General features: G+C 65.9%; 57 protein-coding genes, 5 tRNA genes and 1 pseudogene (1 of these 63 only partly in view). 45 read left to right on the top strand and 18 right to left on the bottom strand.

Annotated elements, in window-relative coordinates; translation table 11 throughout:
• Positions 1-714: 714 nt before the first annotated feature.
• From ACE3P2_RS05270 to ACE3P2_RS05260, 3 genes are all read right to left on the bottom strand, one after another.
• Positions 715-790: transfer RNA gene (locus ACE3P2_RS05270), tRNA-Asn, on the bottom strand.
• A gap of 49 nt (positions 791-839) precedes the next feature.
• A tRNA-Asn gene (locus tag ACE3P2_RS05265) sits at positions 840-915 on the bottom strand.
• A gap of 99 nt (positions 916-1,014) precedes the next feature.
• On the bottom strand, positions 1,015-2,223 hold the full coding sequence (locus ACE3P2_RS05260; RefSeq protein WP_374261799.1) for an amino acid aminotransferase: 1,209 nt from the start codon (positions 2,221-2,223) through the stop codon (positions 1,015-1,017).
• Between the two features lie 118 nt (positions 2,224-2,341).
• Between ACE3P2_RS05260 and uvrB the strand changes: the two genes are divergently transcribed.
• A complete protein-coding gene (gene uvrB / locus ACE3P2_RS05255) occupies positions 2,342-4,417 on the top strand; it encodes an excinuclease ABC subunit UvrB (RefSeq protein WP_374261797.1) in 2,076 nt (691 codons plus the stop codon).
• 76 nt (positions 4,418-4,493) lie between these two features.
• Positions 4,494-4,988, top strand: coding sequence for a low molecular weight protein-tyrosine-phosphatase (locus tag ACE3P2_RS05250; RefSeq protein ID WP_374261803.1), 495 nt, complete (start codon positions 4,494-4,496; stop codon positions 4,986-4,988).
• A gap of 106 nt (positions 4,989-5,094) precedes the next feature.
• Here the strand turns inward: ACE3P2_RS05250 and ACE3P2_RS05245 are convergent, their stop codons facing one another.
• Positions 5,095-8,043, bottom strand: coding sequence for an Rne/Rng family ribonuclease (locus tag ACE3P2_RS05245; RefSeq protein ID WP_374261795.1), 2,949 nt, complete (start codon positions 8,041-8,043; stop codon positions 5,095-5,097).
• Between the two features lie 688 nt (positions 8,044-8,731).
• Here ACE3P2_RS05245 and ACE3P2_RS05240 point away from each other — a divergent pair.
• From ACE3P2_RS05240 to ACE3P2_RS05230, 3 genes are read left to right on the top strand one after another with little or no spacing between them, the layout of a single operon-like run.
• The gene (locus ACE3P2_RS05240; RefSeq protein WP_374261793.1) at positions 8,732-9,691 is read left to right on the top strand and encodes an RluA family pseudouridine synthase; all 960 of its coding nucleotides are present in this window, start codon (positions 8,732-8,734) and stop codon (positions 9,689-9,691) included.
• A complete protein-coding gene (locus ACE3P2_RS05235) occupies positions 9,684-10,370 on the top strand; it encodes an HAD-IA family hydrolase (RefSeq protein WP_374261791.1) in 687 nt (228 codons plus the stop codon). Before ACE3P2_RS05240 ends, ACE3P2_RS05235 begins: the two co-directional genes overlap by 8 nt.
• Complete coding sequence (locus ACE3P2_RS05230; RefSeq protein WP_374261789.1) at positions 10,367-10,705, top strand: Rieske (2Fe-2S) protein; 339 nt, start codon at positions 10,367-10,369, stop codon at positions 10,703-10,705. Before ACE3P2_RS05235 ends, ACE3P2_RS05230 begins: the two co-directional genes overlap by 4 nt.
• Before the next feature lie 18 nt (positions 10,706-10,723).
• On the opposite strand, the gene ACE3P2_RS05225 is transcribed toward ACE3P2_RS05230, so the two are convergent.
• Together ACE3P2_RS05225 and ACE3P2_RS05220 are read right to left on the bottom strand one after the other, a co-directional pair.
• Positions 10,724-11,440, bottom strand: coding sequence for an SAM-dependent methyltransferase (locus ACE3P2_RS05225; RefSeq protein ID WP_374261787.1), 717 nt, complete (start codon positions 11,438-11,440; stop codon positions 10,724-10,726).
• Positions 11,440-12,015, bottom strand: a complete 576-nt coding sequence (locus tag ACE3P2_RS05220; RefSeq protein ID WP_374261785.1) for a nucleoside triphosphate pyrophosphatase — start codon at positions 12,013-12,015, stop codon at positions 11,440-11,442. Before ACE3P2_RS05220 ends, ACE3P2_RS05225 begins: the two co-directional genes overlap by 1 nt.
• A gap of 111 nt (positions 12,016-12,126) precedes the next feature.
• Here ACE3P2_RS05220 and ACE3P2_RS05215 point away from each other — a divergent pair, with 111 nt between their 5' ends.
• From ACE3P2_RS05215 to ACE3P2_RS05175, 9 genes are all read left to right on the top strand, one after another.
• Positions 12,127-12,603, top strand: a complete 477-nt coding sequence (locus tag ACE3P2_RS05215) for a DUF177 domain-containing protein (protein ID WP_374261783.1) — start codon at positions 12,127-12,129, stop codon at positions 12,601-12,603.
• A 23-nt stretch (positions 12,604-12,626) separates the two neighbouring features.
• The gene (gene rpmF, locus ACE3P2_RS05210; protein WP_079435603.1) at positions 12,627-12,806 is read left to right on the top strand and encodes a 50S ribosomal protein L32; all 180 of its coding nucleotides are present in this window, start codon (positions 12,627-12,629) and stop codon (positions 12,804-12,806) included.
• 87 nt (positions 12,807-12,893) lie between these two features.
• Complete coding sequence (gene plsX, locus ACE3P2_RS05205) at positions 12,894-13,907, top strand: phosphate acyltransferase PlsX (protein ID WP_374261781.1); 1,014 nt, start codon at positions 12,894-12,896, stop codon at positions 13,905-13,907.
• Positions 13,904-14,869, top strand: a complete 966-nt coding sequence (locus ACE3P2_RS05200) for a beta-ketoacyl-ACP synthase III (protein WP_374261779.1) — start codon at positions 13,904-13,906, stop codon at positions 14,867-14,869. Before plsX ends, ACE3P2_RS05200 begins: the two co-directional genes overlap by 4 nt.
• A gap of 32 nt (positions 14,870-14,901) precedes the next feature.
• Positions 14,902-15,837 (top strand): ACP S-malonyltransferase, encoded by a 936-nt coding sequence (gene fabD, locus ACE3P2_RS05195; protein WP_374261777.1) that lies wholly within the window; start codon positions 14,902-14,904, stop codon positions 15,835-15,837.
• Positions 15,834-16,583, top strand: a complete 750-nt coding sequence (gene fabG, locus ACE3P2_RS05190; RefSeq protein ID WP_374261776.1) for a 3-oxoacyl-ACP reductase FabG — start codon at positions 15,834-15,836, stop codon at positions 16,581-16,583. Before fabD ends, fabG begins: the two co-directional genes overlap by 4 nt.
• A gap of 87 nt (positions 16,584-16,670) precedes the next feature.
• A complete protein-coding gene (acpP, locus tag ACE3P2_RS05185; RefSeq protein ID WP_324513761.1) occupies positions 16,671-16,910 on the top strand; it encodes an acyl carrier protein in 240 nt (79 codons plus the stop codon).
• A gap of 18 nt (positions 16,911-16,928) precedes the next feature.
• Positions 16,929-18,164 carry a beta-ketoacyl-ACP synthase II gene (gene fabF / locus ACE3P2_RS05180; protein ID WP_374261773.1) on the top strand — a complete coding sequence of 412 codons (1,236 nt, stop codon included), beginning with the start codon at positions 16,929-16,931 and terminating at the stop codon, positions 18,162-18,164.
• 27 nt (positions 18,165-18,191) lie between these two features.
• Positions 18,192-18,629 (top strand): protein YgfX, encoded by a 438-nt coding sequence (locus ACE3P2_RS05175; protein WP_374261771.1) that lies wholly within the window; start codon positions 18,192-18,194, stop codon positions 18,627-18,629.
• Here the strand turns inward: ACE3P2_RS05175 and nadB are convergent.
• Positions 18,626-20,215 (bottom strand): L-aspartate oxidase, encoded by a 1,590-nt coding sequence (gene nadB / locus ACE3P2_RS05170; protein WP_374261769.1) that lies wholly within the window; start codon positions 20,213-20,215, stop codon positions 18,626-18,628. The two genes, ACE3P2_RS05175 and nadB, sit on opposite strands and share 4 nt — an antisense overlap.
• Positions 20,216-20,438: 223 nt before the next feature.
• On the opposite strand from nadB, the gene rpoE reads away from it, so the two are divergent.
• From rpoE to ACE3P2_RS05060, 22 genes are all read left to right on the top strand, one after another.
• Positions 20,439-21,038, top strand: a complete 600-nt coding sequence (gene rpoE, locus ACE3P2_RS05165; protein ID WP_374261767.1) for an RNA polymerase sigma factor RpoE — start codon at positions 20,439-20,441, stop codon at positions 21,036-21,038.
• A 4-nt stretch (positions 21,039-21,042) separates the two neighbouring features.
• Positions 21,043-21,591, top strand: coding sequence for a sigma-E factor negative regulatory protein (locus ACE3P2_RS05160; RefSeq protein ID WP_374261765.1), 549 nt, complete (start codon positions 21,043-21,045; stop codon positions 21,589-21,591).
• The gene (locus ACE3P2_RS05155) at positions 21,588-22,553 is read left to right on the top strand and encodes a MucB/RseB C-terminal domain-containing protein (RefSeq protein WP_374261763.1); all 966 of its coding nucleotides are present in this window, start codon (positions 21,588-21,590) and stop codon (positions 22,551-22,553) included. The genes ACE3P2_RS05160 and ACE3P2_RS05155 overlap by 4 nt, the downstream gene beginning before the upstream one ends.
• Positions 22,553-23,008, top strand: coding sequence for a SoxR reducing system RseC family protein (locus tag ACE3P2_RS05150; RefSeq protein WP_374261761.1), 456 nt, complete (start codon positions 22,553-22,555; stop codon positions 23,006-23,008). The genes ACE3P2_RS05155 and ACE3P2_RS05150 overlap by 1 nt, the downstream gene beginning before the upstream one ends.
• Positions 23,005-24,441, top strand: a complete 1,437-nt coding sequence (locus ACE3P2_RS05145) for a DegQ family serine endoprotease (RefSeq protein WP_374261759.1) — start codon at positions 23,005-23,007, stop codon at positions 24,439-24,441. Before ACE3P2_RS05150 ends, ACE3P2_RS05145 begins: the two co-directional genes overlap by 4 nt.
• Entirely contained in the window at positions 24,431-24,691 is a 261-nt protein-coding gene (locus ACE3P2_RS05140) for a glutaredoxin family protein (RefSeq protein ID WP_374261757.1), read from the top strand. The genes ACE3P2_RS05145 and ACE3P2_RS05140 overlap by 11 nt, the downstream gene beginning before the upstream one ends.
• Positions 24,692-24,757: 66 nt before the next feature.
• Complete coding sequence (lepA, locus tag ACE3P2_RS05135) at positions 24,758-26,554, top strand: translation elongation factor 4 (RefSeq protein WP_374261755.1); 1,797 nt, start codon at positions 24,758-24,760, stop codon at positions 26,552-26,554.
• Positions 26,555-26,578: 24 nt separating this feature from the next.
• Positions 26,579-27,367: a signal peptidase I gene (gene lepB, locus ACE3P2_RS05130; protein WP_374261753.1), complete on the top strand. Its 789-nt coding sequence runs from the start codon at positions 26,579-26,581 to the stop codon at positions 27,365-27,367.
• Between the two features lie 2 nt (positions 27,368-27,369).
• Positions 27,370-27,738, top strand: coding sequence for a DUF4845 domain-containing protein (locus ACE3P2_RS05125; RefSeq protein ID WP_374261751.1), 369 nt, complete (start codon positions 27,370-27,372; stop codon positions 27,736-27,738).
• Positions 27,739-27,749: 11 nt separating this feature from the next.
• Complete coding sequence (gene rnc, locus ACE3P2_RS05120) at positions 27,750-28,421, top strand: ribonuclease III (protein WP_374261749.1); 672 nt, start codon at positions 27,750-27,752, stop codon at positions 28,419-28,421.
• A complete protein-coding gene (gene era, locus ACE3P2_RS05115; protein WP_374261747.1) occupies positions 28,418-29,332 on the top strand; it encodes a GTPase Era in 915 nt (304 codons plus the stop codon). Before rnc ends, era begins: the two co-directional genes overlap by 4 nt.
• Before the next feature lie 21 nt (positions 29,333-29,353).
• Positions 29,354-30,094: a DNA repair protein RecO gene (recO, locus tag ACE3P2_RS05110; protein ID WP_374261745.1), complete on the top strand. Its 741-nt coding sequence runs from the start codon at positions 29,354-29,356 to the stop codon at positions 30,092-30,094.
• A complete protein-coding gene (locus ACE3P2_RS05105; RefSeq protein ID WP_374261743.1) occupies positions 30,091-30,852 on the top strand; it encodes a pyridoxine 5'-phosphate synthase in 762 nt (253 codons plus the stop codon). Before recO ends, ACE3P2_RS05105 begins: the two co-directional genes overlap by 4 nt.
• The gene (gene acpS, locus ACE3P2_RS05100) at positions 30,849-31,226 is read left to right on the top strand and encodes a holo-ACP synthase (RefSeq protein ID WP_374261741.1); all 378 of its coding nucleotides are present in this window, start codon (positions 30,849-30,851) and stop codon (positions 31,224-31,226) included. The genes ACE3P2_RS05105 and acpS overlap by 4 nt, the downstream gene beginning before the upstream one ends.
• Positions 31,223-32,260, top strand: a complete 1,038-nt coding sequence (gene nagZ / locus ACE3P2_RS05095; RefSeq protein ID WP_374261739.1) for a beta-N-acetylhexosaminidase — start codon at positions 31,223-31,225, stop codon at positions 32,258-32,260. The genes acpS and nagZ overlap by 4 nt, the downstream gene beginning before the upstream one ends.
• A 14-nt stretch (positions 32,261-32,274) precedes the next feature.
• Positions 32,275-34,071, top strand: coding sequence for an excinuclease ABC subunit UvrC (gene uvrC / locus ACE3P2_RS05090; RefSeq protein WP_374261737.1), 1,797 nt, complete (start codon positions 32,275-32,277; stop codon positions 34,069-34,071).
• Positions 34,072-34,086: 15 nt separating this feature from the next.
• Entirely contained in the window at positions 34,087-34,659 is a 573-nt protein-coding gene (pgsA, locus tag ACE3P2_RS05085; protein WP_374261735.1) for a CDP-diacylglycerol--glycerol-3-phosphate 3-phosphatidyltransferase, read from the top strand.
• Between the two features lie 69 nt (positions 34,660-34,728).
• A tRNA-Gly gene (locus ACE3P2_RS05080) sits at positions 34,729-34,804 on the top strand.
• Between the two features lie 51 nt (positions 34,805-34,855).
• Positions 34,856-34,929, top strand: a tRNA-Cys gene (locus ACE3P2_RS05075).
• A gap of 12 nt (positions 34,930-34,941) precedes the next feature.
• Positions 34,942-35,017, top strand: a tRNA-Gly gene (locus ACE3P2_RS05070).
• Between the two features lie 232 nt (positions 35,018-35,249).
• The gene (locus ACE3P2_RS05065) at positions 35,250-35,441 is read left to right on the top strand and encodes a hypothetical protein (protein WP_374261733.1); all 192 of its coding nucleotides are present in this window, start codon (positions 35,250-35,252) and stop codon (positions 35,439-35,441) included.
• A 62-nt stretch (positions 35,442-35,503) separates the two neighbouring features.
• A complete protein-coding gene (locus tag ACE3P2_RS05060) occupies positions 35,504-35,923 on the top strand; it encodes an acyl-CoA thioesterase (RefSeq protein WP_374261731.1) in 420 nt (139 codons plus the stop codon).
• A gap of 109 nt (positions 35,924-36,032) precedes the next feature.
• On the opposite strand, the gene ACE3P2_RS05055 is transcribed toward ACE3P2_RS05060, so the two are convergent.
• From ACE3P2_RS05055 to ACE3P2_RS05030, 6 genes and pseudogenes are all read right to left on the bottom strand, one after another.
• Positions 36,033-36,761, bottom strand: coding sequence for an ABC transporter ATP-binding protein (locus ACE3P2_RS05055; protein WP_374261801.1), 729 nt, complete (start codon positions 36,759-36,761; stop codon positions 36,033-36,035).
• A gap of 180 nt (positions 36,762-36,941) precedes the next feature.
• Positions 36,942-37,340, bottom strand: a pseudogene (locus tag ACE3P2_RS05050) (hemerythrin domain-containing protein); the annotation flags it as partial.
• Between the two features lie 16 nt (positions 37,341-37,356).
• On the bottom strand, positions 37,357-38,118 hold the full coding sequence (locus ACE3P2_RS05045; RefSeq protein ID WP_374261729.1) for an ABC transporter ATP-binding protein: 762 nt from the start codon (positions 38,116-38,118) through the stop codon (positions 37,357-37,359).
• A gap of 81 nt (positions 38,119-38,199) precedes the next feature.
• The gene (locus tag ACE3P2_RS05040; protein ID WP_374261727.1) at positions 38,200-39,132 is read right to left on the bottom strand and encodes a branched-chain amino acid ABC transporter permease; all 933 of its coding nucleotides are present in this window, start codon (positions 39,130-39,132) and stop codon (positions 38,200-38,202) included.
• A 2-nt stretch (positions 39,133-39,134) separates the two neighbouring features.
• The gene (locus tag ACE3P2_RS05035; RefSeq protein WP_374261726.1) at positions 39,135-40,010 is read right to left on the bottom strand and encodes a branched-chain amino acid ABC transporter permease; all 876 of its coding nucleotides are present in this window, start codon (positions 40,008-40,010) and stop codon (positions 39,135-39,137) included.
• 341 nt (positions 40,011-40,351) lie between these two features.
• Entirely contained in the window at positions 40,352-41,158 is an 807-nt protein-coding gene (locus tag ACE3P2_RS05030; protein ID WP_374261724.1) for an IclR family transcriptional regulator, read from the bottom strand.
• A 114-nt stretch (positions 41,159-41,272) separates the two neighbouring features.
• Between ACE3P2_RS05030 and paaY the strand changes: the two genes are divergently transcribed.
• Positions 41,273-41,890 (top strand): phenylacetic acid degradation protein PaaY, encoded by a 618-nt coding sequence (paaY, locus tag ACE3P2_RS05025; RefSeq protein WP_374261722.1) that lies wholly within the window; start codon positions 41,273-41,275, stop codon positions 41,888-41,890.
• Between the two features lie 3 nt (positions 41,891-41,893).
• Here paaY and ACE3P2_RS05020 read toward each other — a convergent pair whose 3' ends face one another.
• From ACE3P2_RS05020 to ACE3P2_RS05000, 5 genes are all read right to left on the bottom strand, one after another.
• Positions 41,894-42,358, bottom strand: coding sequence for an N-acetyltransferase family protein (locus tag ACE3P2_RS05020; RefSeq protein ID WP_374261720.1), 465 nt, complete (start codon positions 42,356-42,358; stop codon positions 41,894-41,896).
• On the bottom strand, positions 42,355-42,693 hold the full coding sequence (locus ACE3P2_RS05015) for an antibiotic biosynthesis monooxygenase (protein WP_374261718.1): 339 nt from the start codon (positions 42,691-42,693) through the stop codon (positions 42,355-42,357). Before ACE3P2_RS05015 ends, ACE3P2_RS05020 begins: the two co-directional genes overlap by 4 nt.
• A gap of 86 nt (positions 42,694-42,779) precedes the next feature.
• Positions 42,780-43,733 (bottom strand): phenylacetic acid degradation operon negative regulatory protein PaaX, encoded by a 954-nt coding sequence (paaX, locus tag ACE3P2_RS05010; protein WP_374261716.1) that lies wholly within the window; start codon positions 43,731-43,733, stop codon positions 42,780-42,782.
• Positions 43,734-43,810: 77 nt separating this feature from the next.
• Positions 43,811-44,860, bottom strand: a complete 1,050-nt coding sequence (locus ACE3P2_RS05005) for a 2Fe-2S iron-sulfur cluster-binding protein (protein WP_374261714.1) — start codon at positions 44,858-44,860, stop codon at positions 43,811-43,813.
• 105 nt (positions 44,861-44,965) lie between these two features.
• Complete coding sequence (locus ACE3P2_RS05000) at positions 44,966-45,994, bottom strand: hypothetical protein (protein ID WP_374261712.1); 1,029 nt, start codon at positions 45,992-45,994, stop codon at positions 44,966-44,968.
• A gap of 353 nt (positions 45,995-46,347) precedes the next feature.
• Between ACE3P2_RS05000 and paaN the strand changes: the two genes are divergently transcribed.
• From paaN to ACE3P2_RS04960, 8 genes are all read left to right on the top strand, one after another.
• Positions 46,348-48,015, top strand: a complete 1,668-nt coding sequence (gene paaN / locus ACE3P2_RS04995) for a phenylacetic acid degradation protein PaaN (RefSeq protein WP_374261710.1) — start codon at positions 46,348-46,350, stop codon at positions 48,013-48,015.
• A gap of 9 nt (positions 48,016-48,024) precedes the next feature.
• Complete coding sequence (gene paaG, locus ACE3P2_RS04990; protein ID WP_374261708.1) at positions 48,025-48,819, top strand: 2-(1,2-epoxy-1,2-dihydrophenyl)acetyl-CoA isomerase PaaG; 795 nt, start codon at positions 48,025-48,027, stop codon at positions 48,817-48,819.
• A complete protein-coding gene (gene paaH / locus ACE3P2_RS04985) occupies positions 48,816-50,363 on the top strand; it encodes a 3-hydroxyacyl-CoA dehydrogenase PaaH (protein WP_374261706.1) in 1,548 nt (515 codons plus the stop codon). The genes paaG and paaH overlap by 4 nt, the downstream gene beginning before the upstream one ends.
• A complete protein-coding gene (gene paaI / locus ACE3P2_RS04980; protein WP_374261704.1) occupies positions 50,353-50,826 on the top strand; it encodes a hydroxyphenylacetyl-CoA thioesterase PaaI in 474 nt (157 codons plus the stop codon). The genes paaH and paaI overlap by 11 nt, the downstream gene beginning before the upstream one ends.
• Before the next feature lie 30 nt (positions 50,827-50,856).
• Positions 50,857-52,182: a phenylacetate--CoA ligase PaaK gene (gene paaK, locus ACE3P2_RS04975; protein ID WP_374261702.1), complete on the top strand. Its 1,326-nt coding sequence runs from the start codon at positions 50,857-50,859 to the stop codon at positions 52,180-52,182.
• 13 nt (positions 52,183-52,195) lie between these two features.
• Positions 52,196-53,401, top strand: a complete 1,206-nt coding sequence (gene pcaF, locus ACE3P2_RS04970; RefSeq protein WP_374261700.1) for a 3-oxoadipyl-CoA thiolase — start codon at positions 52,196-52,198, stop codon at positions 53,399-53,401.
• A gap of 28 nt (positions 53,402-53,429) precedes the next feature.
• Positions 53,430-54,581, top strand: coding sequence for an ABC transporter substrate-binding protein (locus ACE3P2_RS04965; protein WP_374261698.1), 1,152 nt, complete (start codon positions 53,430-53,432; stop codon positions 54,579-54,581).
• 76 nt (positions 54,582-54,657) lie between these two features.
• Positions 54,658-55,107, top strand: partial view of an enoyl-CoA hydratase/isomerase family protein gene (locus tag ACE3P2_RS04960; protein WP_374261696.1) — the 5' portion only. Its footprint extends 339 nt past the window's final position; 450 of the gene's 789 nt are visible here — the first part of the coding sequence; it begins with the start codon at positions 54,658-54,660; the stop codon falls past the right edge of the window.

The following is a 55,107-nucleotide window of genomic DNA, read 5'->3' as shown; positions in this document are numbered from 1 at the left end:
TGAGCGATAGGTTACTGGCGCAATGCTGCCGCAGTCGCAGCTGCAAACCAATGGCCGCTCTGGCCGATGAGCAACAGCTCAGAAGGAGCACGGCTGGTGCCTGACACCGGTTAACCATTCCCCCAGCAACGATTCCACAAACCCTACCTGCAGCTGTAACCCCTTTAAGGTCACCTTGCGAGCCAAACTCACAGAGCACGAACAATCGGGACGCCCGGCGCAGGTCCCTTGATCCTGCGCCGGGCTCAAGTTGGCGCCGATGGAGTGGTCTTGTCAGGGGCGGGGGGGGGATGGCGGCAGAACGGAGAGCTGGCAAGGGTGGTGTCAATTGGCGTACTACATAGACCCCCTTGTCGAAATTGACACCAAGGGCGATCGGCTGCTCGGAATCCGCCGAAGGGCCGGTCCTTGCCGGTCTTGAGGTGGGGAGTGCGTTGAAGAGTCTGTGTTTCCCGGCTCCGCGCGACGGTGAGACTGTGGCAGATAGCGGGGGCATGCAGTCGGAAGGGGGCCGTCGCGCCGCAAGGGCTGCGGAACCGGGTTCGTGGCGTGACGAGCTGCTGGGGCGCCCCTCGCGGCGCATTGGGCGAGGGCGGCTGAGCGGCCGCGCCTGGATGCGCGATCCCATGCCCGGCATCGAAAACCCCGGACCAGAGATCGACCAGACAACAAAAAAGCCAACCCCGAAGGATTGGCTTTTCTGCTTGCTTGTCTTGGCTCCTCGACCTGGGCTCGAACCAGGGACCTACGGATTAACAGTCCGGCGCTCTACCGACTGAGCTATCGAGGATCTGACGGGTTGGTCATGCGTCCGAGGGACACATCACCGCAAATTTTTCTGGCTCCTCGACCTGGGCTCGAACCAGGGACCTACGGATTAACAGTCCGGCGCTCTACCGACTGAGCTATCGAGGAACAGAGGCGCGCATTTTAGTTGCCAGCCTTGATTGCGTCAAGACCTTTTGCGCGCTTTTTTTGCCCCCGGCGAACCGGGTGCGGGTGAAACGGTGCAGCTTAGGCCTTGATGACGGCGGCGATGGCGTCGGCGACGTAATCGAGGTTCTTGCTGTTGAGCGCGGCCAGGCAGATGCGGCCGGTGCCGACGGCGTAGATGCCGAACTCGTCTTTCATGCGTTCGACCTGGGCGGCGGAGAGGCCGGTGTAGGAGAACATGCCGCGCTGCTTGATGACGAAGGAGAAGTCCTGGTCGACCTTGCGGGCGGCCAGTTGCTCGACGAGGCCGGTGCGCATGGCGCGGATGCGGTCGCGCATGCCGGCAAGCTCGGCTTCCCATTGGGTGCGCAGTTCGGGGGTGGACAGCACGGCAGCCACGACCGCGCCGCCATGGATCGGCGGGTTGGAGTAGTTGGTGCGGATCACGCGCTTGAGCTGCGAGAGCACGCGGGCGGATTCGTCCTTGCTCTGGGTGACGATGGACAGGGCGCCGACGCGCTCGCCGTACAGCGAGAAGCTCTTGGAGAAGGAGCTGGAGACGAAGAAGGACAGGCCGGAGGCGGAGAACAGGTTCACCGCGACGGCGTCCGGCTCGATGCCGTCGGCGAAGCCCTGGTAGGCCATGTCGAGGAAGGGGATCAGGCCGCGGGCCGCGCAGGCCTTGACCACTTCGGCCCACTGGGCTTCGGTGAGGTCGGCGCCGGTGGGGTTGTGGCAACAGGCGTGCAGCACGATCACGGAACCGGCCGGCAGGCTGTTCAGCTTGGCGATCATCGCCTCGGCGTTGGCACCGCGGGTTTCCGGGTTGTAGTACGGGTAGGTCTCGACCGGGAAGCCGGCGGCTTCGAACAGGGCGCGGTGGTTTTCCCAGCTCGGGTCGGAGATGTAGACGGTAGCGCCCGGCACGACGCGCTTGATGAGGTCGGCGCCGATGCGCAGGGCGCCGGTGCCGCCGAGGGCCTGGGCGGTGACGACACGGCCGTCACGGATGAGGGTGCTGTCGGCACCGAACAGCAGGTTCTGCACGGCGTTGTTGTAGGCAGCCGGGCCTTCGATGGGCTGGTAGCCACGGGGCGGGGCGGCCTCGAGGCGGGCCTTCTCGGCCGTCTTGACGGCGCCGAGGAGGGGGATCTTGCCGTTGTCGTCGAAGTAGACGCCAACGCCGAGGTTGACCTTGGTGCTGCGGGTATCCGCGTTGAAGGCTTCGTTCAGGCCAAGAATCGGATCGCGGGGGGCCAGTTCCACCGCAGCAAAGATCGAAGAGCTCATGGGGTCTCCAGAAGGGGCGAAGGGAAGCGGGGCGCTTTAAACGCGCCGCTTGGGCGATAATTCGAATTTATCGAGTAAAGTTGAACTCGTAGATTCAACTTCAACGTGTAATTTTATCATGGCCGATCAATCCGATAGCGGGCGTGTGGTGGTTTTCGAGGGAAGCCCGTTCCGGCTTCATCAACCTTTTCCGCCTGGCGGCGACCAGCCAGAGGCGATCCGCCAGCTCGTCGAGGGTATCGGCGACGGCTTGATGTTCCAGACGCTGCTTGGCGTGACGGGCTCGGGCAAGACCTACACCATGGCCAATGTCATCGCCCGCTGTGGCCGCCCCGCGCTGGTGCTGGCCCACAACAAGACGCTGGCGGCGCAGCTGTATTCTGAGTTTCGCGAATTCTTCCCCGAGAACGCGGTGGAGTACTTCGTCAGCTACTACGACTACTACCAGCCCGAGGCCTACGTGCCGTCGCGGGATCTCTTCATCGAGAAGGATTCGTCGATCAACGAGCACATCGAGCAGATGCGCCTGTCGGCCACCAAGAGCCTGATGGAGCGCCGCGACGTGGTGATCGTGGCGTCGGTGTCGTGCATCTACGGTATCGGCGATCCGGGCGATTACCACGCGATGGTGCTGCACCTGCGCGAGGGCGAGCAGATGGCTCACCGGGATCTGGTGCAGCGCCTGGTGGCGATGCAGTACGACCGGGCCGACATCGACTTCAAGCGCGGCACCTTCCGGGTGCGCGGCGACGTGATCGACATCTTCCCGGCGGAAAACGCCGAGTACGCGCTGCGCGTCGAGATGTTCGACGACGAGATCGAGCACCTCACGCTGTTCGATCCGCTCACCGGCCACCTCAAACAGAAGATCGTGCGCTTCACGGTGTATCCGTCGAGCCACTACGTGACGCCGCGGGCCACCGTGTTGAAGGCCATCGAGGGCATCAAGGACGAGCTGCGCGAGCGCATCGAGGTCTTCCAGAAGCAGGGCAAGCTCGTCGAGGCTCAGCGCATCGAGCAACGCACCCGCTTCGATCTGGAAATGCTCAACGAGCTGGGTTTCTGCAAGGGCATCGAGAACTACTCGCGCCATCTGTCGGGCCGCGAGCCTGGCGCCGCGCCGCCGACGCTGATCGACTACCTGCCGGCCGACGGCCTGATGTTCATTGACGAATCCCACGTTTCGATCGGCCAGGTGGGCGCGATGTACAAGGGCGACCGATCGCGCAAGGAGAACCTCGTCGAATACGGCTTCCGGCTGCCGTCGGCACTGGATAACCGGCCGCTCAAGTTCGAGGAGTTCGAGCGCCTGCTGCCCCAGACCGTGTTCGTCTCGGCCACGCCGGCGGCCTACGAGAAGGAGCATCAGGGACAGGTGGTGGAGCAGGTGGTGCGCCCGACCGGGCTGGTGGATCCGATCATCATCGTGCGGCCGGCGTCCACTCAGGTGGACGACCTGCTCGGCGAGATCAAGAAGCGGCTGGCTGCGACCGAACGGGTGCTCGTCACCGTGCTTACCAAGCGGCTTGCCGAGGATCTGACCGAATACCTGGCCGAGAACGGCATTCGTGTGCGTTATCTGCACTCCGACATCGACACCGTCGAGCGCGTCGAGATCATCCGCGACCTGCGTCTTGGCGAGTTCGACGTGCTGGTGGGCATCAACCTCCTGCGGGAAGGTCTCGATATCCCCGAAGTGTCGCTGGTGGCGATCCTCGATGCGGACAAGGAGGGCTTCCTGCGCTCCGAGCGTTCGCTCATCCAGACCATCGGCCGCGCGGCCCGTCACCTGCACGGCACGGCAATCCTCTACGCCGATCGGATCACCGATTCGATGAAGGCCGCGATCGGCGAGACCGAACGTCGTCGCGCCAAGCAGATCGCCTTCAACGAGGCGCATGGGATTACGCCCAAGTCCGTGATAAAGCGCATAAAGGACATCATCGACGGTGTCTATGATGCATCGTCAGGCGATGCCGGCACGGTGCCTGCCGATGCTCGGGCCGACTACGCGGCCCTCGACGAAAAGGCGCTGGCCCGAACGATCCGCCAGCTTGAGAAGGAAATGCAGGAGCACGCCCGCAACCTGGAGTTCGAGAAGGCGGCCGCTGCCCGCGACAAGCTGTTCAAACTGCGCCAGCAGGCTTTCGGCGCAGATGCCCACGACGCTGCCCGACCGGGCGCCCCTGGCTGAGAGAGGCGAAAAATTGGTCCTTGCCCTTGTACGTTCCGCCCGTCGGCTGCTTAAATTGCCGTCAGGAGGGACACCGATAATGAAAATACTGTTTGTCTGCACCGGCAATATCTGCCGGTCGCCGACGGCGGAGGGCGTCGCGCGTCGCTGGCTGGCCATGGCCGGGCTCGATGATATCGTGGGCGTCGATTCCGCCGGCATCCAGGGTTACCACGTGGGCGAGGCACCGGATCCACGTACTCAAACCGCGGCCCTGCGCCGGGGTTACGACTTGTCGCGCCTGCGCGCGCGCAAGGTTCAGCCCAAGGATTACGCCGAATTCGACCTGCTGCTGGCGATGGACCGCGACCACTTCCACTACCTGCGCGACCGCGCGCCCGAAGGCTGCAAGCACAAGGTTCGGATGTTCATGAGTTTCGCCCAGCGTTCGCGCCGCGACGACGTGCCCGATCCGTACTACGGCGGGATCACCGGCTTCGATGCCGTGCTCGACCTGTGCGAGGATGCCGTTCAGGGGCTGATCGAGGAGATTCGCCCGGAAGTCGACCGGCGGCGCCAGTCGGCTGGCTGATCGAAATTCGCCTACCACGGGGCTGCGGCCAGACGTTTTTCCCGCCCGTGACCAACAAAAAAAAAGCCAGCCCCACGGGGCTGGCTTTTTGCTGGGGTGGGCCAGATTATTTCTGGCCGGTTTCCACCTGGACCAGCGGCTCGTCGACCACGACTGCCGGCGTGCGCGGACGGCGGCGGCGGACCGGTTCGGGCGTCGGCTCGGGCTGGAAGGCCTGAGTCGCGCCGGCGCGGGTCTCGATCATCACCAGGCCGCTCCCTTCCAGGGAGGTGTTGAGGTCGGCGACGGGAGCGGGTTCGACTACGACCTCGGCAACCGGCTCGGCGGCAGGCGCTTCGACTGCGGGCGCGGCTTCAACGACGGGCTCGGCAAGCACTTCCACGGGGGCAGGGGCGACCGGTGCGACCGCTTCCTCGGAGACCTGCGCTTCAACCGCCGCCGCAACGGCAGGAGCCGGCGCGACTTCGGCTTCACGGGCTGCGGCGACCGCCTGCTCGATCAGGTCGGGCTTCGCGCTGTCCTCCTCGACGGGGGCAGCAGTGAAGACCGGCTCCGGAGCGATGACGGGCGCTTCGCTGACGGCTGCGGTCTCGACGACCACTTCGGCCGCGGCCGCAGTCGGCTCGACGACGGGGGCCGGTACGGCTTCGACGCTGGCGTCCGCCATGGGGGCGGTCGGCGCGGCTTCGGCGACCGGTGCGGGTTCGATCACCGGGCTCGCTTCGGTGGCTGCGACGGGCGCGGTCGCGACGGTCTGGTCGCCGATTTCCAGTTCACCCTGGGCGGCGACGTCGGTGCCGGTGCCTTCCTCGTTGCGACGACCGCCGCGACGACCGCGGCGACCGCGGCGGCTGCGCTCGGCGCTGGCTTCACCTTCGGCTGCGGCGGCAGGGGCCGCACCTTCGGGGCTGGCGACGGCGGCGACCGCGGCAACCGTGGTCAGTTGCTCGGCGCTGGTGGCGACGCCTTCGGCCTCGGCCGGCTTCGATGCCTGGGCGTTGCGGTTGCGACCGCGTTCGCCACGCTCACCCCGGCCTTCGCGTTCCGGGCGCTCGGTGCGCTCGGTGCGTTCGGCACGCTCACCGCGCTCCTGGCGTTCGCCGCGTTGACGCTGGGGCTTCTCGCGCTGTTCGGCCTGGGCTTCGGCGGGCGCGTTGTTGCGGGCCTCGCGGTTCTCGCGGTTCTCGTTGCGTTCGCCTCGTTCGCCGCGCTCCTCGCGCTGGCCGTCACGGCGGCCACGACCGCCTTCGCGACCGTCACGGCGACCGCCGCGTTCGTTGCGCGGGCGGGCTTCACGGCGTTGCGGTTCGGGCTGGGCGACAACCGGCGCCGGCTCGGGCTGCTTCTCGCCGCGGAAGAAGGCGAAGATGCGGGCGAGCAGGCCGGGCTGGCTTTCCGGCACCCGGGCCGGGGCAGGCGCGGCCTTGGGCTCGACGACGGGCGCCGGCTGGTCCGGGGTGATGCCCTTGACCGCGGCTTCCTGGCGAGCCGGACGGTCGGTGTTGGCGGACGGCGGGGTATAGGTCTCGTCGGCCGGCTTGGTGGCCATGCGATAACTCGGGACGGCGCTGTCGTCCTGGTTGAGCTGGTCGTGGCGCAGTCGGACGATCTCGTGCTGCGGGGTTTCGAGATGGCGGTTGGGGATCAGCACCAGGCCGACCTTGTGACGGACTTCGATCTTGGCGATGTCGTCGCGCTTCTCGTTGAGCAGGAAAGTGGCGACATCGACCGGAACCTGGCAGTGCAGGGCGCCGGTGTTGTCCTTCATCGCCTCTTCTTCGAGGATGCGCAGGATGTGCAGCGCGGACGACTCGGTGCTGCGGATGTGGCCGGTGCCATTGCAGCGCGGGCACGGGATGTAGCTGGTCTCGGCGAGGGCCGGGCGCAGACGCTGGCGGGACAGCTCGAGCAGGCCGAAGCGGCTGATCTTGCCGGTCTGGACGCGGGCGCGGTCGTAGCGCAGGGCGTCGCGCAGACGGTTCTCGACTTCGCGCTGGTTCTTCTGGGACTCCATGTCGATGAAGTCGATGACGATCAGGCCGCCGAGGTCGCGCAGGCGCAGCTGGCGGGCCACTTCGTCGGCGGCTTCGCAGTTGGTCTTGAACGCGGTTTCCTCGATGTCGGCGCCACGGGTGGCGCGGCCGGAGTTTACGTCGACGGACACCAGGGCTTCGGTGTGATCGATGACGATGGCGCCGCCGGAGGGCAGATTGACGGTGCGCGAGTAAGCCGATTCGATCTGGTGTTCGATCTGGAAGCGCGAGAACAGCGGCACGTCGTCGTGGTAGCGCTTCACGCGGTTCACGTTCTGCGGCATGACGTGGGCCATGAACTGGCGCGCCTGCTCATAGACGTCGTCGGTGTCGATCAGGATCTCGCCGATGTCGGGCTGGAAGTAGTCGCGGATCGCGCGGATCACGAGGCTGCCTTCCTGGTAGATCAGGAACGCGCCTTCCTGGGCCTGGGCGGCGCCGTCGATGGCACGCCACAGTTGCAGGAGGTAGTTCAAGTCCCACTGCAGCTCTTCGGCGGTGCGGCCGATGGCGGCGGTGCGGGCGATCAGGCTCATGCCGCCGGGCACTTCGAGCTGGTCCATGACGTCGCGCAGTTCGGCGCGCTCGTCGCCCTCGACGCGGCGCGAGACACCGCCGCCACGGGGGTTGTTGGGCATCAGAACGAGGTAGCGGCCGGCCAGGGAGACGAAGGTGGTGAGGGCTGCGCCCTTGTTGCCACGCTCGTCCTTCTCAACCTGGACGATCAGCTCCTGGCCTTCCTTCAGCGCTTCCTTGATCGAGGCGCGGCTGGCTTCGACGCCGGGCTGGAAGTACGAACGGGAGATTTCCTTGAACGGCAGGAAGCCGTGGCGCTCGGCGCCGTAATCGACAAACGCGGCTTCGAGACTGGGCTCGATGCGCGTGATGACGGCCTTGTAGATGTTGCTCTTGCGTTGTTCCTTGGCGGCCGACTCAATGTCGAGGTCGATCAGTTTCTGACCGTCGACAATGGCAACGCGGAGTTCCTCGGCCTGCGTTGCATTGAAGAGCATGCGCTTCATTCGTCTTTTTCTCCCGCGCGGCACACGGGCAGGACGAACCGCTCCACCGCATTCAACTGCGGTGATTTAGTTTGGCGTGATGATCTAGCCGGTCCTTCTTCAAGGGAAATCAAACTAAAGTGGGTGGAGGGTTCATCTATCGCACCCTGAGCCGCGTTCTACGCTGGGGATGCGGCAACGAGTCCGGCGAACCCTCCGGGCCGGCGACGCTAGGATGCACGCCGCTCTCAGCTGGCTGCCATCCCTCGTCGGGGCCCGGTTCTGTCCATCGCGACTCGATGCCTGCATCCGGGAGGCTGCGAAGGGTCACGGGGCTTCACCTGGTCTCGCACGACACGGAAGAAGAGGCGTACGCTCGCGTACGGCTGTGTTCCGCGCTGCGACCTCGGGCCAGCTCGCCGGGATTGCTTCGCGGCCCCGGTTCAGGGCCGTCAATCTGCGTGTGCGCCTGTGCGCAATTGGTACAAGTTTAGTGTCGAATACAGTACCATCGCCCTCTTTTTGTCCGGCGATGGACCTTCCTGTGGTTTTCGGGAGCGCTGAGGGTGCCGGATAACTCGGCGTGGAGTCCTCGATATTGAGTCGCTCTGGCGCGGCACGGGCCGGTGTTGAATCCTTGGATGACACCCTTGTGGCGGGCGCGACGCATCAGGACCGAAAAAACCGCTCAACAGTATATTTCAAAAAGATGGCCTTGAGTAAAGCTCCCGCAGTACGTCACGAACGCGTCGATGAAGGCAGTGCGGGGCAGCGCATCGACAACTTTCTGGTGCGCATCTGCAAAGGCGTGCCGAAGAGCCACATCTACCGCATCCTGCGCAGCGGCGAGGTGCGCGTGAATAGTCGTCGGGTCGACCAGACCTACCGGTTGCAGGGCGGCGACGAAGTGCGCATTCCGCCGATCCGCCTGGCCGAGAAGGATCCGGCAGCGGCGCCGGTGCCGGTGGGCAAGCCCTTCGACATCGTCTTCGAGGACGACGCGCTGCTGGTGCTCGACAAGCCGGCCGGCCTGGCGGTGCATGGCGGCAGCGGGGTGAGTTTCGGGGTGATCGAGCAGTTGCGGCGCCAGCGGCCGGAGGCGAAGTTCCTCGAGCTGGTGCATCGCCTCGACCGGGAGACGTCGGGCCTCCTGATCGTCGCCAAGAAGCGCAGCGCGCTCACGGTCCTGCACGACATGATGCGCGACGGCAAAGTGCAGAAGCGCTATCTGACGCTGGTGTCCGGTCGCTGGCTGAATCCGATGCAGCACATCAGGCAGCCGCTGCAGAAGTACCTGCTCGACAACGGCGAGCGGCGCGTCAGCGTGCATCGCGACGGCAAGCCGGCGCACAGCATCGTGCGCCTGCAGCGGCGCTGGCAGGGCTTCAGCCTGCTTGAGGTGGAGCTGAAGACGGGGCGAACGCATCAGATCCGCGTGCACCTCACCGATGCGGGTTTTCCGCTCTGCGGCGACGACAAGTACGGAGATTTCGCGCTCAACAAGGTGCTCGAGAAGGAGGGGCTCAAGCGGATGTTCCTGCACGCCGCCCGGCTGGCCTTCCGTCATCCGCTGACCGATCAGCCGATCGAACTGACGGCGCCGTTGCCGCTCGAGCTGGCGGGTTTCGTGGCGGCCGTCGAGCAAACCCGGGAGAGGGAATATGGCTGATCTCGCGCCCCGAGCGGGCGAAAGGCAGAAGCGCTTCGATCTGATCGTCTTCGATTGGGATGGCACGCTGCTCGATTCGGCGGCAGCCATCGTGCGCGCGATCCAGGCGGCCAGTGCCGACCTGGGGCTGGCGCCGCCATCCGACGCGCGGGCGCGCCACGTGATCGGCCTCGGCTTGGTCGATGCCCTGCATTACGCCGTCCCGGAGCTGGCCGAGCGCGATTACCCGCGGATGGTCGAGCGCTATCGCCATCATTTCCTGGCTGGCGACCGGGCGTTGAGCCTGTTCGACGGCACCGAGGCGCTCATTGCCGATCTGCACGCCCGCGGCCATCTGCTTGCGGTGGCGACCGGCAAGAGCCGCAACGGGCTCGATCGGGCGCTGGCGTTCTCGGGGCTGGGGCCTTATTTCCATGCAACCCGCTGCGCCGACGAGTGCTTCTCCAAGCCTCATCCGGCGATGCTCAACGAACTGATGGATGAGCTGGGGGTGATGGCCGAATCCTGTCTGATGATCGGCGATACGACCCACGATCTGCTGATGGCCAAGAATGCCGGTGTGGCCGGGCTCGCGGTCAGCTTCGGCGCGCATCCGGTCGAGCAGCTGGTGGCCGAATCGCCGCTGGCCTGTGTGCATACACCGGCCGAATTGCGTGCCTGGCTGGAGGCAAACGCGTGATCTGCGCGTCGGCCGCGCTGAGCGACGGCGGGGATGGCGTGCGCTTCACGGTGCGCCGTGGCGGGCGCGACGTGCCGGCGTTCGTGGTGCGCTTTGGCGGGCAGGTGTTCGCCTATCTCAATCGTTGCGCCCACGTGGCGGTTGAGCTGGATTGGCAGCCCGGGCGCTTCTTCGATGCGGATCGCGCCTATCTGATCTGTGCCACCCACGGCGCGTTGTACCGGCCCGAGAGCGGTCGGTGCGTTGCCGGCCCGTGCCGCGGCGGGCGGCTGGAGGCGCTGGTAGTGGTCGAGCGGGACGGCGGGGTGTTCCTCGCGGAGGACGAGGCGGGCTGAGTGGCGTGCGCCGTCCGGCTATTTGCCCGCCAGGAGCAGGAAGACAGTCGGTCGCCGGGCCAGATCCGGTGCGGGGGCGTTCTTCCAGTCGGCGATGCGCCGGGTGGCGATCCATTCGTCGTCGGTGGTCAGATCGCGCGCCACGCAGAGCCGGGTTTCGGGGTTGCAGGTGCCGCGCAGTGCCTCGAACATGCGGTCGTTGCGATAGGGCGTCTCGATGAACAGTTGGGTGCGCGACATGCGTGCGGATTCCGCCTCGAGTTCGCGGATGCGCTTCTTCCGGGCTTCTTCATCCACCGGCAGGTAGCCGTGGAAGGCGAAGCTCTGGCCGTTGAGGCCGGAGGCCATCAGGCCCAGCAGCAGCGACGAGGGGCCGACCAGCGGAACCACGCGAATGCCCTGTTCGTGGGCGCGGCGCACCAGCAGGGCGCCCGGGTCGGCGACGGCCGGGCAGCCGGCCTCGGACATCAGTCCCGCGTCGGTACCGGCCAGTAGCGGCGCGAGCAACGCGTCGAGATCGGCCGGGCCGGGGTTTGCGGGCAGTTCTCGGATGTCGAGCTCGCGCAGGGGCTGCGGGTGTTCGAAGCGCTTGAGGTCGGCGCGGGCGGTCTTGGCGTTCTCGACCACGAAGTAACCGAGGCTGCGCGCCCGGTTGGCGACGTCTGTCGGCGTGGTGAGCGCGGTGTCGGCGGGCCCGAGGGCGACCGGGATCAGGTAGAGCGTGCCGGCGGTCATCAGGGCAGGGCGATGCCTTCGTTGCGCAGCATGCGGGCCAGTGCGATCAGCGGCAGGCCCACGAGGGCGTTCGGGTCGTCGCCCGAGAGCGCATCGAGCAGCGTGATGCCGAGCCCTTCGGATTTGGCGCTGCCGGCGCAGTCGAGGGGGCGTTCCTTGTCGACGTAGCGCACGATCTCGGCCTCGGACAGCGTGCGAAAGCGCACTTCGGTGGGAACGACCTCGACCTGAACGCGGCCGCTGCGGGTGTTGAGCAGGGCTAGCGCGGTATGGAACACCACGGTGTTGCCGCTCATCTGCGTGAGCTGGGCAACGGCACGCTCGACGGTGCCGGGCTTGCCGAAGCGCGCCTCGCCCATTGCCGCGACCTGATCGCTGCCGATGATCAGCGCGTCGTCGAATCGCCCGGCCACGGCGCGTGCCTTCTCGACGGCCAGGCGTTCGGCGGTGGCGCGGGGGCTTTCGCCGGCGAGCGGGCTTTCGTCGATGTCCGGGCGGGCGACGTCGAAGGGCAGGTCGAAGCGTTGCAGGAGTTCGCGGCGGTAAGCCGAGGTGGAGGCGAGGACGAGTTTCATGGGGTCGGGCGCGGTTGCCTCCGGCGAGGAGGTCGGTTTGCGCGTTTGCAGGGTTTTGACACAGGGAGCCGAAAATAATATCATGCCGCTCTTATGTCGCAAGAAAGCTTCGTGATCGACCTTCGGGCGTTGGCCAGAGATGGGCGCCGCCTTGAGGGCAAGGTGCCCGTGTCGGCACTCGGCCGTGTCGCCGGGTCCGTGCTGGAACCCTCCGGAACAGTGGCTTTCGGGTTTCAGGGCGAGCAAGACGGCGAAGGCAAGCTGCACGTGGATCTCCAGATCCACGGTGAGCTGGTCCTGCAATGTCAGCGCTGTCTCGAAGCCTTGGTGTGGCCCTGTGAGGTGGAGAATCGTCTCCTGCTTCTCCGGCCCGGCGAAGCGCCGCCGGAGGATGAACTCGAGAACGATGCGGAAGATGCCCTTGAGGTTGAGCCGCTCACCGACCTGCTGGCCCTGGTGGAGGATGAGGTGCTGCTGGCCTTGCCCCTCGTGCCGCGCCACGAAAATTGCGATCCGCCGGTCAAGGCCGGTGTTGATGAAGAGATTTCGCCCTTCGCCGTTCTGCGCCAGTTGCGCGGCAAGGTTTAAAAGTATTCCTCAAGGAGTGTTTCATGGCTGTCCAACAGAACAAGAAGTCCCCGTCCAAGCGCGGTATGCACCGTTCCCACGATTTCCTGGTCGCGCCCCCGCTGGCCGTTGAGCCGACCACCGGCGAAGTGCACCTGCGTCACCACGTTTCGCCGTCCGGCGTTTACCGTGGCAAGAAGGTCGCCAAGGCCAAGGGCGAGTAATTCTCCCGGTTGCAAAGCGGCGCGACGCCCTCGGGCGATCGCGCCGTTTTTACGACTTGTCCTCCCATTTTCTCCTGTTAGCGCCGAATGACTGTCACCCTGGCCATTGACTGCATGGGGGGCGATCACGGCCCTTCGGTAACGATCCCGGCCGCCCTGCATTTCCTGCGCGCCGATCGTGATACCCGGATTCTTCTCGTTGGCCGACCCGAGGCGCTGGAGCCGCATCTGGGGGGCGCGCTTGCCGAGTTCGGCGAACGCCTCCGCGTGCAGCCGGCGTCCGAAGTTGTCGGCATGGACGAGCCGCCGGCCCAGGCCATGCGTAGCAAGAAGGATTCTTCGATGCGCGTGGCGGTCGATCTGGTCAAGGCCGGCGAGGCTCAGGCGGCCGTGTCGGCGGGCAATACCGGCGCGCTGATGGCCATCTCGCGCTTCGTCCTGAAGACGCTGCCCGGCATCGACCGGCCGGCGATCTGCAGCACGCTGCCTACGCTGCGCGGCCAGACCCACATGCTCGACCTTGGCGCCAACGTCGATTGTTCGCCCGAACACCTCCTCCAGTTCGGCATCATGGGGGCGATGCTCGTCGCCGCCGTCGAGCACAACGAACGTCCCAGTGTCGGCCTCCTCAATATCGGCGAGGAGGACATCAAGGGTAACGAGATCGTCAAACAGGCCGGTGAGCTGCTGCGAAGCAGTGGCCTCAATTTTTACGGCAACGTCGAAGGCAACGACATCTACAAAGGGACCGTCGATGTGGTCGTCTGCGATGGCTTCGTCGGCAACGTTGCCCTCAAGACCTCGGAAGGTCTCGCCCAGATGATGGCGACCTTCCTGCGCGAGCAGTTCTCGCGCAACTGGATCACCAAGCTGGCCGCGGTTTTCGCGATGTCGGCCCTCAAAGGTTTCAAGCACAAGGTGGACTCCCGTCGCTACAATGGCGCCGCCTTGCTGGGCCTGCGCGGCGTCGTGGTGAAGAGCCACGGTTCGGCCGACGCCTTCGCTTTCGAGCAGGCCATCTGGCGAGCCGCCGAAGCCGCACGCAACCGGCTCATTGAACGCATCAGCGAACGAATGGAACGCGAAAGGCCCGCAGCATGATCCATACCCGAGTGATCGGAACTGGCAGCTATCTTCCTGGCTCGCCGGTCACTAACGATGATCTGGTTGCCCGTGGCATCGATACCTCCGACGAGTGGATCGTCGAGCGCACCGGAATTCACAGCCGCTATCTGGCTCCGCCGGATGTGACCGCCAGTGATCTGGCCTACGAAGCGAGCGTGCGCGCCCTGGCTGCAGCCGGGTGCGGGCCGCAGGACATCGACCTGTTGATCGTCGCCACCTCGACGCCGGATTACATCTTTCCCAGCACTGCCACGCTGCTGCAGGCCCGCCTGGGCATCAGCAATGGTTCGCCGGCCTTCGACGTGCAGGCGGTCTGCGCCGGTTTCGCGTACGCGCTGGCAACCGCAGACAAGTTCATCCGCTCCGGCGACCACAAGCGCGTGCTGGTGGTGGGTGCGGAGGTCTTTTCGCGCATTCTCGACTGGCAGGATCGCAGCACCTGCGTGCTGTTCGGCGACGGTGCCGGCGCGGTGGTGCTGGCCGCTTCGGACACCCCGGGCATCCTGGCTACCGCGCTTCATGCCGACGGCAGCCACAACGGCATTCTGCGTGTGCCGGGTCAGGTCAATCGCGGCCAGGTGACGGGCGATCCGTTCCTGCGCATGGACGGCCAGGCGGTGTTCAAGTTTGCCGTGCGGGTGCTTGCCGACGTGGCCCGCGAAGTGGCCGAGCGCGCGGGCGTCGCCCTCGACGACGTGGACTGGCTGATTCCCCACCAGGCCAACATCCGCATCATCCAGGCTACCGGCAAGCGGTTGGGCCTGTCGATGGATCGGGTCATTGCCACCGTTGGCGAACACGGCAATACCTCGGCGGCTTCGATTCCGCTGGCCCTCGACGCGGCCGTCCGCGACGGACGCATCCGGCCTGGCCAAAAGGTGATCCTCGAAGGGATCGGCGGCGGCTTTGCGTGGGGTGCCGCGCTCATCCAGTTCTAACAAGAAGCATTGTCATTGAAGGATAGGGGACGATGAATTTCGCTTTCGTTTTTCCGGGGCAGGGCTCGCAGTCGGTCGGCATGATGGCCGGCTACGGCGAGTCGGCCGTGATTCGCGAGACCTTTGCCGAGGCCTCCGCGGCGCTGGGTGAGGATCTGTGGCAGATGGTGGCGGATGGTCCGGCCGAACTGCTCGCCCAGACGGTCAATACCCAGCCGTTGATGCTCACCGCCGGTGTGGCCGTGTTTCGCGAGTGGGTGGCCCGGGGCGGCGTGCTGCCGAGCCTGGTTGCCGGTCACAGCCTGGGTGAATACTCGGCGCTGGTGGCTGCCGGTGCGCTGGATTTCCAGGAGGCCGTCAAGCTCGTCCGCTTGCGCGCCCAGGCCATGCAGGAGGCCGTGCCGGCCGGCGAAGGGGCCATGGCCGCGCTGCTCGGCCTCGACGAGCCTGCCGCTGCCGAAGCCTGTGCCGAAGCCGCGCAGGGTGAGGTGGTGTCCGCTGCAAATCTCAATTCACCGGGTCAGATCGTCATCGCTGGCGCCCGTGCCGCCGTCGAGCGTGCCATCGTGGTTGCCAAGGCCAAGGGCGCCAAGCGTGCCGTGCTGCTGCCGGTGAGCGCACCTTTCCATTGCGCGCTGATGAAGCCGGCCGCCGAGCGGCTTGCCCAGCGGCTGGTCGAGATCGAAATCAAGGTGCCGTCCATCTCCGTGCTGAACAACGTGGATGTCGCGGTCGAAACCGATCCGGCGCGCATCAAGGACGCGCTGGTTCGCCAGGCCTATTCGCCGGTCCGCTGGATCGAAACGGTGCAGGACATCGCCCGGCGTGGTGCGACCCACGTTTTCGAGTGCGGCCCTGGCAAGGTGCTGGCTGGCATGACGAAGCGCATCGAAGGCAGCCTGCAGGGCGGCGCGATCGCCGACGCGGCCAGCCTCGCCGACATTCTCCAGACGACGGGGGCAGCATGACCGAGGTTTTGAAGGGACACGTGGCGCTGGTGACCGGCGCATCGCGGGGTATCGGCCGGGCCATCGCCCTCGAACTCGGGCGCATGGGGGCCACCGTGGTCGGCACTGCGACTTCCGAGGCCGGGGCCGCTGACATTCAGGCAGGTCTCGAAGCCGCCGGCGTCGCCGGCCGCGGTCTGGCGCTGGACGTGACCGACGCGGCGGCCTGTGAAGCCGCCATCGCCGACATCGAGAAGACCCTCGGCCCGGTGCTGGTGCTGGTCAATAACGCCGGCATCACCCGCGACAACCTGTCGATGCGCATGAAGGATTCCGAGTGGGATGCGGTGCTCGACACCAACCTCAAGTCGGTCTTTCGCATGTCGCGTCTGGTCATGCGCGGGATGATGAAGGCGCGCGGTGGTCGCATCATCAACATCACTTCGGTGGTCGGCAGCTCCGGCAACCCGGGGCAGGCCAACTACGCCGCCGCCAAGGCCGGCGTGGCGGGCATGAGCCGTGCGCTGGCGCAGGAGCTGGGTAGCCGCAACATCACCGTCAATTGCGTCGCGCCGGGTTTCATCGACACCGACATGACCAAAGAATTGCCGGAAGCCCAGCGCGAGGCGCTGCAGGGCAAGATTGCCCTTGGCCGTCTCGGCAAGCCGGAGGAGATCGCTTCGGTGGTCGGCTTCCTTGCCTCGCCGGCCGCCTCGTACGTGACGGGCGCTACCCTCCACGTGAATGGTGGTATGTACATGGCGTAATCCTCGCCGGACTGGCGAGGGTGCGCGTTTTTGGTAGAATGCGGGGGTTTTGAATTCACCCCGCTCAATCAGCGAAGGAGTTGCTACATGGAAAATATCGAACAGCGTGTTAAGAAGATCGTCGCCGAACAACTCGGTGTCAATGAATCCGAAATCAAGAACGAATCGTCCTTCGTCGACGATCTGGGCGCCGACTCCCTCGACACCGTCGAGCTGGTGATGGCCCTCGAAGAAGAGTTCGAGTGCGAAATCCCCGACGAAGAAGCCGAGAAGATCACCAGCGTGCAGCAGGCGATCGACTACGTCTCCGCTCACCTCAAGAAGTAAGACTCGCAGGAGCAAGCCTTGACCCGACGCAGAGTTGTCGTCACCGGCCTTGGCGTCATTTCGCCGGTCGGTAATACCGTGCCTGAAGCCTGGGACGCCATCACCAGTGGCCGTTCCGGCATCGCTCAGATTACCCGTTTCGACACCTCTGCCTTTTCGGCGAAGATCGCCGGAGAGGTCAAGGGCTTCGATGTCGGCGCCTACCTTTCCCCGAAAGAAGCGCGCCGGATGGACGTCTTCATCCATTACGGTCTCGCGGCCGGCATTCAGGCCTTCCGCGATTCCGGAATCGAGGTGACGGAGTCCAACGCCCACCGGATCGGTGTGAACATCGGTTCCGGTATCGGCGGCTTGCCGATGATCGAGGAAACCCATGACGATTTCCTCGCCGGCGGTCCCCGCAAGATTTCTCCCTTCTTCATTCCCGGCACGATCATCAATATGATCTCCGGTAACCTGTCGATCATGTTTGGCCTGAAGGGGCCGAACCTGGCGGTCGTCACGGCCTGCACGACCGGCTTGCACGCGATCGGCATGAGCGCTCGGATGATCGAATACGGCGATGCCGACGTGATGGTCTGCGGCGGTGCCGAATCCACCGTGACGCCGTTGGCCGTCGGGGGCTTCGCTTCCGCCAAGGCGCTGTCGACCCGAAACGACGATCCTGCGACGGCGAGCCGTCCGTGGGACAAGGATCGCGACGGCTTCGTCCTCGGTGAAGGCGCCGGTGTGCTGGTGATCGAAGAGTACGAACACGCCGTCAAGCGTGGTGCGCGCATCTACGCCGAGATTGCCGGCTTCGGCATGAGTGGCGACGCGTTCCACATGACTGCCCCGGATACCGATGGCCCGCGTCGAAGCATGGTCAATGCCCTGCAGAACGCGGGTGTCAATGCGGACGAGGTGCAGTACCTGAACGCCCATGGCACGTCCACACCGCTGGGCGACAAGAACGAAACCGAGGCCATCAAGCAGGCCTTCGGTGCCGACGTCGCGCGCAAGCTGGTGGTCAACTCCACCAAGTCGATGACGGGGCACCTGCTCGGTGGTGCCGGTGGCCTCGAGTCGGTCCTGACGACCCTGGCGGTGTATCACCAGGTTTCGCCTCCGACGATCAATATCTTCGAGCAGGATCCGGAGTGCGATCTGGACTACTGCGCGAACGTCGCCCGTCAGATGAAGATCGATGTTGCGGTGAAAAACAATTTCGGTTTTGGCGGTACCAACGGTACGCTGGTGTTCCGGAAGGTCTGACGTGGCGGCCGCGGGAGACCGCTGGTCGTGAGCGTGATCGAAATCAAGCCGTCGCGGCTGCGCGCCATCCTCGTGATGGTCGTGCATGTCGGGGCGGCTTTTTCGTTGGTATTCCTGGGGGATCCAGTGGTTGCCACGGTGTTGCTGGCGGCGATCGGCTTGTCCGCGCGGTTCGGATGGCGGGCTTGGCGTCGCTCCGATGTGGCGCTTCTTGGGCTGGAGGACGATGGCCGGATGGTGTTTTCACCGGCGGGCGCCGAAGAGATCGTGAGGCCGGCGCCGGCCACCGTGATCGCGCCAGGCGTCGTCTGGCTGGCCTGGAAGGCGGGCGATCGGCGAGCCGCGGGTGCGATGATGATTCTTCGCGACCAGTTGTCGCCCGGGGCGTGGCGGGCGCTACAGATCTGGTTGAGATTGCGCGCCCGGGCGGAAGACGCTGACGCGGGGCCGCCCGAGTCGGTTTAGCCTGCCTTGGGACGGCTGGGGCGCAAGACGGTATCCCGCGCCTTGGGAAGCGTTGCCGGATAATCGCGGCTGAAGTGCAGCCCACGGCTTTCCTTGCGCTGAAGGGCGCTGCGGACGATGAGGTCGGCGGTGACCACCAGGTTGCGCAATTCGATCAGATCGTTGCTGACCCGGAAGTTGCTGTAGAACTCGTCGATCTCGCGGGCGAGCAGGCGAATCCGGTGCTGGGCGCGCTGGAGGCGCTTGTTGGTGCGCACAATCCCGACGTAATCCCACATGAAGCGACGCAGCTCCTCCCAGTTGTGGGAGATTACGATCGCCTCGTCGGCGTCGGTCACGCGGCTCTCGTCCCACTGGGGCAGGGCGTCGGCGTGGGGGCGCGGATTGGCGACGATGTCGGCGGCGGCGGCCTCGCTGTAGACGAGGCACTCGAGCAATGAATTGCTGGCGAGCCGATTGGCACCGTGCAGACCGGTGCATGAGGTCTCGCCGATGGCGTAGAGGCCCGGGACGTCGGTGCGGGCGCGCAGGTCGACAACCACGCCGCCGCACAAATAATGCGCGGCCGGCACCACCGGTATCGGCTGGTGAGTGATGTCGATGCCCAGTTCGGCGCAGCGGGCCAGGATGTTGGGGAAGTGTTCGCGCAGGAAATCGGCCGGCTTGTGGCTGATGTCGAGGAAAACACAGTCGAGGCCGTGCTTCTTCATCTCGAAGTCGATGGCGCGCGCGACGACATCGCGGGGGGCGAGCTCCTCGCGGCGATCGTGTTCGGGCATGAAGCGGCTGCCATCGGGGCGGCGCAGCAGGCCCCCTTCGCCGCGTACGGCTTCGGAAATCAGGAAGGATTTGGCCTGCGGGTGGTATAGGCAGGTGGGGTGAAACTGGATGAATTCCATGTTCGCCACCCGGCAACCCGCCCGCCAGGCCATCGCCACGCCATCGCCGGTGGCGGTGTCGGGGTTGGTGGTGTAGAGGTAAACCTTGCCGGCTCCGCCGGTGGCGAGCACCGTGTGACGAGCCGCGAAGGTGCGCACTTCGTCATTGGGGATGTCGAGCACGTACGCGCCCAGGCAGCCGGCTTCGGGGCGCCCGATCTTGCGGCCGACGATGAGGTCGACGGCGATGTGCTGCTCGAAAATCTGAATGTTGGGGTGGGCCCGCACCTGTTCGGTGAGCGTGGCCTGTACGGCGGCGCCGGTCGCGTCGGCGACGTGGATCACTCGCCGGTGTCCGTGCCCGCCCTCGCGGGTGAGGTGGTAGCCGATCGGCGAATTGGCGTCACCGGTGAAAGGCACGCCGTGGTCGATCAGCCAGCGGATCGCCCTTGGGCCGTTTTCGACGACGAAGCGGGTGGCGTCGTCGGCGCACAGGCCGGCGCCGGCCGTGTGAGTGTCGGCGATGTGGGCTTCGGTGCTGTCGGTGGGGTCGAGGACGGCGGCGATGCCGCCCTGCGCCCAGGCGCTGGCGCTGTCTTCCAGCGTTCGTTTGGTGACGAGGGCTACCTTGTGAGTGTCGGCAAGGCGCAGTGCGAGGGATTGGCCGGCGAGGCCGCTTCCCAGAATGAGCACATCAAAGGCGGTCACTTCGAAATTCCGCGGGGAGCGATGTTTGGGAGGGCCGACTATAGCACGCTGAGTCGATCGTGCAGACGGCGTCTGCGACCAACAAAACCCTGCCGCCGACTGAACTATGGATGAAGCGCAGCGGTCAACCTCAGTGCTTTCGCAGGAATCATGGGCGCACACGGTATACTGCGCGGTCGGTGGCCGACCCGGTCACGATTCACGAGGTAAACCTGTTCCGACCATGAGCGATCGAGAAATTGACCAGCAGTTGGTCGAGCGTGTCCAGCGCGGCGACAAGCAGGCTTTCGGCCTGCTGGTTGCGAAGTATCAGCGCAAGCTCGCCCGCCTGTTGTCTAGATTGATCCGCGATCCTGCCGAAGTGGAGGATGTTGCCCAGGAAACGTTCATCAAGGCTTATCGCGCCTTGCCGTCGTTCCGGGGGGACAGTGCTTTTTACACGTGGCTTTACCGTATTGGGATCAACACCGCCAAGAACTTTCTGGTTTCGCAGGGTCGGCGAGCACCGACCACGACGGATTTCGACTCCGAGGAGGCCGAGACCTTCGAGGACGGCGATCAACTGCGCGACATCAACACGCCCGAGCGGTTGCTGATGACCAAGCAGATCGGTGATACCGTCAATGTGGCCATGGAAGCCTTGCCCGAGGAGTTGAGGACGGCGATCGTTTTGCGAGAAATCGAAGGTTTGAGCTACGACGAGATCGCATCGATCATGGAGTGCCCCATTGGCACGGTGCGCTCACGGATTTTTCGTGCCCGTGAGGCGATTTCCGAGAAGCTCAAGCCGTTGCTCGATACGGCTCCGAACAAGAGGTGGTAAGACAATGAAAGAAAAGGTTTCGGCTCTGCTCGACGGTGCGCTCGACGAAGACGCGTCGGCGCGAATGTTCGAGTCCCTCAAGCGGGACGGTGCGTTGCGTCGGGATTGGGAGAGTTATTGCCTCATCGGAGACGTGCTACGGGACGAAGATGCGCTGTCGGCGGATTTCACGCGCAACGTGATGCGCTGCCTCGACGAGGAGCCGACCGTGCTGGCGCCTTCCCGTCAGGCGGTGGGCGCGGGCTGGGTCCGTCATTTCATGCCGATCGCCGCATCGGTGATGGGGGTGGCTGCAGTAGGCTGGGTGGCGATGACGCTCAACGGCGGCGCTGGCGACGGGATGCCGAAAGTGGCAGCGGTCAAGGCGCCGGCGGTCGCTGTCGCGGCGGCACCTCCGGCGGAATCGGTTCAAAGAGTTTCCAGCGCGGCTGGCGAACCGTCTGACCGCGAATACGTGTTTGCCCACCAGGCGATGGCGCCGTCCGCGGCGATGCCCGGTGTGGCGATGTACGTCCGGACCGTTTCGGACACGCGTGCGGCCGGTGAGCGATGAAGCGTTTCCTCTGCATCTGTGCGGCCGTGCTTGCAACGCAGGGCGCGGCCTGGGCCGATGGCCCGAGTGATCCGATCAGCTGGCTGGGCCGGATTTCCAACGCGGCGCACAAGCTTAACTACATCGGCACCTTCAGCTACCAGAATGGCAAGAACGTTGAGATGTCGCGCATCGCCCATCTGGTGGATGGCGGTGCCGAATTCGAGAAGCTCGAAGCGTTGGACGGCAGTCCGCGCGAGGTGGTGCGCAGCAACGACGAGGTGCAGTGCTTCCTGCCCGACCAGAAACTCGTGATCGTCGATCAGTCGTCGGCGCGCCGCAGTTTCCCGGCGCGGCTGCCGGCCTCGCCCAGCGCCCTGGCCGAGAACTACCGTATCCGCAAAGGCGAGGTCGTCCGGATCGCCGGTCTGGAAAGTCAGCAGATCATCCTCGAGCCGAAGGACGACATGCGTTTCGGCCATCAGCTCTGGGCCGACGTGGCTTCCGGATTGTTGCTTCGCGCCCGCCTGATCGGCGAAAAAGGCGAGAGCATCGAGCAGTTCGCATTCAATGACGTGCAGATCGGCACCGTCTTCGACAAGGAAAAAGTGAAGCCGCGTTTCGTCCGCGGCGCCGACTGGAAGGTGGTGCAGGCGCGCGGTAACGACGTGAAGGTGGAGGATACCGGATGGGTGTTCCGCAACACGATTCCGGGCTTCAGGCAGGTTGTTTCGGTGGCGCGTCCCGCCCGCAAGGAGCGCGGCGAGGCCTACCATGTGGTGTTTTCCGACGGCCTGGCGGCGATCTCGGTGTTCATCGAGCCGCAATCGGTCAAGGCGCATGCCCAGAGCGGCATGAGCGCCAACGGGGCGGTCAATATCTTCCGGCGGACGGTGGCCGATCATCTGATTACCGTGCTCGGTGAGGTGCCGCCGGCCGCGCTCGTGCGGATCGCCGATGGCGTCGAGGTGCGGAAGCGCTGATGCGGGTCAAAGGTGTGGTGTCGAAGGTCGAGGATGGTTACGCGTGGGTCGACGTGTCGGTCGCCCAGGGGTGCGGGCGGTGCAACGAGCCCGGCGGTTGCGGCGGCGTGAATATCGCGCGACCGTTGGCGCAGACCAGTCACGTTGTGCGCGTCGCGAACGACATCGGTGCGCTTCCAGGGGATCCGGTTGGGGTGCTGGTCGAAGACGGGCTGCCGCTTAAGGCGGCCCTCGCCACTTATGCCTGGCCGGTGGTGGGCGTGCTCGCCGGGGCGGCACTGGGCAGTGCCGTGGCCGCTCCGGGTGGCGCGGATCTGCTTGCTGCGCTGGGCGCGGTGGCGGGCGGTACCGTCGCCGCGTTGCTGGGGCGCCGCCGAATTGCGTGGTCGGGCGCCGGCGTGCCGCCGCTACGACTCGAAAAAGCGGATCTGGACGCCGGGGGCTGCGGGCGATGAAGGCGATGGCGTTTGTGTTTCGGGTGTTCGCGCTGTTCGGCGCGTTGATCGTGTTGGTGTCGGCCCAGTCGGCGCTGGCTCGCGATCTGCCCGAATTCGCCGATCTGGCTGAGCGGCAGGGGGCGGCGGTCGTGAATATCAGCACGACCCAGGCGGTTCGCCAGGGGCGTGGCGGCGTGCCGAGTCTCGACGAAGACGATCCGATGTTCGATCTTTTTCGGCGTTTCATTCCGCGACATCCGGGGGCGCCTCGCGTCGATCCTGACAGCCGGTCCCTCGGTTCGGGCTTCATCGTCTCGTCCGACGGCTACGTGCTGACCAATGCCCACGTTGTCGACGGCGCCGACGAGATCGTCGTCAAGCTGACCGACAAGCGCGAGTTCCGTGCCCGTCTGATGGGAGCGGACCCGCGGACCGATGTGGCCTTGCTCAAGATCGATGCGAGCGGGCTGCCGCGTGTGGTGCTCGGCGATCCGAACCGGCTGCGGGTGGGCGACTGGGTGGTGGCCATCGGCTCGCCGTTCGGCTTCGAGAACTCGGTGACGGCAGGTATCGTCAGCGCGAAGGGGCGCTCGTTGCCGCAGGAAAATTTCGTGCCTTTCATCCAGACCGACGTGGCGATCAATCCGGGTAATTCCGGTGGCCCGCTGTTCAACATGAAGGGCGAGGTGGTCGGCATCAACTCCCAGATCTACAGCCGTACAGGCGGATTCATGGGGTTGTCGTTCGCGATTCCCATCGACGTGGCGATGGACGTTCAGAGTCAGCTTCGGGCGAGCGGACGGGTGCAGCGCGGGCGTATCGGTGTGGTGATCCAGGAGGTTTCGCGCGAACTGGCGGATAGTTTCGGGCTCGGCAAGCCGGTGGGGGCGCTGGTGAGTTCGGTCGAGAAGGGGAGTCCGGCGGACAAGGCGGGGCTCGAGCAGGGTGACATCGTGCTGCGTTTCGACGGCAAGCTGGTGGGCATCTCCGGCGACCTGCCGCGCATCGTCGGTGGTACCCGGCCGGGTGCACGCGTGCCGGTGCAGGTCTGGCGCAAGGGCATGTTGCGGGACTTGTCGGTCGTGGTGGCGGAACTGCCCGAGGATAACAAGATTCGCAAGGTGGCGGCGAAGTTGCCTCGACCGGATGCTGCGCCCAACAAGCTGGGCCTGGTGGTTGTCGAGCCGAACGCCGAACAGCGTCGGGACGGGCGTATGGCGGGGGGCGGGGTGGTGGTCGACGCCCTGCGCAGCGCGTCGGCCCGGGCGTCTGAAATTCAGGCGGGCGATGCGATCCTGGCGATTGTGAATCGCGGCGTGCGCATCGACATCCGCTCGGTCGATCAATTCAATCGGGTCGTCGCCGCCCTGGATCTCGGGCAGACGGTGACGGTGCTCGTGCTCCGTGGCGACACCCAGACTTTCGTGCCGTTGCGAACCCTTGAACGCTGATCTCGTACAGCCCCGGCTGACGGTGCTGAGCCGGGAGTGGTGCCACCTCTGCCATGATCTGCTGGACGCGCTGGCGCCCTTGCAGCAGGAACTGGGTTTTGCCATCGAGGTGCTGGACGTGGATGCCTTTCCCGAGCTGGAAGCGGTCTGGAGCGAGAAGGTGCCGGTGGTGCTGGCGGGGGATGTGGAACTGTGTCACTACTTCCTCGACGAAGCTGCGGTCCGTGCTCATTTCCGGCGTATCGGTTAGAATCCAAGTCTTTGCCAGGCAAACAAATTCTTTCAGGGTGCCCCTTGGCACCCTTTTTCATGGCCTATGCAACACATCAGAAACTTTTCGATCATCGCCCACATCGACCACGGCAAATCGACCCTGGCCGACCGGATCATCCAGCTGTGCGGCGGTCTTTCCTCGCGGGAAATGGAAGCCCAGGTGCTCGACTCGATGGATATCGAGCGTGAGCGTGGCATCACGATCAAGGCTCAGACGGCGGCGCTCAGCTATCGGGCGCGGGACGGCCAAGTCTATAACCTGAACCTCATCGATACGCCGGGCCACGTGGACTTCTCCTACGAAGTCTCTCGTTCCCTGGCTGCCTGCGAGGGTGGCCTGCTGGTGGTCGATGCGTCTCAGGGCGTCGAGGCCCAGACGGTGGCCAACTGCTACACGGCCCTCGACCAGGGCGTGGAGGTCGTGCCCGTCCTCAATAAGATGGATTTGCCCCAGGCCAATCCGGATGGCGCGAAGCAGGAGATCGAGGACGTCATCGGCATTGACGCCACCGACGCGATCCCGTGCTCGGCCAAGACCGGCATGGGGGTTGAAGACATCCTCGAGGCTGTGATCGCCCGCGTTCCGCCGCCCAAAGGCGATCCGGACGCGCCGCTCAAGGCGCTGATCATCGACTCCTGGTTCGACAACTACGTGGGGGTGGTGATGCTGGTCCGCGTCGTCGATGGCGAACTGCGGCCCAAGGACAAGATCCTGTTCATGTCCACCGGTGCCCAGCATCTGTGCGAGCAGGTGGGCGTGTTCACCCCCAAGTCCCAGCCGCGGGAATCCCTCTCGGCGGGGCAGGTGGGCTTCATCATCGCCGGCATCAAGGAACTGAAATCCGCCAAGGTGGGTGACACCATCACCCTGGCCAACCGCAAGGCCGAGGCGCCGCTGGCCGGCTTCAAGGAAATCAAGCCACAGGTTTTCGCGGGCCTCTACCCGGTGGAGTCCAACGAGTACGACCAGCTGCGCGAATCCCTCGAAAAGCTGCGCCTCAACGACGCGTCGCTTCAGTTCGAGCCGGAGGTCTCCCAGGCGCTTGGCTTCGGCTTCCGCTGCGGCTTCCTGGGGTTGCTGCACATGGAAATCGTGCAGGAGCGACTCGAGCGCGAGTTCGACATGAACCTCATCACCACGGCGCCGACCGTGGTCTACGAGGTGCTGATGAAGGACGGTACCGTCGAGCAGATCTCGAATCCGTCGAAGCTGCCCGATCTGTCGAAGGTCGAGGAGGTGCGCGAGCCGATCATCAAGGCGGTCATCTTCCTGCCCCAGGAATACGTCGGTTCGGTGATCACCCTGTGCAACCAAAAGCGTGGCGCGCAGGTCGACATGCTCTACCACGGCCGCCAGGTTCAGCTGATCTACGACATGCCCATGAACGAAGTTGTCATGGATTTCTTTGACAAGCTCAAATCCGTCTCGCGCGGCTACGCGTCCCTCGACTACGAGTTCAAGGAATACCGTGCCGCCGATCTGGTCAAGCTCGACGTGCTGGTGTCCAGCGAGAAGGTGGATGCCCTGTCGATCATCGTGCACCGCGCCAATTCCCAGTACCGCGGCCGCGAACTGGTGGCGAAGCTGCGCGAGCTGATTCCGCGCCAGATGTTCGACGTGGCCGTGCAGGCGGCCATCGGTTCGAACATCGTCGCCCGCGAAACCATCAAGGCGCTGCGCAAGAATGTGCTGGCCAAGTGCTACGGCGGCGACATCACCCGCAAGAAGAAGCTCCTCGAGAAGCAGAAGGAAGGCAAGAAGCGGATGAAGCAAGTCGGCAACGTGGAGATTCCGCAGGAGGCGTTCCTCGCCGTGCTGCGGGTGGATGAAGGCAAATAAGCCGCTGATGACTGGAGTGACCGCGTGAATTTCGCCCTGATTCTTTTCCTGTTGCTGCTGGTGAGCGGCGTCCTGTGGACGCTGGACCACTTCGTGGCCAGCAAGCGTCGCAGCGTTGGCGCGAAGACGCCCTGGTGGGTCGAGTACGGGGCGAGCTTCTTCCCCGTGATCCTGGTGGTGTTCTGCCTGCGCTCCTTCGTCGTGGAGCCGTTCAAGATTCCGTCCGGTTCGATGATCCCGACTCTGCTGGTGGGCGATTTCATCCTCGTCAACAAATGGACGTACGGCATTCGCCTGCCGGTCATCAACAAGAAGATCATGGAAGTGAACACGCCCCAGCGCGGCGACGTGATGGTGTTCCGCTTCCCGGCCGATCCGTCGCTCGACTACATCAAGCGCGTCGTCGGCCTGCCCGGGGACAAGATCGAGTACATCGACAAGAAGCTGACCATCAACGGCGTGGCCCAGCCGCAGACCCACATCGCCGATTATCTCCACACCGACCGCCTGTTCTACTCGCCCAGCTATCTCGAAAAGCTCGGCGACGTGGAGCACCGCATCATCGTGGAAAATGACGCACCGGCGTATGTTTCCCAGATCATCAAATACCCATTTCAGGAAAACTGCACCTATACTAACCGCGGTGTATCCTGCACCGTTCCGGCGGGGCACTACTTCATGATGGGCGATAACCGGGACGGCAGTTTCGACAGCCGCGGCTGGGGCTTCGTCCCCGAGCAGAACATCGTCGGCAAGGCCTTTTTCATCTGGTTCAATTTCAGCGACCTGAAACGGATAGGCAGTTTCCATTGATCATGACGCGCAAAAGTCAATCGGGCCTCAGCCTCGTCGGCGTTCTGTTTGTCGGCGGGGCGATGGCGGCACTCGTCGTCGTCGGGCTCAAGCTGGTCCCGGTGGTCAACGAGTTCTATGGCATCAAGCGGGCGCTGGTGGCCGTCGCGAGCGGCGCCAATCCCCAGACGGCCACGGTATCGGAACTGCGCAACGCCTTCTCGAAGCGCGTCACCGTCGATGACATTTCCAGCGTCACCGCGTCCGACATCGATATCACCAAGGAAAACGGCCGCATCGTGATGTCCGTCGAATATGCCCGCAAGGTGCCGCTGGTCGCGAACGTCAGCCTGCTGATCGAGTTCAACGCCTCGTCCGCCGACGCCCATTGAGTTCTTCATCCATGAAGCTGGACGTTCTGCAGCAGGCCATTGGCCATCGCTTTTCCCGGCCGGAGCTGCTTCAGCAGGCGGTCACCCACCGCAGTTTCGGCTCTCCCCACAACGAGCGCCTCGAGTTCCTCGGCGACAGCGTGCTCAACTGCGTCACCGCGATCGCCTTGTTCGAGCGATTCGTCGACCTGCGCGAAGGTGACATGTCGCGCCTCCGGGCCAATCTGGTGCGCCAGGAGGCCTTGCATCGCCTCGCCGACGGCCTGAAGCTCGGCGAATACCTGCGCCTCGGCGAGGGCGAGCTCAAGAGCGGCGGCCATCGCCGCCCGTCGATTCTGGCGGACGCCCTCGAGGCGATCATCGCGGCGGTTTTCCTCGACGCCGGCTTCGCCGCGGCCAAGGAGACGGTCGATCGCCTCTACGCCAAATCCCTCGCCGAACTGGACCCGGCTCGCGCTCTCAAGGATCCGAAGACGGCGCTGCAGGAATGGCTGCAGGGCCGACGCATGCCGTTGCCCAAGTATTCGCTCGCCGACACCCGCGGCGAAGCCCACCAGCAGGAATTCGAGGTCGAGTGCGAGATCGTCGGCCTTGGCCTCAAGACCCGCGGCATCGGCGTGAGTCGCCGCGCTGCCGAACAGCAGTCCGCCCAGCGGGCGCTGGAACGCCTACCCAAGCAATGACCCAGACTCTCACTTCCGGCGCCGGTGAACCGTCGCAGCGTACCGGTTTCGTCGCCATCGTCGGGCGCCCCAACGTGGGCAAGTCGACGCTCCTCAACCGGCTCATCGGCCAGAAGATCAGCATCGTCTCGCGCAAGGCCCAGACCACCCGTCACCGCGTCACCGGCGTGCTCACCGAAGGTCGCGCCCAGTACATCTTCGTGGATACTCCGGGCTTCCAGACCCGTCACAAAAATGCCCTCAACCGGGCCATGAACCGCACCGTCACCCAGGTGCTGGCAGACGTGGACCTGGTGCTGTTCGTCATCGAGAGCGGCCGCTTCGGCCCCGCCGACGAGCAGGTGGTGAAGCTGCTGCCCGAAGGCGCGAAGGTCATCCTGGTGGTGAACAAGATGGACATGCTGGAGGACAAGGCGAAGGTGCTGCCCTTCCTCCAGAAGATGAGCGCAATTTACCCCTTTGCGGAGATCGTCCCGGTCTCCGCCGAGAAGGGGCACAACACCGATCAGCTCCTCAAAGCCGCAGAACCTTACCTCCCGGAAGGCGAGTGGATTTTCGGCGAGGACGACATCACCGACCGCAGCGAGCGCTTCCTCGCCGCAGAGTTCCTGCGCGAAAAGCTGTTCCGCCAGCTCGGCGAGGAGCTGCCCTACGGGATGACCGTCGAGATCGAGAAGTTCGAGGCCGAGCCGGGCCTGCGTCGCATTCATGCGGCGATCATCGTCGACCGCGACGCCCACAAGGCGATGGTCATCGGCAAGGGCGGCGAACGCCTCAAGCGCATCGCCTCCGAAGCCCGTGTCGAACTCGAAAAGCTCTTCGACTCCAAGGTTTTCCTCGAAGTGTGGGTCAAGGTGAAGAGCGGCTGGGCCGACGACGAGCGGGCGCTCAAGAGCCTCGGCTACGAATAAGCCGGGCGGGGGCCGCACGCCGTGAGCGCCGCCAAGCAGCGCGTCGACCAGCAGCCCGGCTTCGTGCTGCACAGCTACCCGTACCGCGAAACCAGCCTCATCGTCGAGGTCTTCAGTCGCGACCACGGCCGCGTCGGCCTGGTGGCCAAGGGTGCCAGGCGTCCGGCGTCACAGCTGCGCGGCGTGCTGATGGCCTTTCAGCCGCTCCTGATCGACTGGAGCGGCGGGGGCGAGATGAAGACCCTGGTCCGCGCCGAATGGCAAGGGGGGCAGCCGCTGCTGGCTGGGCAGGCGCTGCTGTGCGCGTATTACGCCAACGAACTGCTGATGCGCCTGCTGCCGCGCGAAGACGCCCATCCACGCCTGCACCGGGCCTACGGCGACAGCCTGCGTGCGTTGGCGGCCGGTGAATCGCAGGAAGTGGTCCTGCGCCGCTTCGAGCTGGCGCTGCTGCAGGAGCTCGGCTACGGGTTGCCACTGGACAGCGATGCCGATGGCGCACCGGTCCGGCCCGGCACCGACTACGCTTATATAATCGAACGCGGGCCGATCGCCCTCGACGAACACGCCATCGACGACCCGGCGGTGGTCGCCGGCAAGACGCTGCTCGACATGGCGGCGGGCGATTTCCGCGACCCCGACACCCTGGCCCAGAGCAAGGCGCTGATGCGCCGGCTCATCCAGCACTACCTCGGCGGACAGCAGCTCCAGTCGCGCCGGGTCTTCACCGAACTATTTGCCTTTCCCGGAGATTTGTCTTGATCGAACTCGGCGTCAATATCGACCACGTGGCCACCCTCCGCCAGGCCCGCCGCACCTGGGAACCCGATCCCGTGTGGGCGGCCGTCGAAGCGCACCTGGGCGGGGCCGACGGGATCACCGTGCATCTGCGCGAAGACCGCCGCCACATTCAGGACGAGGACGTGCGCCGCCTGCGCGACCTTACCCAGATCAAGCTCAACCTCGAGATGGCCGCCACGCCCGAGATGGTCGGCATCGCCTGCGCGCTCAAGCCCGAGATGGCGATGTTCGTGCCCGAAGGTCGCCACGAGATCACCACCGAAGGTGGTCTCGACGTGGTCGCGCAAGAGGCCCAGCTGAAGGACGCGGTCGCCCGTCTCGCCGACGCCGGTATCATCGTCAGCGTGTTCATCGACGCGATTCCCGCGCAGGTCGAGGCCGCCGCGCGCATCGGTGCGAAAGTCTGCGAGATCCACACCGGCCCCTACGCCCATGCATTCCATGCCGCCGGCCGCGATGCCGAGAGCCCCGCGGTGCTGGCCGAGATCGACAAGATCGCCCGCGCCGGCGAGGCGATCCGTCGCCTCGGCCTGCGCTTCAACGCCGGCCACGCGCTCAACTATTACAACGTCCAGCCCATCGCCCGCCTGCCCGGCATCCGCGAGTTGCACATCGGCCATTCCATCGTCAGCCGCGCGGTGTTCACCGGCCTGCGCGAGGCGGTGCGCGAAATGAAGCGCCTGATGCGCGAAGGCGCCGAACGCGGCAGCCGAGCGTGATCCACGGTATCGGCACCGACATCGTCCGTATCGTGCGGATGAGCGACGCCCTGGCGCGCCACGGAGCCCGCTTCGCCGAGCGGATCCTCGCCGATACCGAGATGTCGGTCTTCGAGGCCGCCCACGACCGCGCGCGCCTGCTCGCCAAGCGCTTCGCCGCCAAGGAAGCCTTCGGCAAGGCGCTCGGTACCGGCGTTGCCGCCCCCGCCACGCTGCACGCGGTGCGGGTCGGCCACGACGCGCTCGGCAAGCCCCTGTTCGCGTTTTCCCCGGCCCTGGCCGAATACATGCAGGCGCGGGGTCTCGTCGCCCACCTCAGCCTCACCGACGAGACCGATTACGTCGTCGCCTTTGCCGTCATCGAGAAACCATGAAGCCTTCCCACGCCCAACCCGGTCCGGTCATGCTCGACGTGGTCGGTCATGAGATCACCGCCGAAGAGCGCGAAATCCTCCAGCACCCGCTCGTCGGCGGGGTGATCCTGTTTGCCCGCAACTACGCGGAGCCGGCACAGTTGTGTGCCCTCACCGCGGCGATCCGGGCGGTGCGCCCCGGGCTGGTGATTTCCGTCGACCACGAAGGCGGGCGCGTGCAGCGCTTTCGAGAAGGCTTCACGCGGCTGCCGGCGATGCGTCGTTTCGGCGTCGAATGGAATGCCGATCCGGTCGCGGCGAAGGCCGCCGCCCGCCATGCCGGCTTCGTGCTCGCCACCGAGCTGCGCGCCCATGGCGTCGACCTGAGCTACGCGCCGGTGCTCGACCTCGACTACGGCGTGAGCACCGTCATCGGCGACCGCGCCTTCCACCGCGACCCCCTGGTGGCCGCCGAGCTGGCCCGCGCCGTCGTGGCCGGACTCGCGGACGCCGGGATGCGCGCGGTTGGCAAGCACTTCCCCGGCCACGGCGCCGTCGAGGCCGATTCCCACGTGGCGATTCCCGTCGATGGCCGCGATTTCGAGGCGGTCTGGGCCGACGACATCCAGCCCTTTCGCCTGCTCGCCGGCGAGCTGGGCGGCGTGATGCCAGCCCACGTCATCTTCGAGCGCATCGACGCGCGCCCGGCGGGTTTTTCGCCGTTCTGGCTGCAGGACGTGCTGCGCGGACGGCTCGGTTTTCAGGGCGTGATCTTCAGTGACGACCTGACGATGGAAGGCGCCAGTGTCGCCGGCGATATCGTGGCGCGCGCCCAGGCCGCCCATGGCGCGGGTTGCGACATGGTGCTGGTGTGCAATCGGCCCGATCTCGCCGTCCAGCTCCTCGACCGCTGGAAGCCCGACGTGGCCGCCGACAGCGCCGCGCGCGTCGCCGCGCTGCGTCCGCGCCCTGGCGGCGTACCGGCCGATCCGGCCACCCTCGCCGGCTGGGCGCCCTACGTCGCCGCCCGTGAGGCCGTGCTGGCCTTGGCCTGAGGCCGGCCTTCGCCATGACTTTCGACGCCAAATCCTTCCTGCGCACCCTCACCGAGGAGCCCGGCGTCTACCGCATGATCGGCGAAGGCGACGTGGTCCTTTACGTCGGCAAGGCCAAGAACCTCAAGCGGCGGGTGTCGTCGTACTTCCAGCGCACCCAGCTCAGTCCGCGCATCGCGATCATGGTCGGGCAGGTGGTGCGCGTCGATACCACCGCGACGCGCTCCGAGGCCGAGGCGCTGATCCTCGAGAACAACCTCATCAAGAGCCTCGGGCCCAAGTACAACATCCTGTTCCGGGATGACAAGTCCTACCCCTACATTGCGCTATCGGGCGGCGAATTTCCGCAGATCTACTACCATCGCGGCGGTTTCAGGAAGGGCGTGCGGTACTTCGGGCCTTTTCCCAATGGCTGGGCGGTGCGTGAGAGCCTGCACCTGATGCAGAAGATCTTCCGCCTGCGCACTTGCGAGGACACCACCTTCGCCAATCGCTCGCGGCCCTGTCTGCTGCACCAGATCCAGCGTTGCACCGGCCCCTGCGTCGGCCTGATTTCGAAGGAGGCCTATGCGGCCGACGTGCAACTGGCGAGCCTGTTCCTCAACGGGCGCCACACCGATGTGATCGACGACCTGTCCCAGCGCATGCAGGCCGCGTCCGATGCGCTCGCCTTCGAGAAAGCGGTGGTCTACCGCGACCAGATCCGCAATTTGCAGGCGGTGCTCCACAAGCAGTTCGTCGAAAGCGCCAAGGACGAGGACGTGGACGTGATCGCCGCCGTGGAGCGGGCCGGCGCGGTGTGCGTCAATCTGGCGATGATCCGCGGCGGGCGTCACCTCGGCGATCGTCCGCTGTTTCCGAGCAATGCCCAGGGCTGCGCACCCCTCGACGCGCTGGTCGCTTTCGTCGAGCAGCATTATCTCGATCATCCGCTGCCTGGGCGCGTCATCGTCAACCTCGATCCGCAGGTGGTGAAGGAAGCGCTGGAGGAGGTCGTCGAGGGGAAGGTCGGCGTCGTCAATGCGCGCTTCGAAAACGAGCGCGCCTGGATCGGCATGGCCGAGAACAACGCTGGACTCGCCCTTCTGGCCCGGGAGCAGGAATCCACCCGCGGCGAGGCGCGCCTCGAAGCCCTGCGCGATGCCATCGGCCTCGCCGATACGCCGAACCGCATCGAGTGCTTCGACATCTCCCACACCATGGGCGAGGCCACCGTCGCGTCCTGCGTCGTGTGGGACGGCACCGCGATGAAGAAATCCGAATACCGCCGCTACAACATCGCCGGCATCACCGCGGGCGACGACTACGCCGCCATGCGCCAGGCGCTTACGCGGCGCTACGAGAAAGTGGCGGCGGGGGAGGGCGTGCGCCCGGACGTGATCCTCATCGACGGCGGCAAGGGGCAGATGGGCGTGGCGAAGGAGGTGCTCGCCGAGCTCGGGCTCGAGTCGATCACCATGTTCGGCGTCGCCAAGGGAGAGAGCCGCAAGCCAGGTCTGGAGGCGTTGGTCTTCCCCGACGGCCGCGAGCCCGTGCACCTTCGCCCGGACGCGCCGGCCCTGCACCTGATCCAGGAAATCCGCGACGAGGCCCACCGTTTCGCGATCACCGGCCACCGCGCCCGCCGCGCCAAGACCCGCAACACCTCGCGCCTCGAAGACATCGCTGGTGTCGGCCCCACCCGGCGGCGCAAGCTGCTCGCGGCCTTTGGCGGCATCGACGGGGTGCGCAACGCCACGGTCGAAGATTTGTGTCGCGTGGAAGGCATCAACCGGCATCTTGCCGAACAGATATACAATAGCCTGCGATAGCACGCAGACGCCGACATGCCTCTCAACATTCCCAACACCCTGACATGGGCGCGCATTGCGCTGATACCGTTCTTCGTCGGCATCTACTATTTTCCCGACAGCCTGATCGCGCCCGCCGACAAGAACTTCGCGGCGACCCTGACCTTCATCGTCGCCGCGGTCACCGACTGGTTCGACGGCTACCTCGCGCGCACCCTCGGCCAGACCTCCGCCTTCGGCGCCTTCCTCGATCCGGTTGCCGACAAGTTGATGGTGGCGGCGGCGCTGATCGTGCTGGTGCATCTGGGGCGGGTGGATTCCTTGATCGCGCTGGTCATCATCGGCCGGGAGATCACCATTTCCGCGCTGCGCGAATGGATGGCGAAGGTCGGTGCGGCGGGCAGCGTGGCGGTCGCCTTCGTCGGCAAGCTCAAGACCGCGGCGCAGATGTCGGCGATCCCGCTGCTGCTGATTCAGGCGCCGGTGCTGGGTTTCGACAGCGCGAGCCTCGGCACCGTGCTGATCTACGTGGCGGCGGTGCTGACGCTGTGGTCGATGGGTTACTACATGCGCTGCGCGTGGCCGGAGCTGATGAAGCGTAGTCGTTGAGGCACCCATAAAAAAGTGCGAGTAACTGTTGACGTCGCCTGATTATTGTCTATAATGGCGGCTCTTTCAGCGGCAGTAGCTCAGTTGGTAGAGCGATACCTTGCCAAGGTATAGGTCGAGAGTTCGAGACTCTTCTGCCGCTCCAAAGGATTTTGAAGGGAAGCAGCAATACAACGTGCTTCTCTGTGAGGTACACGGCGCGATAGCAAAGCGGTTATGCACCGGATTGCAAATCCGTGTAGGTCGGTTCGACTCCGGCTCGCGCCTCCAGGGTAGAACAAAGCGGCAGTAGCTCAGTTGGTAGAGCGATACCTTGCCAAGGTATAGGTCGAGAGTTCGAGACTCTTCTGCCGCTCCAGTTTGAACGGGGAAAACCATTCGGTTTTCCCCGTTTCCGTTTGCGCGCGCCCTTCGTATTTCTTGTCCCTGCTGCATCCGCACGCCGCCCTTGGCGGCGAGACTTTCGCGCATTCCAGATCGCACTGCGTCCGTCGTCGCACGCCTGCAAAACTTCCGTCGTCCGGCTGTCATCTGGCCTGCTTACGATCGTCATCGATGGTGCGCCGCATCATCCGGACTGGGAGTCGGACATGAAGAAGCTGCTGGAAGCGGGAGTTGGGCGGGTGCTGCGGCACGTCCTGGGACCCGGTGTCGAGGCCTTCGGGGCGGACGAAAACTGGCCGGTGCTGTTCTTCGTGCCGGATTCGGCCGTGGATGGCGGCGACGACGCGCTGTCGGGTGCCGCGGTGAACGATGGCCAGGGGTGCTTCGCTTCCGCCTGAGTTCAGCCGGGCATTGTGCGGGGCTTGCTAGAATCGGGCGTTCCCCAACGCCGAGCCCCGCCATGGAATTTCGTACCCGAAAACTGATCCGTTTCGCTCACTGCGACCCCGCCGGCATTGGCTTTTATCCGCGCTACGTCGAGTTGGTCAACGAGGTGGTGGAGGACTGGTGCGCCGATGGCCTCGGCGTCAGCTTTCACCAGTTGCACGAGGTGCATCGGCTTGGGCTGCCGGTGGTGCGGCTAGAGATGAGCTTCGCGCTGCCGAGCCGCTATGGCGATGTGCTGGACTTTTCGCTCCGCATCCTGCGCATCGGTGCTTCGTCGATGACCCTCGAGGTGTGCGCCGGAGCCGACGACGCGCTGCGTTTTCGTGGCGAGCTGGTGGTGGCGATGCTGTCGATGGACAGCATGCGCCCGGTGATGATCGACGACGCGTGGCGGGCGCGCTTCACGCCGTATCTGGTGGCGGCCGGGGGGTGAGCCGCGACGGCGGCAGCCGTGCGTCGGGTGCGCAAAAAAGCCCGGGCCGCCCGAAGATCGGGCAGCCCGGGGGTGTTTCGTCGGGAAGGGTATCGACGCGGTTGGCTGCTTACATGCCCAGATAGGCGGCGCGCACCTGTTCGTCCTCGATCAGTTCGCGGCCGGTGCCGGTGAGCGTGATGCTGCCGGTCTCAAGCACGTAGCCCCGATCGGCGATGGCGAGGGCGGAGAAGGCGTTCTGCTCGGCGAGGACGATCGACATGCCCTGGGCCTTGAGCGTCTTGACGACGTTGAACACTTCTTCCACCAGCAGCGGGGCGAGGCCCATCGATGGCTCGTCGAGCAGCAGCAGCTTGGGTCGTCCCATCAGCGCGCGCCCGATGGCCAGCATCTGCTGCTGGCCGCCAGAGAGCGTGCCAGCGGGGAGCTTCCGCTTTTCCTTGAGGATCGGGAACATCGCGTAAATCTTCTCGAGGTCGCCCTCCACCTGCGTCTTGGGCTGGGTGTAGGCGCCCAGGCGCAGGTTGTCCTCGATGGAGAGCGGGCCGAACACCTGGCGCCCTTCGGGGCTCTGGCAGATGCCGCGGCGCATGCGCTGGTCGGCGCGCAGCCTGGAGATGTCCTCGCCGTCGAAGACGATCTTGCCGCTCATCGGCTGCACGCCGGAGAGGCTGCGCAGGAAGGTGGTCTTGCCGGCGCCGTTGGCGCCCACCAGGGCGACGGTCTCGCCGCGTCGCACCTCGAGGGTGAGCCCCTTGAGTGCCTTGATGCGGCCGTAGCTGCTCTCCAGCCCGTCGACGCGCAGCAGCGCCTCGCCCTGGCCGGCGGGTGCCTGCAGCTCGCCGGCGCTGTGGGCGCCCAGGCCGACCGATACCGGTGCGAGGCTGGCGACGCGGTGGAACAGTTCGCGGAACTGGGCCTGCGCCTCGGTGCCGAACACTGGATCGGCGTTGTTCAGGAAGGCCGCGTCGATCTCGCGCCAGTCGTCGGCGCCGAGCGCCGTGGTGGCGAGGGGGAAGACGTCCTTTTCCTCGACGCGGATGTGTTCCTTGAGGCCGTCCAGGTAGATGCGCAGCGCCTCGGCGAGATCGCTGACCGCCACCCGACCGCTGGCGGTCAGGGCGAGCTTGTCGCGCAGGCCGCGCAGGTTGGCGGGGGCGTTGCGGTGTTCAGCCTCGAGGCGATCGAGCACGCTCGCGGCTTCCGGGCTGCGCTGGCGCAGCAGGCGGAACAGGTAGCCGTCTTCCTTGGGGTGGTGGAAGTCGTCCACGAACTGCTCGAAGTAGTCGAACACCGAGCCGAGGAAGGCGTGGTCCGCCTTGCCTTCGGCCACCATGTCGTCGATGACCCGGTCGAGGGTGATGGCGATGCGCCACAGGTTGCGATGCTCGTCCTTGATGATGCGGAGTGCTTCCATCTCGTTTCCCTCGGTCTCAGGCGTGGGCGCCCAGGTAGGCGGCGATCACGTCCGGGTTGCGGCGGATTTCCTCGCCGGTGCCTTCGGCCAGCTTCTTGCCGTAATCGAGCACCAGGATGCGGTCGGACAGGTTCATGACCATCTTCATGTCGTGTTCGACGAGCACCACGGTGATGCCCGAGTCGGCCACCTTGCGCACGAGGTGGTCCACCTCGATGGTTTCCTTCGGGTTGAGGCCGGCGGCGGGTTCGTCGAGGAAGATCAGACGCGGCTTCATGGCCAGCGCACGGGCGATCTCGAGGCGTTTGAGGGCGCCGTAGGGCATCGAGTCGGCGCGGGCTTCGATGTACTTGTCGAGGCCGACGAAGCGCATCAGCTCGGCGGCTTCTTCGCGCAGCGCGGCGTCGCGGCGGGTGAGGCTGGGCAGGCGCAGCGCGGCCTTGAGCAGATTGCGATCGAGCCGCAGGTGGGCGCCCACCATCACGTTCTCGATGGCGCTCATGTTCATGCAGATCTGCAGGTTCTGGAAGGTGCGCGCGACGCCCCGGCGGGCCAGCGCGTCGGGCGAGCGGCCGGCGATGGATTCGCCGTCGAGGCGGATCTCGCCAGCGGTGGGGGTGTAGACCCCGGTGATGAGGTTGAACAGCGTCGTCTTGCCGGCGCCGTTGGGGCCGATCACCGAATAGACGATGCCGGCGTCGATGGAGAAGCTCACATCCTGCACGGCCTTCACGCCGCCGAAGTGGATGGACAGGTTGGAGACGTCGAGGAGGGCCATGTCAGGACTCCTGAAGGGCCGCCCCGAGGGAGGCCTGCGCCCCCTTGGGGGGCCGCGAACGAAGGGAGCGGGAGGGCATCTTTATTCAGCCTTTCCGAACTTGCTGGCCAGCGTGGGCACCAGGCCCTTGGGCAGGAAGATCATGCAGATCATCAGGATGGCGCCGAAGGCGACGGTCTCCCAGCCTTCGAAGGTGGCCAGCGCCTGGGGCAGGGCGGTGAGCAGCACCGCGCCGATCAGCGAGCCGTAAACCGAAGCCATGCCGCCGATCACGACCATCGTGACGAGCTCGATGGAGTGGAAGAAGTCGGCCAGGTTGGGGGTGACGAAGCCCACGTAATGGGCGGTGACGCTCCCCATCAGGCTGGCGAACATCGCCGACATCACGAAGATGGCAACCTTGTAGCGCACCACGTCGACCCCCACCACGCGGGACGCGACTTCGGAGCCGTGCAGCGCACGCAGGGCGCGGCCGAAGGGCGAGTCGATGAGGTTGAGGGACGCCCACACGCTCACCGCCAGCAGCGCGGCGACCACCCAGTACCACTGCTTGTCGCTGGACAGCTCGAAGCCGGCGAGGCCGAAGGGGGGCACCGGCATGCCGTCGGGGCCACCGGTCCATTGGGCCTCGTTGCGCACCGTGATGCTGATGATGATGCCGAGACCCAGCGTCGCCATCGCCAGGTAATTGCCCTTGAGCTTGAAGATCGGGCGGGCTACCAGCGCGGCGAGCAGGCCGGTGGCGACCGCACCGGCTGCCATCGCCAGCGCGGGATGCCAGCCGAAGTGGGTCGGCAGCACGGCGCTGGCGTACGCGCCGATGCCCAGGAAGCCGGCGTGGCCGAGGCTGATCTGGCCGGCGAAGCCGATCAGCAGGTTGAGCCCCAGCACGATGATCGCGTTGATCGCCATGCGGATCGCCAGGTCGAGATAGAAGCTGTTGGGCAGCACGAAGGGCAGTACGGCCAGCACTGCGATGACGACGTAGAGGCCGGTGTAGGCGCGTTTGTGCATGGTCACACCCGGTCGGTCACCTTCGCGCCGAACAGGCCGCGCGGCATGAAGAAGAGGATGAAGAGGATCAGCACGAAGGGGATCGCGTCCTTGTAGGCAGACGACAGGTAGCCGGCGCCCATCGCTTCGAGGATACCCACCAGCAGGCCGCCCACCACCGCGCCGAGGCCGTTGCCCAGCCCGCCCAGCACCGCCGCGACGAAGCCCTTGAGGCCCAGCATGATCCCCACGTCGTAGGAGGTGAGGGTGATCGGGGTGATCAGGATGCCGCCCAGCGCGCCCAGGGCCGCCGACATGGCGAAGCTCATGAACAGCACGCCGTTGGTGTTGATGCCGACCAGTTCTGCCGCGAGACGGTTGAACGAGGTGGCGAGCATCGCCTTGCCGGTGAGGGTGCGGTTGAAGAAGTACCACAGCACCACCACGACCACCGTCGTGACGCCCATCACCCACAGGCTCTGGGGCATCAGGGTCGCGCCGAGGATCTCGATGGGCGTGTCGCCCGAGAAGGGCGGCAGGCTGTGGGTGTTCTTGCCGAGGAAGACCTGCACCAGGCCGCGGATCACCAGCGAGGCGCCGATGGTGATGATGATGAGGGTCACCGTCTCGGCGCCCTTCACCGGTTCGATGGCGAGCTTCTCGATGAGCACGCCGACCACCGCCGGCACCAGGATCGCCAGCAGCAGCGCGGCCGGCAGCGGCAGGCCAGCCTGGGCGAAGAACACCGCCAGCATGCCGCCGAGCATGATGAACTCGCCCTGGGCGAAGTTGATGACGTTGCTGGCGTTGTAGATCAGCGTGAAGCCGAGCGCGGCCAGCGCGTAGGTGGCGCCGACGGTGACGCCGGAGAACAGGAACTGCAGCAGTTGGGCCAGCATCACGCGGCTCCCGTTCGGACGTGGGGGGGGCGATGGTTCATCGTGTCTCCTGTCGATTGAGCGATCGGGTTGGGGGCGTCGGTGCGCCCGGCGTGCTGTTCCGGTGGCGAGCAGGAATGGCACGCCACTCGAAATTCCGTATTTTGTAATTTATTCTGCCATTAGAAATGATACAAAAAATCTAGTCAAGAAAGATTTGTGTATCAAATCACGGGCGCGCTGCGGACGGCCCGGCTGGCGCAAGCTTGGCGAACGGAATGGGCAGGGCAGGGGAGGGGATTGGCGCGGATTACGATACGCAAAGTACCGAAATGGCGTGCTTTGCGTATCGTGTGGGTGCGTCAGGCGCTGGGCAGGTCGCCGTCGCGGGTCGAACCGAGGCGGCGGGAGAGGGCGTCGGCGGCGTCCTTGAGGCGGGCGAGGGCGGCGCTGTCGTCGCCCATGTCGATGGAGCCCTCGACCCCGACGACGACCAGCGCCATCGTCAGTTCGTTCTTGAAGTTGAACACCGGCGCGGCGGCGGCCTCGACGCCGCGGAACAGGTAGTTGCCGGCGCGGATCGCGGCGATCCCGCGGGCACGTACCGTGTCGAGCAGGGCCTCGGCGTCGGCGATGGTCTCGACGCCGGCCGGCAGGTGCTTGCGTTGCTCGATCTCGCGCTTGACGATGGGGCGGGTGGCGCCCGGCAGCCAGGCCGCGAAAACCCGTCCGGCGGCGGAGCTGAGCACGCCCAGCGTGGTGCCGGTGACGACGTTGACGGTGATCGGCCGGCGCGGGCGCTCCCAGCGCACGATGACCGGGCCGTTCTCGCCCCACACGGCGAGCGCGGTGGTTTCGTTGATTTCGTCGCGCAGCTCGGAGATGGCGGCAAGCCCGAGGCGGATGCGGTCCAGGCGATCGATGGCGACGAGGCCGATGTTGAGGGCGAAGGGCCCGAGGTTGTAGCGCGAGGTGAGCGGGTCCTGCTCGACGAGGCCGCTGCGGATCAGGCTGACGAGGTAGCGGTGGGCCTTGGAGGGCGGCATGTCGGCGGCGGCGGCGATGTCCTTGAGCATCATCGAACGCTTGCCGAACACCATCGCCTTGAGAATGCCCATGCCCACTTCGAGGGACTGGACGCCGTGTTTTCCTTCCAGCTCTTCGCTCATGGTGTGGAATCCGGTGGGTTGCGGGAATGAGGGGTCGGGGTGACGGAATTGCTTACGTAATGGTAAATTGATTTTAGTATAAGAAATAATGACCGGGATCAAAGGAGACATTTCATGAGCAAGCTTCGCGTCTATGCCATCGACGGCATCGTGCCCGTCGTCGATCCGAGCGCCTACGTGCACCCCAGCGCCGTGTTGATCGGCGACGTGATCGTCGGCCCCGACTGCTACGTCGGCCCCTGTGCGAGCCTGCGCGGGGATTTCGGAAGGCTGATCCTCGAGCGCGGCGTCAACGTGCAGGACACCTGCGTGATGCACGGCTTTCCGGGCACCGACACGGTGATCGAGGAAGATGGCCATATCGGCCACGGCGCGGTGCTGCATGGCTGCCGCATCGGCAGGAATGCGCTGGTGGGGATGAACGCGGTGGTGATGGACAATGCGGTGATTGGCGAGGCGTCGATCGTCGCGGCGATGGCCTTCGTCAAGGCCGGCGTCGAGATTCCGCCGCGTTCGCTGGTGGCGGGGATGCCGGCGAAGGTGGTGCGCGCCCTGAGCGACGAGGAGATCCGCTGGAAGTCGGACGGCACGCGAACCTACCAGGATCTGACGAGGCGCTGCCTCGCCACACTGGTGGAGACTGATCCGCTCACCGAGGTGGAGCCGGATCGGCCGCGCTTCGAGATGCCGGACGTGATCCCGCTGGTGGCACTCAAGAAGAAGGACGCCTGAGGGTCACGCGTCGAGGACGCGGGTGTAGGCGAGAAACACCTCGTCCCGCTGCCAGCCCTGCGATTCGTACAGGGCCTGGGCGGCGTGGTTGCTGCGCGCGGTGGTGAGGTCCAGGCGCACCTTGCCCCGTTCGCGGGCCAGCGCTTCGGCCGCCTGCAGCAGTTGGCGCCCCACACCGGCGCGGCGATGGGCGGGCTGCACGAAGAGATCGTAGAGGCTGAAGATCGGCTTTGCCGCCACCGAGCAGAAGGTGGGGTAGAGCTGGCAGAAGCCGAGGAGCCAGCCGCCCGCGTCGCAGGCGATGAGGATTTCCGATTCCTGCCGGGCGAGGCGTTCGAGCACGAAGCGTGCCGCGCCGGCCGGATCGGCGGGCTGGTCGTAGAACTGGCGGTAGGCGTCGAACAGCGGTGCGACGGCCGCCGCGTCGTCGGGGCCGGCAAGGCGGATGGAGACGGCTGACGCGGTCATGGCCGGGCCCCCTGGGATGCCGCGCCGGGCACGCCGCCGAGCTTGCCGTCGCCGTAGGTGCGCAGCACCTGGGCGATGGTGACGTGGTAGCCGTCGAGCCAGTTGGCCTGGCGGGCCTTGGCTTCCCGGTGCAGGGGATGGTCGACGAGCGCCTGGAGAGCTTCGAGGCTGTCCCAGTAATACACGTTGGCGATCTGGCCGGACTGGGGGTGCTCCCAGGACGTCTCGCCCAGGTAGCCGGGAATCGACCGGGCGGCGGTGGCGATGGCGTCGTCGAGGCGGTGAAACTCGGCGTCGAAGGCCTTGGCCGCGAAAACGAAGGTGGAGGTGTACATCCGCTGCTCCCCGTGCAATCGAAAAAGCCGCGTATTAGATGCGCAGCCGCGCACGATGACAAGGGCGGGCGATGCCCCGCGCAGGCTCAGACGAGTTCGGCCAGCGGATCGTCCTCGCGGAAACGCGCGTAGATGAGCTGCGAGGCCGGCGGGGTCTGGCCGCTGGCGAGCTGGAAGTGGGTGTCCAGGTGGCGCTCGGACGGCGACAGCAGGCGCCGGTAGAGTTCCTTGCAGAGCAGGCGCGCCTTCTGGCCGGGCCAGTCGGCGGGCAGCAGTACGTCGGGCAGTTCGGGGTCGCGCAGCAGCAGGCGGCGGTAGTCGTGGATCAGCAGCACGCGCAGCAGGAAGGCGGTTTCGTCGGCGATGTCGCCGGCGGCGTCCGAGCGCAGCTCGTCGAGCACCGGCTGGTAACGCGCGACGAATTCGTCGTAGACGCCGGCGAGACGCTCGAGATTCCAGGCGCCATTGACCATGTCCACGTCGTTGGCGGCGTTGCCGAACTGGGCGTCGGCGGCGAGCAGCGGCTTGAGCTTGCCGAGGGTGTCGGCGAGACCTTCGGCCAGCAGGGCGTCGAAGGCGGCGGTGAGGTCGGCGCTGGGATGGACGAAGCATTCGCCGCCCAGCGTGCCGAAACCCTGCCAGAACAACGCCTGGCGCAGGGCGTCGCGCTCCTTCGGGCTGAGTTCGCCGACGGTGACGATGAGGCGCCAGCGGCGGTCCCACAGGGGCGCGCTGGAGGCGTAGATGTGGCGGGAGGCTTCTTCGAAACGGCGCTGGCCGGAGGGGGTCAGCAGGTAGTCGGTGCGCCGTCCGACGGGCTCGGTGCGCAGCCATTCTTCCTTGGCGAGGCGGAACACCGAGGTGCGGATGAGGCGCTCGTTCAGGTCGAGCGGCTCGAGCAGCTGGATCAGGCTTCCCAGCCAGATGCGGCTGCCACGGGGCAGCACGGCATCGCCGAAGACCGAGATGATGAGCGAACCGGCCTGGACGCGGCCTTGCTGGCGAAAGTCATCGAGACGTTTTTGAGCGGCGGGTAGCACGATGTTGCCAGAGGGCAGGCATAAAGCTTGCTATTTTATGTCAGTCCTCCGGCATCTGGATAGGCGACGGCGCGGGGCTAGAGGTTGAGCAGGTGGGCGGGGTCGGGAATCTCCGGCTGCTGCTGGGCAAAGAAGCCCTCGGTGTGGATCAGCTCGGGCCGGGCGCCCAGCGCCTTCACGGTGGTCACGCAGGTGTCGACGAATTCCGGGCTGCCGGCGGCGAAGACGGTGTGCTTCGACAGATCCGGAAACAGCCCCGGCAGCACCGCGTCCACCTGGCCGCCGAGGTAGCCGTCGGCATCCTGGCGGGTGAGGGTGATCTTGTAGTCGAAGGCCCGGTGCTTGGTGCGCCACCAGGCCAGCATCCCCTGGGCGTACACGTCGGCGGCGGTGCGCGCCGAGACGAGCAGGGTGACGGGCTTCCTGAAGCCACGGCGCAGCGCGGCCTCGGTGAGGGCGAGGATCGGGGCGAGGCCGGTGCCGGCGGCGAGGCACAGCACGGGCGTATCCACGCCCGGGTCGCCGATGAAGGTGCCGTAGGCGCCGGAGAGCTTGACGCTTTCGCCGATGCTGAGGGTGTCGTGGACCCAGTTGCTGGTCACGCCGCCGTCGGCGCGGGCCACCTGCAGCACCAGCTCGCCGTCGGGGCGCGGGGCGTTGGAGATGGAGTAGGCGCGGGGCGGGATGTCGGCGCGCGGGTTGCCGAGGGTGACGTACTGGCCGGGCCAGTAACGGATCGGCTGGCCCACTGGGCGCAGTCGCAGCTCGACGACCCGGTCGGCCACGGGGCGCTTGTCGATGACCACGAACAGCGCGTCCTCGCGGGGCGGAAAGAGCTTGGGCTTGGCGTCTTCGGTGCCCCATTCGATGGTCAGCGCGTCGGAGATCGGCTTGGCCATGCACATCAGGCCGTAGCCCTGGCGGCGTTCTTCCTGGGACAGCGCCATGTCGAGCACCATGCCCTGGTCGAACTGACCGGCGGTGACCTTCACCTTGCACTCGCCGCAGGCGCCGGCGCGACAGTTGTTGGGCAGCGCGTAGCCTGCCTTTTCGAGGGCCATCAGCACGGTGTCGCCGTAGGCGCATTCCACCGACTTGCCCGAGGGTTGCATGATGATGCGTGACATGGGTTTTTCTCAGTGAGGGGTAAGGAGAGAGGAGTGAGTAGCGAGGTGTCAGGGGGCGGTCTCCTTACTCCTCCCTCCTCCCTCCTGACTCCTCACTCATTCCCGTCAGAAGACGGGAATGATGTCTTCCATCTCGATGTCGCTGATCTCCTGGCCGGTGATGCCCACTTCGGGGATCGCCGGGAAGGGGATGTTGTAGCGGTCGAGCACGCCCTTCAGGTTGATCATCGCGTTCTTCCAGTTCTGCAGCTTCATCTCGTAGGTCGGGATGCCGAAGCCGGCGCCGCGCGCCACTTCCTCGGCCTCGCGCTGGTTGGCGATGAAGTCGGCGGGCAGATCCCAGAATTCCATCGGCGGCTCGAACAGCACGGCCGACAGGAACAGGTAGCCGGCGCGGATCTGCTTGGTGACGATGGACTTGGTCTCTTCCTTGAGGCCCGGGTAGTCGCGCTCCATCACCGCCATGCAGATGGCCATGTGGCGGCCTTCGTCACGGCCGATGTTCTTGAAGCCTTCCTTGAAGACCGGCTCGCGGGAGTTGTCGAACATCTGCTTGAAGATGGTCGCGGCAGCGATCTCGCCCATCAGGAAGGAGCTGAACAGCACGGCCAGGTCGTACTTGGGCACGGCCTGCTTGTAGCCGGTCCAGTAGCGCGAGCCATTGAAGTACAGCCACTGCACGTTCTTCTGCAGGCGCTTGCCGAGCTCGGTCTTGGGTTGATAGGTGAGCGGGTCCGGGTGGCCGAGCATCTTGGTGATGGCGAGGCCGCACATGATTTCGTGGTTCTGCTCGTCGCGGGTGACCGAGAAGAAGCACTTGCGGACGGGGTCTTCCTCGTGGACCTCGTAGGTCTTGATCAGCGCCTCGGCAAACACCGGGGGCGCGGAGGCGTCGAACACCGACAGCAGGCTCCACCAGTAGGCGATGGATTCGCGTTCTTCCCAGCTGTAGCTGTCCACGTCGAGGGTGTCCCACGGGAGCTTTTCCGGGTCCCAGTTCTCGCGCAGTGCGGCCTGCCAGACTTCCTGCAGCTTCTTGGTCTTGCTGTTCCAGGACAGCGGATAGACGTTGGGCTGCTGGATTTCCGGCGGAAATTCCATCTTGTCGGCGAAGCGTTCCTTGTTGACGGCCATGCTGTGTCTCCTCGTGATCGTTGTCTGGGTGGTGGGTGATCCCGCAGCCGAAGTCCATGTGGCTGGCGTGGTTAATAATGATACAAAAAAATAATTAACGTCAACAAAAATGTATCGCTTTTGGTTCGGAGTGAAAAATTCAACTTGACGTTCGAAGCGCGATTTTTTGAGATTTTTAGCCAAAAAATAGTTTTAAATATTTGATTAAAAATAAATTTACTTTTGTGTAAGTGGTTTTGAAATGTGTAATTCGTGATGTTTCTATCAGATAAATGCGATACGAAACATTGACTTTAATCAGGTTCATTTGTACTGTTTGATCCAACAACCCAACACCGACAGGAGACAACGGAATGACCCACCCCCTCTTCGAAAAGCACCGCGCCACCCTTGAGGGCGCCGTTGCCGCCATCGCGTCGCGCGGTTACTGGTCGGCGTTCAGCGAGATGCCCAGCCCCAAGGCCTATGGCGAGACGGCGCCCGACGACGGCAAGCGCGCCTTCGAGGCGCACCTGGGCAAGCAGTTCGAACTGGGGCAGCCGGGGCTGTCGGGCTGGCTGGGCGGTGAGAAGTCGCCCTACGGCGTGGCGCTCGATGTGCAGTACCCGGTGTGCGACCCCGAAGCGCTGATCGCCGCCGGTCTCGCCGCGATGAAGGGCTGGCAGGCGCTGGGCGCCGAGGGTCGCACCGGCGTCTGCCTCGAGATCCTCGACCGCCTCAACAAGCAGAGCTTCGAACTCGCCCACGCGGTGATGATGACCACCGGCCAGGGCTGGATGATGGCCTTCCAGGCCGGCGCCCCCCACGCCCAGGACCGCGGTCTCGAGGCCGTCGCCTACGCCTGGCGCGAGCAGAGCTTCGTGCCCGCCGACGCCGTGTGGGAAAAGCCCCAGGGCAAGAACCCCGCGCTGGTCATGAAGAAGCACTTCGAGATCGTCGGTCGCGGCGTGGCGCTGGTGATCGGCTGTGGCACCTTCCCGACCTGGAACACCTACCCGGGCCTGTTCGCGGCGCTCGCCACCGGCAACCCGGTGATCGTCAAGCCCCACAGCAACGCGATCCTGCCCGCCGCGATCACCGTGCGCACGATCCGCGCCGTGCTGGCCGAAAACGGCATCGACCCCAACCTCGTCAGCCTGTGCGTCACCGACAAGCGCGCCACCACTCAGGCCCTCGCCACCCATCCGGCGGTCAAGTCGGTCGACTTCACCGGCAGCAACGTGTTCGGCCAGTGGCTCATCGACCACTGCCGTCAGGCCCAGGTGTATGCCGAGCTGGCGGGCGTGAATAACATCGTCATCGACTCCACCAACGCCTACAAGGCGATGCTCGGCAACCTGGCCTTCACCCTGTCGCTGTACTCCGGCCAGATGTGCACCACTTCCCAGGCCATCTTCGTGCCGGCCGGCGGCATCGAGACCGACGACGGCCACAAGTCGTACGACGAGGTCTGCGCCGATCTGGCCAAGGCCGTGGAGCGCTTCCTCGGCAAGCCCGAGGTCGCCCACGCGGTGCTCGGCGCGATCCAGTCTGCCGACACGCTGGAGCGCATCGACGTCGCCAACAGCGGCGCGCTGGGCGCGGTGGTACTGGCCTCCGCCAAGCTCGACAACCCCGATTTCCCCGCCGCCCAGGTGCGTACCCCGGTGCTGCTGGCCTGCGACGCCGCCGACGAGGCGCGCTACATGGAAGAGCGCTTCGGCCCGATCAGCTTCATCGTCAAGGTCGCCGACACCGCCGCGGGCATCGCCCTGTCCGAGCGCGTCGTCGCCACCCACGGTGCGCTCACGGTTGGCATCTACTCCACCAAGCAGGACGTCATCGACGCGATGACCGAAGCCACCTGGCGCAGCAAGGTGGCCCTGTCGATCAACCTCACCGGCGGCGTGTTCGTCAATCAGTCGGCGGCGTACTCCGACTACCACGGCACCGGCGGCAACCCGGCGGCCAACGCGTCCTACGCGGATTCGGCCTTCGTCGCCAACCGCTTCCGGGTCGTCCAGCGCCGTTACCACGCCTGAGGAGCCGTCATGGAATTCAACAACATCCTGTTCAGCGTCGAAGCCGGCGTCGCCCGCCTCACGCTGAACCGCCCGGACAAGCTCAACAGCTTCACCGGCGAAATGCACGCCGAGCTGCGCGCGGCGCTCGACACGATCCAGTCCGACAAGTCGATCCGCGTGCTGGTGCTCACCGGTGCCGGCCGCGCCTTCTGTGCCGGCCAGGACCTGGCCGACCCCGACATGCAGCAGGTGGGCGGCAAGATGCCCGACATCGGCAACGTCGTCGAAGCCAACTACAAGCCGCTGGTGCTGCGCCTGCAGAACCTGCGCGTGCCGACCATCGCCGCGGTGAACGGCATCGCTGCCGGCGCCGGCGCCAGCGTCGCACTTGCCTGCGATCTGGTGATCGCCAGCAAGTCGGCCTCCTTCCTGCAGGCCTTCAGCAAGATCGGCCTGGTGCCGGACACCGGTGGCACCTGGTTGCTGCCCCAGCGCGTCGGCATGGCCCGGGCGATGGGTCTCGCGCTGCTGGCCGACAAGCTGCCCGCCGAGAAGGCCGCCGAGTGGGGCCTGATCTGGGAAGCCGTCGCCGACGACGCCTTCGCCGCCCGCGTCGACGCGCTGGCCGCGCAACTCGCCGCCATGCCCACCAAGGCGCTGGTGCGCACCCGCCAGGCCATGCACGCCGCGCCGGGTCACACCCTGGAGCAACAGCTCTCGTTCGAAGGCGGTTTCATGCGCGAACTCGGCTGGAGCGCCGACTACGCCGAAGGCGTCGCCGCCTTCATGGAAAAGCGCGCACCGAAGTTCACGGGGGAATGAGCGTGGCCGAACTCTCCAACCACGCCCTCGACACGTCCGCCATCGTCGCGGTGGTGGGCACCGGCGCGATGGGCGCCGGCATTGCCCAGGTTGCGGCGGCGGCGGGCCACGTGGTCAAGCTGCTCGACAATCGCCCCGAGGCCGCCGCCAAGGCCGTGGCCGGCATCCGCGCCCAGTTCGGCCGGCTGGTCGAGAAGCAGCGCATGAGCGCCGACGATGCCGCCGCCGCGAGCGCGCGCCTCGTCGCCGTCGAGCGCCTTGCCGATCTGGCCGATGCGGCACTCGTCGTCGAGGCCATCGTCGAGAAGCTCGAGGCCAAGCAGCAGCTCTACGCCGAGCTCGAGGGCATCGTCGGCGAGGCCTGCCTCTTCGGCACCAACACCTCGTCGATCTCCGTCACCGCCATCGGCGCCGCCCTCAAGCGGCCCGAGCGGCTGGCGGGCCTGCACTTCTTCAATCCGGCGCCGCTGATGGCGCTGGTCGAGATCGTCTCCGGGCTCGCCACCGATCCGGCCGTGGCCGACACCCTGTTCGCCACCGCCGCCGCCTGGGGCAAGACGCCGGTGCACACCCGCTCGACGCCGGGCTTCATCGTCAATCGCGTGGCCCGGCCGTACTACGGCGAAGCCATGCGCCTGCTCGCCGAGGGCGCCGCCGACGTGGCGACCCTCGACGCGGTGATGCGCGAGGCCGGCGGCTTCAAGATGGGCCCCTTCGAGCTCACCGACATGATCGGTCACGACGTGAACTTTGCCGTCAGCAAGTCGGTGTGGAACGCCTATTACAACGATCCGCGCTTCCAGCCGTCGCTGATCCAGCAGGAACTGGTGGATGCCGGCTTCTACGGCAAGAAGAGCGGGCGCGGTTTCTACGACTACCGCGAAGGCGCCGAGCACCCCGAGCCCAAGTCGGCGGTCGCCCAGCCGGCGCCGGCCGACATCGTGCTCCACGGCCGCTCGGCCGCCGTCGAGGCCATCGCCGACCGGCTCTACGAGCGCGGCGTGGCCTACACCTGGGGCGAGGCCGCCGACGGCCGCATCGCCGAGGTGGGCGACGCGGTGCTCTTCGTCACCGACGGGCGCAGCGCCACCCAGCGCGCCGCCGAATCCGGCATCGCCAACACCGTGCTGATCGACCTCGCCCTCGACTACGCCCGCGCCACCCGGCTCGCGGTGAGCGTCGCCCACAGCTGCTGGGCGCCGGGTGCGGCGTCGGCGGTGGGGCTGCTGCAGGCGGCCGGCTTCGCGGTGTCGCGCTTTGGCGATGTGCCGGGCCTGGCGGTGATGCGCACCGTCGCGATGCTCGCCAACGAGGCCGCCGACGCGGTGAATCAGGGCGTTTGCGACGCGAAGGGTGCCGATTCGGCCATGCAGCTCGGCGTCAATTACCCCAAGGGCCCGCTGGCATGGGCCGATTCGGTCGGTCTGCCGGCGATCTGCGAGGTGCTGCGTCATCTCGAGCAGTTCTACGGCGACCCGCGCTACCGCGTTTCGCCCCTGATCCAGCAATCGGTTTTCGCCGGAAAGGCCATCCATGACCGCTAAGCATCCCACCCCCGCAGAGGCCCAGGCCCTCGCCGACGCCGTGGCCGAAACCATGTTCGCCCGCGACCGCGCCGCCAACGCCCTGGGCATCACCATCGAAAGCGTCGGCCCCGGCGTCTCGCACCTGTCGATGCCGGTGCGCGGCGACATGGTGAATGGTCACCACATCTGCCACGGCGGGCTGATCTTCTCGCTGGCCGACACCGCCTTCGCCTACGCCTGCAACAGCTACAACCGCAACACCGTGGCGTCGGCCTGCCACATCGACTTCCTGGCGCCGGGCATGGAAAACGACACCCTCGACGCCGAGGCCGTGGAGCGTTCCCAGTCAGGGCGTACCGGCGTCTATGACGTGACCGTGAAGAGCCGCCAGTCGGGCAAGACCATCGCCCTGTTCCGCGGCAAGAGCTACCGGATTGCCGGCGAGGTCATCGCCGGCCTGGCCGACGCGCCGGCCGCCTGACCCCACAACAATCAGAGAGAGGAGACAACCATGCCCACCAAACGCCCGCTGCCCGGGGACCTGGAGCCCATCGAGACCGCCAGCCGCGACGAAATCTCGGCCCTGCAGCTCGAACGCCTGAAGTGGTCGGTCCGCCACACCTACGACAACGTCGAGCCGTACCGCAAGCGCTGCCAGGAAAAAGGCGTGCATCCGGACGACCTCAAGCAGCTGTCGGATCTGGCCAGGTTCCCGTTCATGACCAAGACCGATTTGCGCGACCACTACCCGTTCGGGCTGTTCGCCGTGCCGCGCCAGAAAGTGGCGCGCCTGCACGCTTCGAGCGGCACCACCGGCAAGTCGGTGGTGGTGGGCTACACCAAGAACGACCTCGACAACTGGGCCAACGTGGTGGCCCGCTCCATCCGCGCCGCGGGCGGGCGCGCCGGCGACATGGTGCACGTGGCCTACGGCTACGGGATGTTCACCGGCGGCCTCGGCGCCCACGCCGGCGCCGAGCGCCTGGGCTGTACCGTGGTGCCCATGTCCGGCGGCCAGACCGAGAAGCAAGTCCAGCAGATCATGGACTTCAAGCCCGAAATCATCATGGTCACGCCGTCCTACTCGCTGGTGATCGCCGAGGAGTTCGAGCGGCTGGGCATCAAGCCCGAGGAAATCTCGCTGAAGGTCGGCATCTTCGGCGCCGAACCGTGGGGCGAGGGCATGCGCCACGAGATCGAGAAGAAGCTCGGCATCGATGCGGTGGACATCTACGGCCTCACCGAAGTCATGGGTCCGGGCGTTGCCTGCGAGTGCATCGAAAGTAAGGACGGCCCGGTGATCTGGGAAGACCACTTCTACCCCGAGATCATCGACCCCGAGACCGGCGAGGTGCTGCCCGACGGCGAGGACGGCGAACTGGTATTCACCTCGCTCACCAAGGAGGCCTTCCCGGTCATCCGCTACCGCACCCGCGACCTGACCCGTCTGCTGCCGCCCACCTCTCGCGCCTTCCGCCGCTTCGGCAAGATCACCGGCCGCTCCGACGACATGCTGATCGTGCGTGGCGTGAATGTGTTCCCGACCCAGATCGAGGAGCAGATCCTGCGCGACCCGCGCCTCACCGGCAATTACCAGATCGTGCTGTCCCGCGAAGGCCATCTCGACAACGTCGAGATCCGCTGTGAAGTCCAGCGCGAGCTCTCCGGCAAGCTCAGCCGCAGCGCGGTCGAGGAGATCAGCCGCGGCCTGCAGCACCACATCAAGACCATCATCGGCATCTCCACCAAGATCAAGGTGATGGATTTCGACACCATTCCGCGCACCCAGACCGGCAAGGCCCGCCGCGTCATCGACGAGCGCCCGAAGCAGCTGTAAGGAGATCCGGACGATGAACCACGCTTACATCTGCGACGCCATCCGCACCCCCATCGGGCGCTACGGCGGCACCCTCGCCAGCGTGCGTGCCGACGACTTGGGCGCCGTGCCGCTCAAGGCCCTGATGGCCCGCAATCCGCAGGTGGATTGGACCGCCGTCGATGACATCATCTACGGCTGCGCCAACCAGGCCGGCGAGGACAACCGCAACGTCGCGCGCATGTCCGGCCTGCTTGCCGGCCTGCCGGTCGAGGTGCCGGGCACCACCGTGAATCGCCTGTGCGGCTCGGGCATGGACGCGGTGGGCATCGCCGCCCGCGCGATCAAGTCGGGCGAGACCGGGCTGATGATCGCCGGCGGCGTCGAGAGCATGTCCCGCGCGCCCTTCGTGATGGGCAAGGCCGAGTCGGCTTTCTCGCGCAGTGCCGCGATCTACGACACCACCATCGGCTGGCGCTTCATCAACCCGGCGATGAAGAAGCTCTACGAGACCCACTCCATGCCGCAGACCGCGGACAACGTGGCGGAGCAGTTCTCCGTCAATCGCGCCGACCAGGACGCCTTCGCCTTGCGCTCCCAGCAGCGCTGGGCCGCCGCCCACGCCGCCGGCCGCTTTGCCGACGAGATCGTGCCGGTCGAGATCCCCCGCAAGAAGGGTGACCCGATTGTCTTCGACACCGACGAGCACCCGCGCCCCGAGACGACGCTCGAGATGCTGGCCAAGCTGAAGGGCGTCAACGGCCCCGAGCTGAGCGTCACCGCCGGCAACGCCTCGGGCGTGAATGACGGCGCCTGCGCGCTGCTGCTCGCCTCCGAAGCCGCCGCGGGCCGTTATGGCCTGACGCCCAAGGCGCGGGTGATCGGCATGGCCACCGCCGGCCTGCTGCCGCGCATCATGGGCTTCGGTCCGGCGCCGGCGGTGAAGAAGGTGCTGGCCCAGACCGGCCTCACCCTCGACCAGATGGACGTGATCGAGCTCAACGAAGCCTTTGCGGCCCAGGGGCTCGCGGTGCTGCGCGACCTGGGCCTGGCTGACGACGAGGCGCGGGTCAATCCCAACGGTGGCGCCATCGCCATGGGCCACCCGCTGGGCATGAGCGGCGCGCGGCTGGTCACCACCGCCATGTACGAACTGCACCGCCGCGGCGGCCGCTACGCGCTGTGCACCATGTGCATCGGCGTGGGGCAGGGCATCGCCATGATCATCGAACGTGTCTGAGCCGTAACACCAAAGAGGAGACAAAACCATGAATAAAAGAACCACCCTGAAGACCCTGTTCGTCGGCACCGTGCTGGCCCTGGGCAGCCTCTCGGCCCTGGCCGCCGACCCGATCAAGATCGGCTCCATCCTGTCCGTCACCGGCCCGGCCGCCTTCCTGGGCGACCCGGAGCTGAAGACGCTGCAACTCTACGTCGAAGACCTCAACAAGAAGGGCGGCGTGCTCGGCCGTCAGATCCAGCTGGTGCACTATGACGACGGCAGCGACGCCAACAAGGCCAACGGCTTTGCCAAGCGCCTGATCGACGACGACAAGGTGGACCTGATCGTCGGCGGCACCACCACCGGCTCCACCATGTCCACCGTGCCGCTGGTCGAGCGGGCCGGCGTGCCCTTCATCTCCCTGGCGGGCGCCGTCGTGATCGTCGAGCCGGTCAAGAAGTTCGTCTTCAAGACGCCGCACACCGACCGCATGGCCGCCGAGAAAGTGTTCGAGGACATGAAGAAGCGCGGCATCAGCAAGGTGGCGCTGCTCTCCGAGACCTCAGGGTTCGGCCAGTCCGGCAAGAAGGAAACCGAGGCGGTGGCCGGCAAGTACGGCATCACTTTGGTCGCTAACGAGACCTACGGGCCGAAGGACACCGACATGAGCCCGCAGCTCACCAAGATCAAGAACGCCCCGGGCGTGCAGGCGGTGTTCGTGTTCGGTCTCGGCCAGGGCCCGGCCATCGTCACCAAGAACTACAAGCAGCTCGGCATCGCCCTGCCGCTGTATCAGTCCCACGGCGTGGCGTCGGACGAATACCTGAAGCTCGCCGGCCCGGCCGCCGAGGGCGTGCGTCTGCCGTCCCCAGCCCAGTTGATTCCCGAGAAGCTGCCCGCCGGCGACGCCCAGAAGCCCGTCGTGACTGCCTACGACAAGGCCTACAAGGAGCGCTACAAGCAGGACGTGTCCACCTTCGGCGGCTACGCCTACGACGGCCTGATGATCGCCGTCGATGCCATCAAGCGCGCCGGCTCCACCGACAAGGCCAAGGTTCGCGACGCCATCGAGGCCACCAAGGGCTTCGTGGGCACCAGCGGCACCTTCAACATGTCGCCCACCGACCACATGGGTCTCGACCTGTCCGCCTTCCGCATGCTCGAAGTGAAGGGCGGCGACTGGACCTTGTCGAAGTAAGACGAGGCGCGAGGGGACGGCTTTCGTGCCCGGCCCCTCGCCCCGTCGTCCCGACCCCTTAGCGCACCAGACAAAAATGGCTACCTACCAATCCCTCGAGATCGAACGTGCCGGCCGCGTCGCGACGATCTGGATGAACCGTCCGGCGGTCTTCAACGCCTTCGACGAGCAGCTCATCGACGAGCTGGCCGCCGCCTGCGCCGAACTCGACGCCGACGCCGCCGTGCGCGTCGTGGTGCTGGGCGGCCGGGGCAAGCACTTCTCGGCCGGCGCCGACCTCAACTGGATGCGCCGCGCCGCCGGCTACGGCGAGACCGAGAACCTCGCCGATGCGCGCCGCTTCGCCGGGATGCTACACACGCTGTCGAACCTGTCGAAGCCGTCCATTGCCCGTGTCCAGGGTGCGGCGCTGGGCGGTGGCACCGGCCTCACGGCGGCTTGCGACATGGCCATTGCGGCGGCGGACGCCAGCTTTTCCACCTCCGAGGTGAAGTTCGGAATCATCCCCTCGGTCATCAGCCCCTAC

It is taken from the genome of Zoogloea sp. (assembly GCF_041911615.1).
Taxonomy (GTDB): domain Bacteria; phylum Pseudomonadota; class Gammaproteobacteria; order Burkholderiales; family Rhodocyclaceae; genus Zoogloea.
Note: the sequence above shows the minus strand (reverse complement) of the source record. Positions and strands in the feature narration are given on the sequence as shown.

What these genes read in the sequence shown, in the direction of transcription:
- era (WP_374261747.1), top strand. Translation starts at nt 28,418, where the DNA reads ATGACCCAGACTCTCACTTCCGGCGCCGGTGAACCGTCGCAGCGTACC.
- ACE3P2_RS05040 (WP_374261727.1), bottom strand. Translation starts at nt 39,132, where the DNA reads ATGCACAAACGCGCCTACACCGGCCTCTACGTCGTCATCGCAGTGCTG.
- ACE3P2_RS05015 (WP_374261718.1), bottom strand. Translation starts at nt 42,693, where the DNA reads ATGTACACCTCCACCTTCGTTTTCGCGGCCAAGGCCTTCGACGCCGAG.
- nagZ (WP_374261739.1), top strand. Translation starts at nt 31,223, where the DNA reads ATGAAGCCTTCCCACGCCCAACCCGGTCCGGTCATGCTCGACGTGGTC.
- ACE3P2_RS05145 (WP_374261759.1), top strand. Translation starts at nt 23,005, where the DNA reads ATGAAGGCGATGGCGTTTGTGTTTCGGGTGTTCGCGCTGTTCGGCGCG.
- ACE3P2_RS05020 (WP_374261720.1), bottom strand. Translation starts at nt 42,358, where the DNA reads ATGACCGCGTCAGCCGTCTCCATCCGCCTTGCCGGCCCCGACGACGCG.
- paaY (WP_374261722.1), top strand. Translation starts at nt 41,273, where the DNA reads ATGAGCAAGCTTCGCGTCTATGCCATCGACGGCATCGTGCCCGTCGTC.
- acpP (WP_324513761.1), top strand. Translation starts at nt 16,671, where the DNA reads ATGGAAAATATCGAACAGCGTGTTAAGAAGATCGTCGCCGAACAACTC.
- ACE3P2_RS05125 (WP_374261751.1), top strand. Translation starts at nt 27,370, where the DNA reads ATGACGCGCAAAAGTCAATCGGGCCTCAGCCTCGTCGGCGTTCTGTTT.
- ACE3P2_RS05240 (WP_374261793.1), top strand. Translation starts at nt 8,732, where the DNA reads ATGGCCTTGAGTAAAGCTCCCGCAGTACGTCACGAACGCGTCGATGAA.
- pcaF (WP_374261700.1), top strand. Translation starts at nt 52,196, where the DNA reads ATGAACCACGCTTACATCTGCGACGCCATCCGCACCCCCATCGGGCGC.
- rpmF (WP_079435603.1), top strand. Translation starts at nt 12,627, where the DNA reads ATGGCTGTCCAACAGAACAAGAAGTCCCCGTCCAAGCGCGGTATGCAC.
- plsX (WP_374261781.1), top strand. Translation starts at nt 12,894, where the DNA reads ATGACTGTCACCCTGGCCATTGACTGCATGGGGGGCGATCACGGCCCT.
- ACE3P2_RS05045 (WP_374261729.1), bottom strand. Translation starts at nt 38,118, where the DNA reads ATGGCCCTCCTCGACGTCTCCAACCTGTCCATCCACTTCGGCGGCGTG.
- paaH (WP_374261706.1), top strand. Translation starts at nt 48,816, where the DNA reads ATGAGCGTGGCCGAACTCTCCAACCACGCCCTCGACACGTCCGCCATC.
- paaK (WP_374261702.1), top strand. Translation starts at nt 50,857, where the DNA reads ATGCCCACCAAACGCCCGCTGCCCGGGGACCTGGAGCCCATCGAGACC.
- ACE3P2_RS05065 (WP_374261733.1), top strand. Translation starts at nt 35,250, where the DNA reads ATGAAGAAGCTGCTGGAAGCGGGAGTTGGGCGGGTGCTGCGGCACGTC.
- paaN (WP_374261710.1), top strand. Translation starts at nt 46,348, where the DNA reads ATGACCCACCCCCTCTTCGAAAAGCACCGCGCCACCCTTGAGGGCGCC.
- rpoE (WP_374261767.1), top strand. Translation starts at nt 20,439, where the DNA reads ATGAGCGATCGAGAAATTGACCAGCAGTTGGTCGAGCGTGTCCAGCGC.
- ACE3P2_RS05035 (WP_374261726.1), bottom strand. Translation starts at nt 40,010, where the DNA reads ATGCTGGCCCAACTGCTGCAGTTCCTGTTCTCCGGCGTCACCGTCGGC.
- ACE3P2_RS05260 (WP_374261799.1), bottom strand. Translation starts at nt 2,223, where the DNA reads ATGAGCTCTTCGATCTTTGCTGCGGTGGAACTGGCCCCCCGCGATCCG.
- uvrB (WP_374261797.1), top strand. Translation starts at nt 2,342, where the DNA reads ATGGCCGATCAATCCGATAGCGGGCGTGTGGTGGTTTTCGAGGGAAGC.
- paaG (WP_374261708.1), top strand. Translation starts at nt 48,025, where the DNA reads ATGGAATTCAACAACATCCTGTTCAGCGTCGAAGCCGGCGTCGCCCGC.
- ACE3P2_RS05030 (WP_374261724.1), bottom strand. Translation starts at nt 41,158, where the DNA reads ATGAGCGAAGAGCTGGAAGGAAAACACGGCGTCCAGTCCCTCGAAGTG.
- ACE3P2_RS05060 (WP_374261731.1), top strand. Translation starts at nt 35,504, where the DNA reads ATGGAATTTCGTACCCGAAAACTGATCCGTTTCGCTCACTGCGACCCC.
- fabG (WP_374261776.1), top strand. Translation starts at nt 15,834, where the DNA reads ATGACCGAGGTTTTGAAGGGACACGTGGCGCTGGTGACCGGCGCATCG.
- ACE3P2_RS05150 (WP_374261761.1), top strand. Translation starts at nt 22,553, where the DNA reads ATGCGGGTCAAAGGTGTGGTGTCGAAGGTCGAGGATGGTTACGCGTGG.
- ACE3P2_RS05160 (WP_374261765.1), top strand. Translation starts at nt 21,043, where the DNA reads ATGAAAGAAAAGGTTTCGGCTCTGCTCGACGGTGCGCTCGACGAAGAC.
- pgsA (WP_374261735.1), top strand. Translation starts at nt 34,087, where the DNA reads ATGCCTCTCAACATTCCCAACACCCTGACATGGGCGCGCATTGCGCTG.
- ACE3P2_RS05200 (WP_374261779.1), top strand. Translation starts at nt 13,904, where the DNA reads ATGATCCATACCCGAGTGATCGGAACTGGCAGCTATCTTCCTGGCTCG.
- rnc (WP_374261749.1), top strand. Translation starts at nt 27,750, where the DNA reads ATGAAGCTGGACGTTCTGCAGCAGGCCATTGGCCATCGCTTTTCCCGG.
- ACE3P2_RS05005 (WP_374261714.1), bottom strand. Translation starts at nt 44,860, where the DNA reads ATGTCACGCATCATCATGCAACCCTCGGGCAAGTCGGTGGAATGCGCC.
- ACE3P2_RS05000 (WP_374261712.1), bottom strand. Translation starts at nt 45,994, where the DNA reads ATGGCCGTCAACAAGGAACGCTTCGCCGACAAGATGGAATTTCCGCCG.
- ACE3P2_RS05220 (WP_374261785.1), bottom strand. Translation starts at nt 12,015, where the DNA reads ATGAAACTCGTCCTCGCCTCCACCTCGGCTTACCGCCGCGAACTCCTG.
- ACE3P2_RS05225 (WP_374261787.1), bottom strand. Translation starts at nt 11,440, where the DNA reads ATGACCGCCGGCACGCTCTACCTGATCCCGGTCGCCCTCGGGCCCGCC.
- ACE3P2_RS05245 (WP_374261795.1), bottom strand. Translation starts at nt 8,043, where the DNA reads ATGAAGCGCATGCTCTTCAATGCAACGCAGGCCGAGGAACTCCGCGTT.
- ACE3P2_RS04965 (WP_374261698.1), top strand. Translation starts at nt 53,430, where the DNA reads ATGAATAAAAGAACCACCCTGAAGACCCTGTTCGTCGGCACCGTGCTG.
- ACE3P2_RS05235 (WP_374261791.1), top strand. Translation starts at nt 9,684, where the DNA reads ATGGCTGATCTCGCGCCCCGAGCGGGCGAAAGGCAGAAGCGCTTCGAT.
- lepA (WP_374261755.1), top strand. Translation starts at nt 24,758, where the DNA reads ATGCAACACATCAGAAACTTTTCGATCATCGCCCACATCGACCACGGC.
- fabD (WP_374261777.1), top strand. Translation starts at nt 14,902, where the DNA reads ATGAATTTCGCTTTCGTTTTTCCGGGGCAGGGCTCGCAGTCGGTCGGC.
- uvrC (WP_374261737.1), top strand. Translation starts at nt 32,275, where the DNA reads ATGACTTTCGACGCCAAATCCTTCCTGCGCACCCTCACCGAGGAGCCC.
- paaI (WP_374261704.1), top strand. Translation starts at nt 50,353, where the DNA reads ATGACCGCTAAGCATCCCACCCCCGCAGAGGCCCAGGCCCTCGCCGAC.
- ACE3P2_RS05155 (WP_374261763.1), top strand. Translation starts at nt 21,588, where the DNA reads ATGAAGCGTTTCCTCTGCATCTGTGCGGCCGTGCTTGCAACGCAGGGC.